The 55,576-nt window shown below is 74.7% G+C and carries 51 protein-coding genes (1 of these 51 running past the window's edge); 22 read left to right on the top strand and 29 right to left on the bottom strand.

Features of this window, described 5'->3' with window-relative positions; translation table 11 throughout:
• The 3 genes from ACIPSC_RS26770 to ACIPSC_RS26760 form a co-directional block, all read left to right on the top strand.
• On the top strand, positions 1–276 hold the end of the coding sequence (locus ACIPSC_RS26770) for an SDR family oxidoreductase (protein WP_400828607.1). It extends 483 nt beyond the left edge of the window; the window shows 276 of its 759 coding nt (coding positions 484–759); its start codon lies off the left edge, out of view; it ends in the stop codon at positions 274–276.
• 68 nt (positions 277–344) lie between these two features.
• On the top strand, positions 345–1,103 hold the full coding sequence (locus ACIPSC_RS26765; RefSeq protein WP_400828669.1) for an SDR family oxidoreductase: 759 nt from the start codon (positions 345–347) through the stop codon (positions 1,101–1,103).
• Positions 1,100–2,071, top strand: a complete 972-nt coding sequence (locus ACIPSC_RS26760; protein ID WP_400828606.1) for an NADPH:quinone oxidoreductase family protein — start codon at positions 1,100–1,102, stop codon at positions 2,069–2,071. The genes ACIPSC_RS26765 and ACIPSC_RS26760 overlap by 4 nt, the downstream gene beginning before the upstream one ends.
• A 123-nt stretch (positions 2,072–2,194) precedes the next feature.
• Here ACIPSC_RS26760 and ACIPSC_RS26755 read toward each other — a convergent pair whose 3' ends face one another.
• The 3 genes from ACIPSC_RS26755 to ACIPSC_RS26745 all read right to left on the bottom strand — a co-directional run bounded on the left by ACIPSC_RS26755 (position 2,195) and on the right by ACIPSC_RS26745 (position 6,105).
• Positions 2,195–3,595 carry an alpha/beta hydrolase family protein gene (locus tag ACIPSC_RS26755; RefSeq protein ID WP_400828605.1) on the bottom strand — a complete coding sequence of 467 codons (1,401 nt, stop codon included), beginning with the start codon at positions 3,593–3,595 and terminating at the stop codon, positions 2,195–2,197.
• Between the two features lie 247 nt (positions 3,596–3,842).
• Positions 3,843–5,072 carry an acyl-CoA dehydrogenase family protein gene (locus ACIPSC_RS26750; RefSeq protein ID WP_400828604.1) on the bottom strand — a complete coding sequence of 410 codons (1,230 nt, stop codon included), beginning with the start codon at positions 5,070–5,072 and terminating at the stop codon, positions 3,843–3,845.
• A 4-nt stretch (positions 5,073–5,076) separates the two neighbouring features.
• On the bottom strand, positions 5,077–6,105 hold the full coding sequence (locus ACIPSC_RS26745) for a phosphotransferase family protein (protein ID WP_400828603.1): 1,029 nt from the start codon (positions 6,103–6,105) through the stop codon (positions 5,077–5,079).
• A 97-nt stretch (positions 6,106–6,202) separates the two neighbouring features.
• Between ACIPSC_RS26745 and ACIPSC_RS26740 the strand changes: the two genes are divergently transcribed.
• Positions 6,203–7,300: a hypothetical protein gene (locus ACIPSC_RS26740; RefSeq protein ID WP_400828602.1), complete on the top strand. Its 1,098-nt coding sequence runs from the start codon at positions 6,203–6,205 to the stop codon at positions 7,298–7,300.
• A 129-nt stretch (positions 7,301–7,429) separates the two neighbouring features.
• A complete protein-coding gene (locus ACIPSC_RS26735; protein ID WP_400828601.1) occupies positions 7,430–8,056 on the top strand; it encodes a hypothetical protein in 627 nt (208 codons plus the stop codon).
• A 29-nt stretch (positions 8,057–8,085) separates the two neighbouring features.
• On the opposite strand, the gene ACIPSC_RS26730 is transcribed toward ACIPSC_RS26735, so the two are convergent.
• The 5 genes from ACIPSC_RS26730 to ACIPSC_RS26710 all read right to left on the bottom strand — a co-directional run bounded on the left by ACIPSC_RS26730 (position 8,086) and on the right by ACIPSC_RS26710 (position 12,177).
• Positions 8,086–8,730 (bottom strand): SMI1/KNR4 family protein, encoded by a 645-nt coding sequence (locus ACIPSC_RS26730; RefSeq protein ID WP_400828600.1) that lies wholly within the window; start codon positions 8,728–8,730, stop codon positions 8,086–8,088.
• 175 nt (positions 8,731–8,905) lie between these two features.
• Complete coding sequence (locus tag ACIPSC_RS26725) at positions 8,906–9,805, bottom strand: Gfo/Idh/MocA family protein (protein ID WP_400828599.1); 900 nt, start codon at positions 9,803–9,805, stop codon at positions 8,906–8,908.
• 86 nt (positions 9,806–9,891) lie between these two features.
• Positions 9,892–10,560, bottom strand: coding sequence for an O-methyltransferase (locus ACIPSC_RS26720; protein WP_400828598.1), 669 nt, complete (start codon positions 10,558–10,560; stop codon positions 9,892–9,894).
• A gap of 139 nt (positions 10,561–10,699) precedes the next feature.
• Positions 10,700–11,383: a DedA family protein gene (locus tag ACIPSC_RS26715; protein ID WP_400828597.1), complete on the bottom strand. Its 684-nt coding sequence runs from the start codon at positions 11,381–11,383 to the stop codon at positions 10,700–10,702.
• 287 nt (positions 11,384–11,670) lie between these two features.
• On the bottom strand, positions 11,671–12,177 hold the full coding sequence (locus tag ACIPSC_RS26710) for a MarR family winged helix-turn-helix transcriptional regulator (protein ID WP_400828596.1): 507 nt from the start codon (positions 12,175–12,177) through the stop codon (positions 11,671–11,673).
• Positions 12,178–12,321: 144 nt separating this feature from the next.
• Here ACIPSC_RS26710 and ACIPSC_RS26705 point away from each other — a divergent pair, with 144 nt between their 5' ends.
• Positions 12,322–13,626 carry an MFS transporter gene (locus ACIPSC_RS26705; RefSeq protein ID WP_400828595.1) on the top strand — a complete coding sequence of 435 codons (1,305 nt, stop codon included), beginning with the start codon at positions 12,322–12,324 and terminating at the stop codon, positions 13,624–13,626.
• Between the two features lie 109 nt (positions 13,627–13,735).
• Positions 13,736–14,395, top strand: coding sequence for a hypothetical protein (locus ACIPSC_RS26700; RefSeq protein WP_400828594.1), 660 nt, complete (start codon positions 13,736–13,738; stop codon positions 14,393–14,395).
• A 99-nt stretch (positions 14,396–14,494) separates the two neighbouring features.
• Here the strand turns inward: ACIPSC_RS26700 and ACIPSC_RS26695 are convergent, their stop codons facing one another.
• The 3 genes from ACIPSC_RS26695 to ACIPSC_RS26685 all read right to left on the bottom strand — a co-directional run bounded on the left by ACIPSC_RS26695 (position 14,495) and on the right by ACIPSC_RS26685 (position 17,385).
• Entirely contained in the window at positions 14,495–15,319 is an 825-nt protein-coding gene (locus ACIPSC_RS26695) for a class I SAM-dependent methyltransferase (protein WP_400828593.1), read from the bottom strand.
• A 204-nt stretch (positions 15,320–15,523) separates the two neighbouring features.
• Positions 15,524–16,318 carry a spermidine synthase gene (locus ACIPSC_RS26690; RefSeq protein ID WP_400828668.1) on the bottom strand — a complete coding sequence of 265 codons (795 nt, stop codon included), beginning with the start codon at positions 16,316–16,318 and terminating at the stop codon, positions 15,524–15,526.
• A gap of 56 nt (positions 16,319–16,374) precedes the next feature.
• On the bottom strand, positions 16,375–17,385 hold the full coding sequence (locus ACIPSC_RS26685) for an alpha/beta hydrolase (RefSeq protein WP_400828592.1): 1,011 nt from the start codon (positions 17,383–17,385) through the stop codon (positions 16,375–16,377).
• Positions 17,386–17,642: 257 nt separating this feature from the next.
• Between ACIPSC_RS26685 and ACIPSC_RS26680 the strand changes: the two genes are divergently transcribed.
• Positions 17,643–19,064 carry a selenium-binding protein SBP56-related protein gene (locus ACIPSC_RS26680; RefSeq protein WP_400828591.1) on the top strand — a complete coding sequence of 474 codons (1,422 nt, stop codon included), beginning with the start codon at positions 17,643–17,645 and terminating at the stop codon, positions 19,062–19,064.
• 136 nt (positions 19,065–19,200) lie between these two features.
• Here the strand turns inward: ACIPSC_RS26680 and ACIPSC_RS26675 are convergent, their stop codons facing one another.
• Complete coding sequence (locus tag ACIPSC_RS26675; RefSeq protein ID WP_400828590.1) at positions 19,201–20,529, bottom strand: globin domain-containing protein; 1,329 nt, start codon at positions 20,527–20,529, stop codon at positions 19,201–19,203.
• Between the two features lie 187 nt (positions 20,530–20,716).
• Positions 20,717–21,637 (bottom strand): helix-turn-helix domain-containing protein, encoded by a 921-nt coding sequence (locus ACIPSC_RS26670; RefSeq protein WP_400828589.1) that lies wholly within the window; start codon positions 21,635–21,637, stop codon positions 20,717–20,719.
• Positions 21,638–21,782: 145 nt separating this feature from the next.
• Here ACIPSC_RS26670 and ACIPSC_RS26665 point away from each other — a divergent pair, with 145 nt between their 5' ends.
• The 3 genes from ACIPSC_RS26665 (at position 21,783) to ACIPSC_RS26655 (ending at position 25,056) form a co-directional block, all read left to right on the top strand.
• Positions 21,783–22,901: an NAD(P)-dependent alcohol dehydrogenase gene (locus ACIPSC_RS26665; protein ID WP_400828588.1), complete on the top strand. Its 1,119-nt coding sequence runs from the start codon at positions 21,783–21,785 to the stop codon at positions 22,899–22,901.
• Positions 22,902–23,073: 172 nt separating this feature from the next.
• A complete protein-coding gene (locus ACIPSC_RS26660; protein ID WP_400828587.1) occupies positions 23,074–23,202 on the top strand; it encodes a hypothetical protein in 129 nt (42 codons plus the stop codon).
• A 141-nt stretch (positions 23,203–23,343) separates the two neighbouring features.
• Complete coding sequence (locus ACIPSC_RS26655; protein ID WP_400828586.1) at positions 23,344–25,056, top strand: hypothetical protein; 1,713 nt, start codon at positions 23,344–23,346, stop codon at positions 25,054–25,056.
• Positions 25,057–25,075: 19 nt separating this feature from the next.
• On the opposite strand, the gene ACIPSC_RS26650 is transcribed toward ACIPSC_RS26655, so the two are convergent.
• The 4 genes from ACIPSC_RS26650 to ACIPSC_RS26635 all read right to left on the bottom strand — a co-directional run bounded on the left by ACIPSC_RS26650 (position 25,076) and on the right by ACIPSC_RS26635 (position 28,014).
• The gene (locus tag ACIPSC_RS26650) at positions 25,076–25,789 is read right to left on the bottom strand and encodes a hypothetical protein (RefSeq protein WP_400828585.1); all 714 of its coding nucleotides are present in this window, start codon (positions 25,787–25,789) and stop codon (positions 25,076–25,078) included.
• Between the two features lie 114 nt (positions 25,790–25,903).
• Positions 25,904–26,401: a DUF6114 domain-containing protein gene (locus tag ACIPSC_RS26645; protein ID WP_400828584.1), complete on the bottom strand. Its 498-nt coding sequence runs from the start codon at positions 26,399–26,401 to the stop codon at positions 25,904–25,906.
• 2 nt (positions 26,402–26,403) lie between these two features.
• Positions 26,404–27,051, bottom strand: a complete 648-nt coding sequence (locus ACIPSC_RS26640; protein ID WP_400828583.1) for a DUF6230 family protein — start codon at positions 27,049–27,051, stop codon at positions 26,404–26,406.
• A 135-nt stretch (positions 27,052–27,186) separates the two neighbouring features.
• On the bottom strand, positions 27,187–28,014 hold the full coding sequence (locus tag ACIPSC_RS26635) for a TetR/AcrR family transcriptional regulator (protein ID WP_400828582.1): 828 nt from the start codon (positions 28,012–28,014) through the stop codon (positions 27,187–27,189).
• 317 nt (positions 28,015–28,331) lie between these two features.
• Between ACIPSC_RS26635 and ACIPSC_RS26630 the strand changes: the two genes are divergently transcribed.
• The 3 genes from ACIPSC_RS26630 to ACIPSC_RS26620 all read left to right on the top strand — a co-directional run bounded on the left by ACIPSC_RS26630 (position 28,332) and on the right by ACIPSC_RS26620 (position 31,748).
• Positions 28,332–29,003, top strand: coding sequence for a Tat pathway signal sequence domain protein (locus ACIPSC_RS26630; RefSeq protein WP_400828581.1), 672 nt, complete (start codon positions 28,332–28,334; stop codon positions 29,001–29,003).
• A gap of 304 nt (positions 29,004–29,307) precedes the next feature.
• On the top strand, positions 29,308–30,180 hold the full coding sequence (locus tag ACIPSC_RS26625; protein WP_400828667.1) for an AAA family ATPase: 873 nt from the start codon (positions 29,308–29,310) through the stop codon (positions 30,178–30,180).
• The gene (locus ACIPSC_RS26620; RefSeq protein WP_400828580.1) at positions 30,177–31,748 is read left to right on the top strand and encodes a VWA domain-containing protein; all 1,572 of its coding nucleotides are present in this window, start codon (positions 30,177–30,179) and stop codon (positions 31,746–31,748) included. Before ACIPSC_RS26625 ends, ACIPSC_RS26620 begins: the two co-directional genes overlap by 4 nt.
• Before the next feature lie 72 nt (positions 31,749–31,820).
• Here ACIPSC_RS26620 and ACIPSC_RS26615 read toward each other — a convergent pair whose 3' ends face one another.
• Entirely contained in the window at positions 31,821–32,828 is a 1,008-nt protein-coding gene (locus ACIPSC_RS26615) for an alpha/beta fold hydrolase (protein WP_400828579.1), read from the bottom strand.
• Between the two features lie 205 nt (positions 32,829–33,033).
• Here ACIPSC_RS26615 and ACIPSC_RS26610 point away from each other — a divergent pair, with 205 nt between their 5' ends.
• Together ACIPSC_RS26610 and ACIPSC_RS26605 are read left to right on the top strand one after the other, a co-directional pair.
• Positions 33,034–34,347 (top strand): D-alanyl-D-alanine carboxypeptidase family protein, encoded by a 1,314-nt coding sequence (locus ACIPSC_RS26610; protein ID WP_400828578.1) that lies wholly within the window; start codon positions 33,034–33,036, stop codon positions 34,345–34,347.
• A gap of 58 nt (positions 34,348–34,405) precedes the next feature.
• A complete protein-coding gene (locus ACIPSC_RS26605; protein ID WP_400828577.1) occupies positions 34,406–34,825 on the top strand; it encodes a PPOX class F420-dependent oxidoreductase in 420 nt (139 codons plus the stop codon).
• Positions 34,826–34,942: 117 nt separating this feature from the next.
• Here ACIPSC_RS26605 and ACIPSC_RS26600 read toward each other — a convergent pair whose 3' ends face one another.
• The gene (locus tag ACIPSC_RS26600; protein ID WP_400828576.1) at positions 34,943–35,851 is read right to left on the bottom strand and encodes an alpha/beta fold hydrolase; all 909 of its coding nucleotides are present in this window, start codon (positions 35,849–35,851) and stop codon (positions 34,943–34,945) included.
• A 400-nt stretch (positions 35,852–36,251) separates the two neighbouring features.
• On the opposite strand from ACIPSC_RS26600, the gene ACIPSC_RS26595 reads away from it, so the two are divergent.
• Positions 36,252–38,621, top strand: a complete 2,370-nt coding sequence (locus ACIPSC_RS26595; RefSeq protein WP_400828575.1) for a lamin tail domain-containing protein — start codon at positions 36,252–36,254, stop codon at positions 38,619–38,621.
• A 58-nt stretch (positions 38,622–38,679) separates the two neighbouring features.
• Here the strand turns inward: ACIPSC_RS26595 and ACIPSC_RS26590 are convergent, their stop codons facing one another.
• Positions 38,680–38,979 carry a hypothetical protein gene (locus ACIPSC_RS26590; protein WP_400828574.1) on the bottom strand — a complete coding sequence of 100 codons (300 nt, stop codon included), beginning with the start codon at positions 38,977–38,979 and terminating at the stop codon, positions 38,680–38,682.
• Here ACIPSC_RS26590 and ACIPSC_RS26585 point away from each other — a divergent pair.
• On the top strand, positions 38,969–39,295 hold the full coding sequence (locus ACIPSC_RS26585; protein WP_400828573.1) for a hypothetical protein: 327 nt from the start codon (positions 38,969–38,971) through the stop codon (positions 39,293–39,295). The two genes, ACIPSC_RS26590 and ACIPSC_RS26585, sit on opposite strands and share 11 nt — an antisense overlap.
• 257 nt (positions 39,296–39,552) lie before the next feature.
• On the opposite strand, the gene ACIPSC_RS26580 is transcribed toward ACIPSC_RS26585, so the two are convergent.
• A complete protein-coding gene (locus ACIPSC_RS26580) occupies positions 39,553–39,897 on the bottom strand; it encodes a hypothetical protein (protein ID WP_400828572.1) in 345 nt (114 codons plus the stop codon).
• Between the two features lie 419 nt (positions 39,898–40,316).
• Here ACIPSC_RS26580 and ACIPSC_RS26575 point away from each other — a divergent pair, with 419 nt between their 5' ends.
• Positions 40,317–42,566, top strand: coding sequence for a heavy metal translocating P-type ATPase (locus ACIPSC_RS26575; RefSeq protein ID WP_400828666.1), 2,250 nt, complete (start codon positions 40,317–40,319; stop codon positions 42,564–42,566).
• Between the two features lie 38 nt (positions 42,567–42,604).
• The gene (locus ACIPSC_RS26570) at positions 42,605–43,093 is read left to right on the top strand and encodes a copper chaperone PCu(A)C (protein ID WP_400828571.1); all 489 of its coding nucleotides are present in this window, start codon (positions 42,605–42,607) and stop codon (positions 43,091–43,093) included.
• 67 nt (positions 43,094–43,160) lie between these two features.
• Here the strand turns inward: ACIPSC_RS26570 and ACIPSC_RS26565 are convergent, their stop codons facing one another.
• Together ACIPSC_RS26565 and ACIPSC_RS26560 are read right to left on the bottom strand one after the other, a co-directional pair.
• Positions 43,161–44,168 (bottom strand): Acg family FMN-binding oxidoreductase, encoded by a 1,008-nt coding sequence (locus ACIPSC_RS26565; RefSeq protein ID WP_400828570.1) that lies wholly within the window; start codon positions 44,166–44,168, stop codon positions 43,161–43,163.
• A 375-nt stretch (positions 44,169–44,543) separates the two neighbouring features.
• Positions 44,544–45,413: a universal stress protein gene (locus ACIPSC_RS26560; RefSeq protein WP_400828569.1), complete on the bottom strand. Its 870-nt coding sequence runs from the start codon at positions 45,411–45,413 to the stop codon at positions 44,544–44,546.
• A 561-nt stretch (positions 45,414–45,974) separates the two neighbouring features.
• Between ACIPSC_RS26560 and ACIPSC_RS26555 the strand changes: the two genes are divergently transcribed.
• Complete coding sequence (locus ACIPSC_RS26555) at positions 45,975–47,672, top strand: GAF domain-containing protein (protein ID WP_400828568.1); 1,698 nt, start codon at positions 45,975–45,977, stop codon at positions 47,670–47,672.
• Between the two features lie 78 nt (positions 47,673–47,750).
• Here ACIPSC_RS26555 and ACIPSC_RS26550 read toward each other — a convergent pair whose 3' ends face one another.
• The gene (locus tag ACIPSC_RS26550; protein ID WP_400828567.1) at positions 47,751–48,308 is read right to left on the bottom strand and encodes a pyridoxamine 5'-phosphate oxidase family protein; all 558 of its coding nucleotides are present in this window, start codon (positions 48,306–48,308) and stop codon (positions 47,751–47,753) included.
• 299 nt (positions 48,309–48,607) lie between these two features.
• Between ACIPSC_RS26550 and ACIPSC_RS26545 the strand changes: the two genes are divergently transcribed.
• On the top strand, positions 48,608–49,846 hold the full coding sequence (locus tag ACIPSC_RS26545) for a hypothetical protein (RefSeq protein WP_400828566.1): 1,239 nt from the start codon (positions 48,608–48,610) through the stop codon (positions 49,844–49,846).
• A gap of 101 nt (positions 49,847–49,947) precedes the next feature.
• Here the strand turns inward: ACIPSC_RS26545 and ACIPSC_RS26540 are convergent, their stop codons facing one another.
• From ACIPSC_RS26540 to ACIPSC_RS26520, 5 genes are all read right to left on the bottom strand, one after another.
• Positions 49,948–50,667, bottom strand: a complete 720-nt coding sequence (locus tag ACIPSC_RS26540; RefSeq protein ID WP_400828565.1) for a response regulator — start codon at positions 50,665–50,667, stop codon at positions 49,948–49,950.
• Between the two features lie 251 nt (positions 50,668–50,918).
• Entirely contained in the window at positions 50,919–51,452 is a 534-nt protein-coding gene (locus ACIPSC_RS26535; protein ID WP_400828564.1) for a hypothetical protein, read from the bottom strand.
• Between the two features lie 248 nt (positions 51,453–51,700).
• Positions 51,701–53,461, bottom strand: a complete 1,761-nt coding sequence (gene ctaD, locus ACIPSC_RS26530) for a cytochrome c oxidase subunit I (protein ID WP_400828665.1) — start codon at positions 53,459–53,461, stop codon at positions 51,701–51,703.
• A 496-nt stretch (positions 53,462–53,957) separates the two neighbouring features.
• On the bottom strand, positions 53,958–54,362 hold the full coding sequence (locus ACIPSC_RS26525; RefSeq protein WP_400828563.1) for a pyridoxamine 5'-phosphate oxidase family protein: 405 nt from the start codon (positions 54,360–54,362) through the stop codon (positions 53,958–53,960).
• Between the two features lie 224 nt (positions 54,363–54,586).
• Positions 54,587–55,357 carry a sigma 54 modulation/S30EA ribosomal C-terminal domain-containing protein gene (locus ACIPSC_RS26520; protein ID WP_400828562.1) on the bottom strand — a complete coding sequence of 257 codons (771 nt, stop codon included), beginning with the start codon at positions 55,355–55,357 and terminating at the stop codon, positions 54,587–54,589.
• Positions 55,358–55,576 lie beyond the last annotated feature (219 nt).

The raw sequence follows: 55,576 nt of genomic DNA, 5'->3' as shown, positions 1-55,576 counted from the left end.
GCCCTGATGCGGCTCACCACGGAGCTGGCCGCCGAGCTGGGCGGCCAGGGCATCCGGGTCAACGCCGTCGCGCCCGCCGTGGTGAAGACGAGGTTCGCCGAGGCGCTCTACGAGGGCCGCGAGGAGCAGGTGGCCGCCGCCTACCCGCTGGGCCGGCTCGGGGTGCCGGAGGACGTCGCGGGCGCGGTGGCGTTCCTGCTCTCCTCGGACGCCGCCTGGATCACCGGTCAGACCCTGGTGGTCGACGGCGGCGTGACCCTGGGCGGCGGGCTGTGAGCGCCGCCGCGGAGCCCACCGGGCCTGCCGGGGGCGTCGCCGGCGCCGCGGACTTCGCCGGCCAGGGCGTGGTGGTGACCGGCGCCGGCCGGGGCATCGGGGCCGCACTCGCCCGCGCCTTCGCCGCGGCCGGTGCCCGCGTGGTGGTCAACGACCTGGACACCGCTGCCGCCGCTGCGGTGGCCGCCGAGTGCGGCGGCACGGCCGCCCCCGGCGACGCCGCCTCCGCCGAGGGCGTGGCCGCGCTGGTCGACCGGGCCCGGGACGCGCTCGGCGAGATCGACGTCTGGTGCGCCAACGCCGGGGTGGCGCCGGTCGGCGGCGCCGACGCGTCGGCCGGTGCCTGGGCGGCCGCCTGGGAGGTCAACGTGCTCGCGCACGTCCGCGCCGCGGACCTGCTGCTCCCCCGCTGGCTGGAGCGCGGCACCGGCCGGTTCGTCTCCACCGTGTCGGCGGCCGGGCTGCTCACCATGCTCGGCTCGGCCCCGTACGCGGTCTCCAAGCACGGCGCGCTCGCCTTCGCCGAATGGCTCGCCGCCACCTACCGCCACCGCGGCGTCCGGGTGCACGCGCTCTGCCCGCAGGGCGTGCGGACGGACATGCTCACCGCGGCCGGCGCCGTCGGCGAGGCACTGCTGGCCCCGACCGCGATGGAGCCGGCGGACGTCGCCGCGGCCCTGCTCGACGCGCTGCGCGAGGACCGCTTCCTCGTCCTGCCGCACGCCGAGGTGGCCGAGTACTACGCCGTCCGGGCCACCGATCCGGACCGCTGGCTGGCCGGCGTCAACCGGCTCCAGCAGGGGCTGGAACGGAGCGCGGCGCTGTGAGGGCCTGGCAGGTGCACGAGTGGGGCGAGCCGCGCGCGGTGCTGCGGCTGGCCGAGGACGTTCCGGCGCCGGTGGCCGCGCCGGGACAGCTGCTGGTCCGGGTACGGGCCGCCGCCGTGAACTTCCCCGACGCACTGATGGTGCGGGGGCAGTACCAGGTGCGTCCGCCGCTGCCGTTCACTCCCGGGGTCGAGCTGTGCGGCGAGGTGGTGGACGGCCCCCGGGCGGGCGAGCGGGTGATCGGCAACCCGGTACTGCCCGCCGGCGCCTTCGCCGAGTACGCGCTGCTGGACGCCGCGGCCGCGTTCCCGGCGCCCGAGGCCCTCGACGACGCCGAGGCGGCCGCGCTGCACATCGGCCACCAGACGGCCTGGTTCGCGCTGCACCGGCGGGCCGGGCTGCAGCCGGGCGAGACGCTGCTGGTGCACGCGGCGGCCGGCGGGGTCGGCAGTGCGGCGGTCCAGCTCGGCCGGGCGGCGGGCGCGCGGGTGATCGCCGTGGTCGGCGGCCCCGCCAAGGCCGCCGTCGCCAAGGAGCTCGGCGCCGACCTGGTGGTGGACCGGAGCGCCGAGGACTTCGTCGCCGCGGTCAAGGAGGCGACCGGCGGGCGCGGCGCCGACGTGGTCTTCGACCCGGTCGGCGGCGCCGCGTTCACCGGCTCCGCCAAGTGCGTCGCGTTCGAGGGCCGCATCGTGGTGGTCGGGTTCGCGAGCGGGGAGATCCCGGCGCCGCCGCTCAACCACGCCCTGGTGAAGAACTACAGCCTGCTCGGGCTGCACTGGGGCCTCTACAACGCCCACGACCCGCAGGCGGTCCGGGCCGCGCACGAGCGGCTGACCGAGCTGGCCACGGCCGGCGTGGTCCGCCCGCTGGTGAGCGCCCGCCTCCCGCTCGCCGGGGCGGCGGACGCCGTCCAGCAGGTCGCGGACGGTCTCACCACCGGCCGGGTGGTGGTGCTGGGCAGCTGAGCCCGGCTCACCGGGCCGCCGCCACGCGGCGGGTGCGGCGGGCGCCACGCACCGTGGCGTCCGCCGCGTCCGCTGCCGTGCCGGCCGGTCCGACCGCCGGCCCGCCGGCCGCACGGGCTCGGGCTAGCGGGTGAACTCCATCTCGGGGAAGCGCGGCGAGGGCCCGTCCAGCAGGTGGTCGTCGTGCCCGCGCAGCCAACGGTCGAAGAACGACGCGACGTACGCACGGGTGGCCGCCACCGCGCGCTCCGGCCGGACGTCGCCCACGTCGGAGCGCAGCTGCTCCCCCGACACGGCGCCCTGGCGGGCGAGTTGCGGCAGCAGCGACTGCGCATCGGTGTACGAGCCGTGCCGGGAGCCGGTGAGCGTGACGTCCGCCTTCCACCCGCTGCTGTGCTGCCAGAGCGCATCCCAGCCGGGCTGGTGGTGGTAGTCGCCGGAGTCCTCGCTCCCGGTGCCCATCAGCAGGAACGGCCGGTCCAGGCCGTCCTCGGCGACGCCGCCCAGGTGGACGCCGGTGCCGTCCGGCCCCGGGAAGTGCAGCTGGCCGTCCATGTTGATCCCGGCCGCGATCCGCGGGTCGTCGTGCATGGTCTGCACGGCGGTGAACCCGCCCGCCGAGTGGCCGACCATGCCGATCCGGCCCAGGTCCAGCGAGGCCCCGAGGCCGGCGGGCAGCCGGCCGTCGGTGCGCAGCGCGGCCAGCTCGTCCAGGACGAAGCGGGTGTCGTCGACCCTGGTCCGCATCACCTTGCGCAGCAGGGCGCCGACGTCCAGGCCGGGGCCCGCCATGCCGGGGAGGACGGAGTCGGCGCGGCTGCCGTCCGGGAAGACCACCTCGGAGGCGTCGTAGGTGTGGTCGACGGTGACCACCACGTAGCCGCGGGAGGCGAGGTCCTCGACCAGGCCGGTGCCCCAGGTACGCGGGTCACCGAGGCCCGCCGAGTAGAGCACCACCGGGCGGGGGCCGCGGCCGGGCAGTGCCGGCGCGTCCTGGCGGGCGTGGGTGCGGATCTGCTGCCAGGCCGTCCGGCCGGGCTCGGTGCGGTAGTTGAAGACGGCGGCGCCGTCCGCGCTGCCGAAGTGGTCGGCCGCGCGCGGGTCCATGTAGCGGGCGCGGTCGTCGCCGGTGGCGGGGCGCGCGGTCGGGTACCAGAGGCTGATCATCAGCTCGCGGGCCCGGTCCGGCTTCCACGGGTCCTGCCGCCCGGCGTCGGTGAGGCGCAGGGTAGTGGTGCCGACCGGGTAGGGCCCGGTGGGATCGGGCAGCCAGGCACGGGCCTGCCGCTCCGTCCCGGCCGGGGCGGGTGCCGCTGCCGCTGCCGTCGCCGGTACGGCGGCCGTACCCAGCAGCGCCGTCGCCGCCAGCACCGCGGCGATCCCGGTCCGCGCCGCCCGGCTGCGGCCCCGGGCCGCGGCGGCCCGGCCGGGTGCCCGGGTACCTGCCGCCGCCCGTCCCTGTGCCTGTCCCTCTTCCTGTGCCCGGTCGTTGCCCCGGTGCTGCCCCTGCCCCCGCTTGCGCATGCTCGCCCGTTCCCCGTTCGTCTCCGCCTGCCGCCGTCCGGCCGGCCCGTACCGTGACAGTACGGGCCGCGGTGGTGCGTGGACGTCATACCTCGGAACCAGCTCTCCCGGTTCCACCCTGAGATGACACCCGTTCGGGGGAGCGTCGCGCTCCGGGCCCTCCCTTAGGGGTCGACGGGGGGTCCGCGGTGGCCGACGGCGGGTCAGCGACGGGGCGACGGCGGGTCGGCGCCGGACCGACGGCGGGTCAGCGGTGGCGCTTCAGCTCCCGCCGGGCGAGCGAGCGCTTGTGCACCTCGTCGGGCCCGTCGGCCAGGCGCAGCGTGCGGTTGCCGGCCCAGAGCTGGGCGAGCGGGGTGTCCTGGCCGACGCCGGCCGCGCCGTGGGCCTGGACGGCTTTGTCGAGGATCCACTCGACGGTGCTCGGGGTGGCGATCTTGATGGCCTGGATCTCGGTGTGCGCGCCGCGGTTGCCGACGGTGTCCATCAGCCAGGCGGTCTTGAGCACCAGCAGTCGCAGCTGCTCGATCCGGACGCGGGACTCGGCGATCCAGTCCTGCACCACGCCCTGTTCGGCGAGCGGCCGGCCGAAGGCGACCCGGTCCAGCGTCCGCCGGCACATCAGCTCGACGGCCCGCTCGGCCATGCCGATGGCCCGCATGCAGTGATGGATCCGGCCCGGGCCGAGCCGGGCCTGGGCGATCGCGAAGCCGGCGCCCTCCTCGCCGATCAGGTTCGCCGCCGGGACGCGGACGCCGTCGAAGTGGATCTCGGCGTGGCCGCCGTGGTCGGAGTCGTCGTAGCCGAAGACCTTCATGCCGCGCCGCACGGTGACGCCGGGGGTGTCGCGCGGCACGAGCACCATGCTCTGCTGCCGGTGCGGGTCGGCGCCGGGGTCGGTCTTGCCCATCACGATGAAGATCCGGCACTGCGGGTTCATCGCGCCGGTGATGTACCACTTGCGGCCGGTGATCACGTACTCGTCGCCGTCGCGCTCGATCCGGGTCTCGATGTTGGTGGCGTCGGAGGAGGCCACCTCCGGCTCGGTCATCGCGAAGGCGGAGCGGATCTCGGCGTCGAGGAGCGGCGCGAGCCACTGCCGCTTCTGCTCGGCGGAGCCGAACTGGGCGAGCAGCTCCATGTTGCCGGTGTCGGGCGCGGCGCAGTTGAGGGCGGGCGGCGCGAGCTGGGGGCTGCGGCCGGTGATCTCGGCGAGCGGCGCGTACTGGAGGTTGGTCAGCCCGGCGCCCGGCTCTCCGGGCAGCCCGCGCCCATCGGTCAGGAAGAGGTTCCACAGGCCCTGCTTGCGGGCCTCGGCCTGCAGTTCGGCGACGATCGGCGGCACGGCCCAGGCCGTGCGGGCCGGGTCGGCGAGCTGCGCCTCCAGGACGGGCTCGGCCGGGTACACGTGCGCGTCCATGAAGGCCAGCAGCCGTTCGCGCAGTTCGAGCGTGCGGGCGTCGTGGGCGAAGTCCATCGGGTCAGCGCTCCTTGAGGGTGGTCAGGCCGTGCTCGGCGAGGACGGGGGCGATCTCGCCGGCCCGTTCGAACCCGGCGCCGAGGGTGCTGCCCTGCTGGAACCGGTAGTGGATGCCCTCGGCGACGACGGCGAGCTTGAAGGAGGCGAAGGCGACGTACCAGTCGAGGTCGGCGGCGTCGCGGCCGGTGAGCCCGGCGTACCGGGCGACCAGCTCGCCGGCCGAGGGGAAGCCCGGGGCGGTGGCGGCGGAGGGGATGATGCCGCCGCCGACCCCGGCCAGCTCGGTGTACATCACCAGCAGGCCGACGTCGGTGAGCGGGTCCCCGAGGGTGGACATCTCCCAGTCCAGGACGGCGGCGACGGCGTCGTGCTCGTCGACGAGCACGTTGTCCAGCCGGTAGTCGCCGTGGACGAGGGCGGGGGCCGGGGATACCGGCAGCCGGGCGGCGAGCAGGCCGTGCAGCCGGTCGACTCCGGGCAGCTCGCGGCTGCGGGAGGCGGCGAGCTGGGTGGACCAGCGGCGCAGCTGGCGCTCCAGGTAGCCGTCCGGGCGGCCGAAGTCGGCGAGTCCGACGGCAGCCGGGTCGATCCGGTGCAGGGCGGCGAGGGTGTCGACCAGCCGCTCGCCGATCGCGTGGACGCGCGGGGCGCCGAGGGCGGCGAGGGTGGCGGCGTCCCGGTGGGCCGTTCCGGGGACGAAGTCCATCAGGTACCAGGGCGCGCCGAGCGTGTCGGTGCCGGGGTCGAGCAGGAGGGTGCCGGGGACGGGCACGCCGGTGCCGCCGAGCGCGGTCATCACCCGGTGCTCGCGGCCCATGTCGTGGGCGGTGGCGAGCACGTGCCCGAGCGGCGGGCGGCGCAGCACCCAGCGCTCGGTGCCGTCGGTGAGCACGTACGTGAGGTTGGAGCGGCCGCCCTCGATCAGCTCGGCGCGCAGCGGGCCCCGGACCGTGCCCGGCAGCTCGCGGTCCAGGTGGGCGCGGAGCCGGGCGAGGTCGAGGCCGGGCGGGTCGACGGGGTTCTCTGGCACGGATCGCTCTCCTCACCTCGGACTGACTAAGCGCTTGCTTAGCATTCAGCGGTGGGCCGCGCCCTGTCAATGCCGCCGGACCGCCAGAATGTCCTGCATGAGGTTGATCCACACGCTGGCCGGTGTGCTGCTCCTGGTCCTGACCGTCGCCAGCATCCTGCGGACCCTGGTGGTCCCGCGCGGGCTCTACTCCGCCCTGGTGCACCGGCTCTGGCGCTTCCTGCGGGCCCTGCTGCGGCTGCTCGCACAGCCGTTCGGCGGCTACCACACCCAGGACCGGGTACAGACCTGGCTCGCCCCGCTGGTCCTGCTCGGCATGCTCGGGGTCTGGCTGGGGACCATGCTGATCGCCTACACCCTGCTGCTCCACGGCACCTCGCAGCTGGACTGGGCGGTCTCCTTCCGCGAGGCCGGATCCAGCCTCTTCACCCTCGGCTTCGCCAGCGGCGACCGGCTCCACCTCTCGGTGATCGACTTCATGGCCGCCGCCAGCGGCCCGCTGGTGATCGCCCTGCAGATCTCCTACCTGCCGACCCTCTACGGCGCCTACAACCGCCGCGAGGTCGAGGTGACGCTCCTCCAGTCCCGCGCCGGCGAGCCCGCCTGGGGCCCGGAGCTGCTGGCCCGCCAGTCGCTGGTCGACACCGAGACGGCGCTGCCCCAGCTCTACCGCGACTGGGAACGGCTGGCCGCCGACATCGGCGAGAGCCACTCCAACTACCCCGTGCTGCTCTCCTTCCGCTCCCCGCAGCCGAACCGCAGCTGGGTGGTCGGCCTGATCTCCGTGATGGACGCCGCCGCCATCCACCTGGCCGTCAACCCGCGCTCGGCGCCGCCCGAGGCCCGCCTGGTGCTGCGCGCCGGCTTCACCGCGCTGCGCGACATCGCCCGCTCGCTGCGCGTCGACTTCGACGCGGACCCCTCCCCCGACACCCCGATCCGGCTCACCTACACCGAGTTCGACGCCGCCGTCGCCATGATCACCGCCGCCGGCTTCCCCCGCGAGCGCGCCACCGCCGACGCCTGGCCGCACTTCCACGGCTGGCGCGTCAACTACGAGGCGCTGGCCTACGAACTGGCCCGCCGCAGCGACGCCGTCCCCGCCCTCTGGACCGGCCCCCGCGACTTCCACGCCCCTCCCATCCCCCCGGCCCGCCCCGCCGACCGCCGCCCCAGCCCCCCGGGCCCGGCCTGACCGGGGCCGGTTCGACGCCGCGATCCCGCAACCACGCCCCTCCGGCCTCCGCAAGAGGCAGCACCACCAGCACGAGCACGACAGCAAGGCAGGCACCGCACAGGACCACCCGTCGAACGGAGTCAGGACATGAAGCGATCCCACCCGGCACTCGCCCTGCCGGCCGCCGCCCTTCTGCTGGGCGCACTGCTCAGCGGGTGCGCCAGTAGCGACGCGAGCCTTGGTGCCGGGACACCGGAGACCGCCGCCTCGCCCCACTCCGACGCGGCTCCGGCCCACGCGGGCGTGCAGGACCTGGAGTCCGCGCTCGGAGAACAGGGGCGAGGCGACTTCAAGGACACCTTCGGCACCCTGCAACTGGACGCGCCGGGCGGACGTGTCCTGCTCTTCGCCACGGACGAGACACGCGCGAAGGCCCTGGTCGCGGCTGCCGCCGCAGCCCACCCGGGCATCGACACCGACCGCGCGGTGATCCGGCACGCCTCCTACGCGCGGGTCGTCGTCGACCCCGTGATCGATCGGATCACGGCCGCCGAGACGGCGAACGCGTTCCCGGTGCCGGTGTACACCGCGAGCCTGGCAGCCGACGCCTCGGGGATCAGGATCACCACGACGAAGGCGGGCTTGGCGTCACAGGCGCTGAAGGACGCCGTGGCCAAGCTCGCGGGAGGCGTTCCGGTGGTCTACGAGGAGGGCCAACCGATCAGGAACATGGACGCCACGGCCGAGGTGCTCTCCCCGCCTCCGCCCCGGTAGCACGGTGAGCGGCCACGGGCGCCGCCGCCTCAGTCCTGGCCGCCGGCCCGGAAGATGCCGTCGCGGGCGAGCCAGACCAGGGCCGGGGTGCCCATCTCGTCGAGCCAGGCCGGGGGTTGGGCCGCGGTGAAGGCCGCGGCCATCGCCTCGAACCAAGCCGCGAACGACGGGAAGTCGGGCACCGCGTCGGCCTGCTCCTCCCACCCGCCGTCCGCGAGATGGCGTGCCCGCGGCTCGTCCTGGTGGTGGTAGTAGACCGGGTACTCGCCGTCCTCGCCGGGCTGCGCGACATCGAAGCACCACACCGCCTCGTAGCCGGCTTCGGCGAACCCGACCAGGTGATCGGTCGACAGGTACCGCCCCGGCTCCCGGCTGACCCCCTCGGGCAGGTGCACCAGCTCGGCGTTCAACTCGACGAGCTCCCCCTCGTCCACGAGGACGAACTCCCGCTCGCGGTCGTCCTCCTCCCGACGGCAGTGCAGCCGGTTGTGCTCCGCCAGCAGCGCCCGGTAGCTCGGCGGAACCGACCAGGCGACGGTACCGAAGTGCGGCGCCACGAGGGTTTCGCGCACCCGCACCGCATCGCGAGAGGCGGGCTCGGCCCCGTCGAGGTCGAGCAGTCCCGCCGAGGCGGCCCGGCGCAGGTCCAGAAGGGCGTCGTGGGGTATCGCCATTGTCCGGCTCCTGATGTTCGTGGGTGGTCTCGGCCGCGCCCAGCCTGGGGCGCAAGGGCGGCCTCCGCCTGGTGTACCGGCCGAGGTCGCACCCGCATCCTGCCAACCGTCCTGACGCCGCCGCACCCGGATTCTCCGCACCGCCCGGCCCCCGGTCGAGGCCCGCCGGGAGGCCTCAGACGTCGACGGCGGTGCCGGTGGTGAGGGAGTGTTCGGCGGCGGCCAGGATCTCGACCACGCGGAGGCCGAAGACGGCGTCGCAGGGGTGCGGGACGCCGGTGCGGGCGGAACGGGCCAGGGCGTCGAGGGCGCGGTGGAGGGCGGCGACCGGGCCCTCGCCGCGCTCGGGGAGGTGGACGACGCCGGCCTCGCCGCGCAGCTCCATGCCGGTGCCGCCGCCGGCCAGCGGGGCGGTCAGGCTGAGCGCGAGGGTGCTGGACGCGCCGCCGGTGTGCCGCAGGACCAGGTGGACGGTGTCCAGCGGGCCGGCCACGGCGGTGACCTGCGCCGCGTCGCCGAGCACCGGCAGCAGCACGGAGAGCGCGTGCGGGCCGACGTCCCAGAGCGCGCCCTTCTCGCGGCGCCAGGGCGAGGCGGCGTACGGGCTGGTGCTGTCGGGGGCGAAGACCGAGCCGAGCCAGTCGGAGCGGCCGGTGAACCAGCCGCCGGCCGCGGCCTGCTTCTCGATCCACGGCATCTGCTCGCCGCCGAAGCGGACGGTGAAGAAGACCACCGAAGCGAGGCCGCCGGCGCCGGTCGCCCGGACCACGCGGCGGGCGTCCGGGACGGTGAGCGCGACCGGCTTGTCCAGCAGCAGGTGGCAGCCGGCCTCGGCGGCGCGCACCGCGAGGTCCGCCTGGACGGTCGGCGGGAGGGCGATGGAGACGGCGTCCACCTCGGCGAGCAGCCGGTCGAGATCGGCGTACCCCGGCACGCCGTGCGCCGCGCCGAGCGCGGCGGCCGCCTCGGGCCGGCGGCCCCAGACGCCCGCGAACTCGTAGGCGGGGTGCTCCGCCAGGACGGGCGCGTGCACCCGCTCCGCCCAGGGGCCGGTGCCCAGCAGTCCGATCCGCATGGTGTCCTTCGCTCTCTCGTTCGTGTGCCGGTCCGCCGGTCCCGTTCGTGGCGCTCCGGCCGGTTCCTTCCGGAACGCGGTGCGGCTCACGTCCGTACGCGGGCCAGGGTGAAGCCGTCGTAGCCCTTGGTACCCACCGTCTGCACCGAGGTCGCGGAGACCCGCGGCTCGGCGGCGATCAGGTCGTGCAGGCGCCGGGTGGCGGTGACCGCCGGGTCGGTGCTCGCGGCGTCGGCCACGGCGCCGCCGCGGACCACGTTGTCCACGACGATCAGCGAACCGGGGCGGGTCAGTTCCAGCGCCCGGGCGAAGTACTCCGGGTTGCTCTGCTTGTCCGCGTCGATGAAGACCAGGTCGAACGGCTCGACGCCGTCCGCCACCAGCTCGGCCAGCGTGTCCGCGGCCGGGCCGATCCGGACCTCGGCGACCGCGTCCAGCCCGGCCCGGGCGAGGTTGCCCCGGGCGACCTCGGCGTGGCGGGGGTCGATCTCCAGCGTGATCAGCCGGCCGTCCGCGGGCAGCGCCCGGGCCAGCCAGATCGCGCTGTAGCCGCCGAGCGTGCCGACCTCCAGGATCCGGCGGGCGCCCTGGGTGAGGGCCAGCAGGTGGAGCAGCTTGCCCTGGTTGGGTGCGACGGCGATGTGCGGCAGCCCGGCCCGGTCGGCGGCGGCCGCCGCGGCCTCCAGCTCCGGATCGTGGCCGATCAGCCGATCGGTGAAGTAGGCGTCCACCGCGTCCCACGTCTGCTGCGTCATCGGGCCCTCCACCTGCTGCTTTACATGCCACCGCCGGGGTAGCCCGATGCTACCCCGGCGGTGTGGCCGCTCCGCTGGAGCGACAAGCCCGACGATGTGCGGCGCTGCGGCGCGTCCGCATCCGTCCGCTGCGGAGGGTTCAGTCGACGGCGGGTGCGGCGGCCGTCGGCTCGGCGGAAGAGGCGGTGGAGGCGGCGGCCGCGTCCTCGGCCTCGCGCTGCTTCGCGGACTTGGCGGCCTTGCGCTTCATGATCCAGGCCGAGAGCGCGCCGATCAGCACGGCCAGCAGCAGGCCCACCCAGGAGAAGCGCGACAGCCACTGCTCGGCCACCTTGCCGACCTGGTACACCAGCAGCGTGGTTCCGCCGGCCCAGACCACGCCGCCGAGGACGTTGGCGATCAGGAACTTCCAGTACGGCATCTTCAGCGCGCCGGCGAGCGGGCCGGCGAAGATGCGCAGCAGGGCGATGAAGCGGCCGAAGAAGACCGCCCACATGCCCCACTTCTGGAACGAGCGCTCGGCGCTGGCCAGGTGGTCCGGCCCGAAGTGCTTGGGGAACTTCCGTCCGAGCTTCTCGAACAGCTGCTTGCCGCCCTTGCGGCCGATCGAGTAGCCGATCGAGTCACCGATGATCGCGCCCGCGATCGCGAAGCCCGCGACCCCGACCGGGCTCACCACGCCCTTGGCGGACAGCAGGGCCGCCGACACCAGCGCGATCTCGCCGGGCAGCGGGATGCCCAGGGACTCCAGCCCGATGATCAGCGCGACCAGGGCGTACACCGCGGTCGGCGGTACGCTCTCGATCCAGGCGTCGATGTGCAAGGCCAGTTACCTCCGTGGCAGGACGAGCCGCGGCGGCGTTACGCGTGCGGTGCGTGGCCGGCGGTCTCGACGTCGATCATGGCGGCACAGGCCGCTCCCCGAAAGTGCAGCCTAACGTGCCGAGGCGGCCTGTCCCCCCGGCCGATCACCCCCGATTACGACGTACGACGTGTTCCGGTGGTTCCGCCGGGCGCACGGAATCGGTCGGCGGCCGGGCCGATCCTCGGGCAGATGGAGGCTGCGGGCGGCCGGGCGCGTGCCGGCCGGCCGTCGGGCACGGCCGGCCGTCAGGCGATGCTGGTGTCGCCGAGGGCCTCCAGGACGCGCCGCAGGACGTCGCCGGACTCCTCGACCAGGCCGCGGTCGACGTCGGCGAGCAGCGTGGCGTACTTCGCCAGGTGGTCGGCGATGGCGACCCGCATGACCTCGTGTCCGCGCTCGGTGAGCCGGATCTTGACCGTGCGCCGGTCCTCCCCGTCCCGCACCCGTTCGACCAGGCCCTTGGCCTCCATCTTGTCGACGCGGTTGGTGATCGTGCCGGAGGAGACCATGGACGCCTTGAGAAACGTCCCGGCCGTGAGGGCGTAGGGCGGCCCGGAGCGCTGCAGCGTGGCGAGGAGGTCGAACTCGCCGACGTCCAGGCCGTGCGCGGCCGCGGTGGCCTTGACCGCCCGGTCGACCACCAGGGCGAGGCGCTGGACGCGCCCGAAGAGCTCGATCGGCCAGAGGTCCTCCACGGCGTCGGGGCGCTCCTTGGCCCACTGCCCGATGATCGCGTCCACGGCGTCGCTCATCGCCGTCACTCCTCTCGATCCCGACTCTCTCGACGAGAACTCTACCAGTTTCGATTCTCTTAGTTTCGAGATACTTGACTCTAAGAGAGCCAGGTGTTGTTATCTCAATGTCGAGATTGACGGTCCTGAACGAGGGGGAATCCGATGTCCGCGCTGACGCTGCGCGCCCACACCCAGCACGACACCCACAGCGACACTCACAACGACGCCCAGAGCGACGCCCGCCACGGCACCCGCACCGCCGCACCGCAGCCGGCCGGCACGGGGGCGGCTCCACGCCGCCAGGTGCCGGTCGCGTGGCTGGCGCTGCTGGCCACCCCGATCGCCGCGAGCGCCAACAGCCCGGTCCTGATCCTTCCCGAGATGGCCGGCTCGCTAGGCGTCCGCACGGCCACCGCGACCTGGCTCGTCACCGTCTTCGCCTGGGCCATGGCCGTCGGCACACCGCTGATGGCCGGCCTCCTGCGGCGCCGCGGCCTGGGCAGCACGCTCCGGCTGAGCACCGCCCTGATCGTGGCCGGCACCGCGGTCGTCGCCGCGGCGCCCTGGCTGCCGCTGGCGATGGCCGGCCGGGCGGCCCAGGCCGCGGGAGGCGCCGGCCTGGTCACCGCGGCGATGAGCCTGGCGGGCTCGATCCGCCGGATGGGCGTGATCACGGCGGGCTTCGGGACGCTGGGCGCGGTCGGCCCGCTGCTCGGCTCGGCCGTCGCCGGGACGGCCTCCTGGCGGCTGTCCCTCGCGGTGGGGGCCGTCGCCCTCCTCGCCGTGCCGGCGGTCATGCGCCGCGCCGACCTGTCCGCTCCCCCGCAGACCACCCGCTTCGACGGCCGGGGCGCCGCGCTGCTGGTCCTGCTGGCCACCGCCCTGGTGCTCGTCCCGCGCTACCCGCTCCCGGCGATCACCGCCTCGCTGGCAGCGGCAGCACTGCTGGTCCTCCACGTCCGGTCCAACCCCACCGGCTTCGTCCCGCTGTCGCTGCTGCGCACCCGGACGTTCGTCCTCGCCGCCCTGCTCGCCTGCACCGTCTCGACCTCGTACTTCACGCTGCTCTTCACCGTCCCGCAGCTGCTGCGCGAGCGGACCGGCTGGTCCACCTCCACCGTCGGCACCGGCCAGATGGCCGCCCTCCTCGCCGGTTCGGCGCTCGCCATGGCGCTGGCCGCGGCCTCGGCCCGGATAGGCCGCCGGCGGGTCCTGGCGATCGTGCTCACGGTCGGCGCACTGGCCCCGCTCACCGCCGCGCTGACCCCCTGGGCCCCGCTGCTCCTGCCGGTCGCGACCCTGGCCGTCCTCGCCACGAGTGCGGGCCAGGCGACGCTGGCGGTGTCCGCCACCCAGGCCACCTCGGCCGCCCAGCGGCCCACGGCGATCGGTCTGTTCAACCTCTGCTACCAGCTGGGCGGCGCCTTCGGCCCGGCGATCGCAGCCCTGATCACGCTGGGCGGCTGACCGGCCGGGCCGGCCGGGACCGCAGCCGTCGTCCGACCGGGCCGTCGTCGGGCGGCGGCTGTGGGCCCTGTCCGGCCGTAGGCTGGTGGAGGCCGGCGGAGGAGGAGTGATGGACCCGCTGTCCGCTGGACGCACCCGGGCGACGACCGCGCCCGTACGAGGCTCCGGACGACCCGCCCGGCTGCGGTTCGACGGCTGGATCGCCGGGATCGGGACGACCTCCGGCACCCGCCTGGTGGTGGGCCACTGGCCGGGCTCGCCGTTCGGACCGTTCACCGACGTCATGATCGAGCACCCGGACGGAGACCGGCTCCTGCTGGCCCCCACCCGGCGGACGGCCGAGTTCGTCGCCGGGACGTACACCTTCGACCGGGTGCTGATCGCACCCGTCCGCGTCGAGCCGGGGCCGGTGGACTGGCGGATCGCGGCAGGCCCGCTCGACCTGCACTTCACCGTCGGGCGAAGGGACGCCCTCGGACACCTGCTCCGGGCCGTCCCGGCTCCGATCGCCGCCCGTCCGGCGTGGACCGCCGTGACCGACCCGCTCGCCCGCCTCCTGCTGGGTGTGCGCACCCGGGGCACGGCCGGACGGGGCCGGCGGGAGTGGTACGGCGTCCGCGACCTCCACCGGCTCACCACCGCCGCCGCCGTCTTCGAGGACCGGGAACTCGGCCCGCTCGCGCCGGTCGCACCCGTGCGGTTCGGCTTCGGGTCCACGCCCCGCACGCCCTGCCTGGTCCGCGTCACGACCACGGTGGCCGTGCGCTGACGCCGGCACCCGGCCACCTGAGCACCCTCCGCGGCCGAGGCACCCGACGCACCCGCCGCGGCCCGGCACCGGCACCGGCAGGTCGACGGCCGACCAGCGTCACCGCGTGGCGAACTCCAGCGCGACGACGGAAGGGCGGCGGGTGGAGAACGGCGGGACGGCGAGCGCGAACGGCAGCAGGGCGCCCACCAGGCCGCGGCCGCCGGTCGGCCGGACGTCGCGGACCGCGGCCACCGCCGGGCCGGCGGTGCGGAGCTTGCCGCGCTCGTCGGCGTCCATCGCCCAGGGCATCGGCGGCGGCTGGTAAGCGTGGCTGCGCATCCTGCCGGTGAGGGTCAGGTGGCTGAACCAGCGGGGGACGGCGTCCAGCAGGAAGGTCGCCCCCGGGAGGCGTTCGGCGCAGCCCGCGATCAGGGCCCGCACCTGCATCGGCGGGAGGTACATCAGCAAGCCCTGGGCGGAGACCAGGACGGCGCGGCTGCGGTCCACCTCGTCGGCCCAGGAGAGGTCGGTGGCGTCGGCGGCCAGGTGCCGCCGGCGCGGGCCGGGCGGCAGCAGCCGCTCGCGCAGGGCGACGGCCTCCGGCAGGTCGACGCCGAGCCAGCGGGCCCGGCCGTTGTCGACCCGCCAGTACTGGGTCTCCAGCCCTTCCCCCAGGGAGACGACGGTGCCGCGTGGCTCGCGGGCCAGGAAGTCCGCCACCTCGCGGTCGAAGCAGGACGCCCGCAGCGCCTGCAGCTGGGCCTGGGTGTCGCTGGTGCCGAAGCGGTCGGCGAACGGGAAGTCGATCCGGTCGACGAGCTCGACGGCCTTCGGGTCGTGCAGCACCGCGTCGGGGCGGCGGGCCTCGACGGCCCGATACCACAGCGTCCACAGCGCCGTCTCCGGCACCGCCCCCAGCTCCGGCCGCTCCCCGCTGCTCATCACGCGCTCCCTCGGACGTCTCGGACCTGCTCCCGGCGTGGACCCGCCGATTCTGACACCTGCGGGGAGGCGAACCCGGCGCGCGCCGCGGCGGCGCGCCGGTGGCGGTTGCGGTGCCGGTCGCGGCAGCGGCCGGCGGTGGCGGCAGCGGCAGCGGCAGCGGTCGACGGTGGAGGCCTTGACGCGCCGCCGGCCGCGGTCGGCTCAGCCGACGCTGAACGCGCCGTCCGGCGGCGGGGGCGAGTCGGTCGCCTCGGCGTCGGTCACCGCCGCCGTGCGGCCGGTGAACGCCGCCAGGTCGGCGCCGTCCGTCAGGCGGGCAGGGAAGATGTCGGCGGCCACGCGGCGGGAGAGATCCGCCACCGGCAGCGGGGCGGCCGAGCCGACCAGCAGGATGTTGCCGTAGCGGCGGCCGCGCAGCACCGGGGCCTCCGCGACCAGGCAGACCTCGGGGAAGACGGCGCGCACCGTCGCCGCCTGGGCGCGGGCGAAGGCGAGCGGCGGGCCATCGGCGAGGTTGGCGGCGTAGTAGCCGCCGGGGCGCAGCGCAGCGGCCGCCAGGCGCAGGAACTCCACGGAGGTGAGGTGCGCGGGGGTGCGCGAGCCGTGGAAGACGTCGGCGACCACGAGGTCCAGCGTGCCGGCCGGGACGTCGGCCAGAGCGGCCCGCGCGTCGCCGACCACCGCGGTCACGTCCACGCCCGGCCCCTGCCAGGGCAGCTGCTCCTCGATCAGGGCGAGCAGCGGACCGTCCACCTCGACCACCCGCTGCCGGGAGCCGGGGCGGGTGGCTGCGAGGTAGCGGGGCAGGGTGAGGGCGCCGCCGCCGAGGTGGAGGGCGTCCAGCGGCTGCCCGGCCGGGGCGATCGCGTCGACCAGGTGACCGAGCCGCCGGGTGTACTCGAACTCCAGGTGGGTGGGGTCGTCGAGGTCGACGTAGGACTGCGGGGTGTCGTCCAGGGTGAGCAGCCAGCCGCCGTCGCGGTCGATGTCGGGCATCAGCCGGGCCTGCCCGAGGTCGGTCCTGCGCGCGACCGGCAGCCGCTCCGCACCGCTCACGCGGAGGTCCGGCCGGCCACCGGTGCGTCGCCGGCGGGGCCGTCGGCCGGAGCGTCGGGAGCCGGCAGGTAAGTGGCGAGCCAGCGGTCCAGCTCGGTGAAGGTCTGGGTGCGGGCGGCCTCGCCGGAGAGGACGAGGTCGTGCATGCCGCCCTTGATCCGGATGACGGTGACGTGCCGGCCCAGGCGCGGGCCCAGGGCGGCGATGTCGTCGGCGCGCAGCACCCCGTCGGCGTGGTGCAGCGCGGCGTGCCACTTGGTGGTGGCGATCGAGGCGGTGGACGCCATCAGCAGGACCGGCACGTCGATGCCGATCCCGGCGCGGACCTCGCGCTGGCCCCGGTTGATCGCCGCCAGCCAGCCCGCGAACAGCGGGAAGCCCTCGGCGGGCTTGAGGCGCAGGTCGAAGTCCCACTCGCCGCGGTGGTCACGGTGCAGGCTGTGGGTGTAGTGGGGGTTGAGCGAGGAGGGCAGCACCCGGGTCGGGGAGAGCCGGGCGATCGCCGAGACCGCGGGCCCGCCGACGGTGCGCACGGCCGGGGCGGTCGGCAGCGCGAGGAACGGGCTGTTCAGGAAGAGCGCGTCGACCAGCCCGCGGCCGGCCCGTCGCCCGGCCCACAGGGCGCCGACCAGGCCGCCGGTGGAGTGGCCGTTGAGCAGCAGCCGGCGGTGGCCGTCCTCCTCGCGGATGATCCGGACGGCGGCGTCCAGCTCCTCGTCGTACTCGGAGAGGTCGCGGACGAAGTTCGGCGAGTGGTGCGGGCGCAGCGACCGGCCGTACTTGCGCAGGTCGAGGGCGTAGAAGGAGTAGCCGAGCTCGACGTAGTGGTCGGCGAGGTGGGTCTGGAAGAAGTAGTCGTTGTAGCCGTGCACGTAGAGCACGGCGCGGTCCGAGCCCTTCACCAGCCGGCGCACCAGGGTGGCGCTGACCGCGCCCTCCGCGTCGGCGGCGAGCGGCAGCTCGGCGGCCTCGTAGGGAGCGCCCAGGACGTCTTCTCGGAATTCCATGCCTGCCCGCTCCCGGCTCTCTGCTCGGACTGCCCCGACGCGCCGCTCCCGGACCGGCCGGTCCGGGAGCGGCGCTCCTGTCGGACCGACGATACCGGCCGGTAGCCGGGTGCGCGGTACCGGCTGCCCGGTCGCCCGCGGGGTCGCCCCGCCCGCTCCCCCGCTCCCGGTGCGCCTGCTGTGCGCCCGCGGTTCTGTGGAACGCTGCCCGGACCAGAGTCACTCCCCTTGTCAGTGACGCGAGTTGAGGAGCCAGCATGCCGAACGGAGACGCGCCGCGGGCCGGACACGGCGACCCGTCCCTGTACCGCACGCCCGCCGAGGCGATCGCCGCGCCGCCGGAGCGGTTGGCGTACGTCGCGGGGTTCGACCGGTCGGCGCGGCGGCCGGACGCGCTGATCACCGTCGACACCGATCCGGGATCGCCGACCTACGGACGGGTGCTCAACTTCACCGACATGCCGGAGCCGGGCGACGAGCTGCACCACTTCGGCTGGAACGCCTGTTCCAGTGCGCTGGCGCACGCCTGCCACCGGGACCCCGAGCGGCGCTACCTGCTGCTGCCTGGGCTGCGCTCCTCCAAGCTGCACGTCCTCGACACCCGGCCGGACCCGGTGCGGCCGCGGCTGGTGAAGACCGTGCCGGCCGAGGAGCTGGCGGCCCGGGCGGGGTACTCGCGCCCGCACACGCTGCACTGCGGGCCGGACGGCGTCTTCCTGTCCTGCCTCGGCAGCGGGGCGGGGGCCGACGGCCCGGGCGGGGTCGCCCTGCTCGACCACACCACGTTCGACGTGCTGCGCGCCTGGGAGACGGAACGCGGACCGCAGCACTACGCCTACGACGTCTGGTGGCACCTGGGCAGCAACGTGGGGGTGACCAGTGAGTGGGGCACGCCGTGGATGGTGGAGGACGGGGTGGTGCCGGAGCTGCTGCTGGGCCGCAAGTACGGGCACGCGCTGCACTTCTGGGAGCTGGACTCGGGGCGGCACCTGCAGCGGATCGACCTCGGGGACCAGTACCAGATGGTGCTGGAGCTGCGGCCGGCGCACGACCCGCAGGCCGAGTGGGGGTTCGTCGGCGTGGTCGCGAACGTCGAGGACCTCTCCTCCTCCGTCTGGCTCTGGTACCGGGAGGGCCCGGCCTTCACCGCCCGCAAGGTGATCGAGATACCCGCCGAGCCGGCGAAGGCCGAGGACCTGCCGCCCGCGCTGCAGCCGTTCGGCGCGGTGCCGCCGCTCGTCACGGACATCAACCTGTCGGTGGACGACCACTGGCTGTACGTGTCGGCCTGGGGCACCGGGGAGCTGTTCCAGTACGACGTCTCGGACCCGTTCCGCCCGCGCCTGGCGGCGTCGGTGCGGCTCGGCGGGGTCACCGCGCGGACGCCGCACCCGGCGGAGCCGGAGCGGCCGCTGAGCGGTGCACCGCAGATGGTGGAGATCAGCCGGGACGGGCGGCGGCTGTATGTCACCAACTCGCTGTACGGGGCCTGGGACGACCAGTTCTACCCGGACGGCATCGAGCCGTGGATCGTCAAGCTCGACGCCGACCCCCGGACCGGCGGGCTGACCGTCGACCGGCGGTTCTTCCCGCACGGCGACGAGTTCCGGGGGCTGCGGGTGCACCAGACCCACCTGGCGGGCGGGGACGCTTCGTCGGACTCGTACTGCTACCGGTAGGGCGGGGGCGCGCGCGGGGGCGCGGGGCGTGGTGGGCACGGGGGCGGGCGGTGGCGGACGGGCCGGGGTCGGCAGAGCCCGGCGCAGCGGGCGGGCGGCACCGGCCGCGGAAGGCCCGCCGCCCCGCCGCCCCGGCTCAGCGGCCGAGCACCGGATCGTGGTGGACCCGGGCGGGCGGCAGGCCGGCGGCCACCAGGCGGCTGCGGACCTCGTCCACCATCCCGGCCGGGCCGCTGACGCAGGCCAGGTGGTCGCTCCAGTCGCCCCTGCGCCCGATCGCCTCGGCCAGCCGGCGACCGCCCACCGCGCCGGGCGCGGGGCCGCCTGCGGGACCGCCCACCGGATCGCCCACCGGATCGCCCACCGGGCCGTCGTCGGCGACCGGGATCAGCTCCAACCAGGGCTTGCGCCCGCCGAGTTCGGACAGGGCCGGCCAGTCGTAGAGGTCGGCCCGGTCCCGGGCGCCGACGAAGAGGTGGACCCGCCGCCCGCGGGGGCGGTGCTCGGCCAGTTCCTCGACGATCGCCTTCATCGGCGCCAGCCCGGTGCCGCCGGCGACCAGGAGCAGGTCCCGGGTGTCGTCCGCGGGCATCAGGGAGCCGCGCGGCGGGCCGAGCCGCAGCCGGTCCCCGACCGCGGTCCGCTCGACCAGCGCCTCGCTCACCCCGCCCGGCCCGGTGCGGCGGACGTGGAACTCCACCTCGTTGTCCGCACGCGGCGCGCAGCCCATCGAGTACTGCCGCCAGGTGTGCGGCAGCAGCGGGTGCTCGACGGTCCCGTACTGGCCGGCCCGGTAGGGGTAGGGCTCGCCGGTGCGCACCCGCAGCACGGCGACGTCCGGGCGGCGGCGCTCGTGGCCGACCACCACGGCGTGCCAGTACGGCGGTTCGGTGAGCGCAGACTCGGCGCCGGCGACCATCGCCTCGACGGCGAAGCGCAGCATCCGCACCCACGCCGCCTCCAGCTCCTCGTTCCACTGCGAGCCGGCGCGGTGCCGGATCGCCGCGCAGAGCGCCTCCTCGAAGGCCTCGTAGTGAACCGGCCGGACACCGAGCTTGCGGTGGTCGCGGCCGAGCCGGCCGAGCGTGCCGGCGAGTTCGGAGGGCCGGTCGAGATGCTCGACGAGGTAGGTGAACATCCTCTCCAGGTGGGCCTGTTGGAACTCCATGGAGGCCGGGAAGAGCGAGCGCAGGTAGGGGCGGCGCAGGAACATGAACCGGTAGAGGTGGTCGATCAGGTCCGCGAACGGGGTGACCGGGCCGAGGGTGCGCAGGATCAGCCGCTGGTCGGCCGCACCGTCGTAGGGCGCGCCCTCGTGCGCCGCTCCCGGGAAGGCGGGCTCCTGGACGGCGGGTGCCGGGAACGCGGGTGCCGGCGCGAGGATCTGCCGGCGAAGGCGCATGGCATGGTGGCGCGCGATCAACCGGTCGTACTCGGTGGACGCGGCGCTGCTGCTGATCTCCATGCCCGGCAGCCTAATCATCCGTCAGATGGCTTGTGGACATGCCCAGTTCACCTTCCGAACCGGCCCGTTCGGCGCACCGGGCCGGTTTCGGGCAGGGCAGGGCCCGGACGGTGCGCAGGTCCAGTGAACGTCCCGGCGGAGGGTCCCGGACAGGGCCGGTGGTCCCGGCCCTTCCGGGACCACCGGACTAACGGGGCCGCTCCGCCGGGGACTCCCGGCCCTCGGCGGGGGCGGCCGGCGTGGCGGATCCCACACCCTCGGCCGGCCCGGTCGCGGCCCAACTGGCGAGCAGCCGGAGCGACTCGGCCGAGGGAGTGCCGGGCTCGGCGTGGTAGGTGACCAGCACCTGATCCGGATCGCCGGCCGGCCGCAGCGTCTCGTAGCGCAGGGTCAGCCGGCCGACCACGGGGTGGTGCAGGTCCTTGGTGCCGTGGCCCTTGTCCCGGATGTCGTGCGCGGCCCAGAGCCGCCGGAAGTCCGCGCTCTTCAGGGAGAGTTCACCGATCAGCGAGGCCAGCCGGGGATCGTCGAGGTCCCGGCCGGCCTCCAGCCGCAGGATGCCGACCACGTCCGTGGCCTTGCCCTCCCAGTCGTCGTACAGCTCGCGCGCCACCGGGTCGAGGAAGACGTGCCAGGCCATGTTCCGCTGCTCCGGCGGCATCCCGGAGATGTCGCCGAGCAGCGCGTTGCCGAGCCGGTTCCAGGCGACGACGTCCAGCCGCCGTCCGAGCACGTACGCGGGGACGCCCTCCATCGCGTCGAGCAGTTGCTGCAGGGCAGGCCGCACCTGCTGCGGGCGGGCCGCCGCGGCGCGTCCGCTCCGGCGGCGGGGCGGCTTGGTGAGCCGCTGCAGGTGCTCGCGCTCGGCGGGGGTGAGCCCAAGGGCGCGCGCGATCGAGTCCAGCACAGCCGTGGAGACGCTCTCGCCGTGGCCCTGTTCGAGCCGGATGTAGTACGCCGTGCTCACGCCCGCCAGCTGCGCCAGCTCCTCGCGACGCAGCCCGGGCACCCGCCGGCGGGTGCCGTAGTCCGGCAGGCCGACGTCCTCCGGCCGCAGCCGGGCCCGGCGGGAGCGGAGGAATTCGCTGAGTTCGGTGCGCGGGTCCATGCGGCCCAGTATGAGGGTGAGCCTGCCAGTCGTACGTTGGCCGCTCGTACGCTGCCCGCGCGTAGGTTCGGTGGTCGTACGCGGGACCGTCGTACGACAACCGCTGACCTGGTTGCCCCTGCCGCGTCGGCGCAGGCTGAAGCACATGACGAACACGATCGACACCGCGAACACCACCACCGCCGCGACCACCGCAGACCTGGCGGCCGGTGCCGGACCGCGCACCGTCGCCGCGTACGCCGCCCCGGCGCCGAAGGCCCCGCTGGAGCGGACCACCGTCCCGCGCCGGGCGCTGGGCGCGAACGACATCCTGATCGACATCCGCTTCGCCGGCATCTGCCACTCCGACATCCACCAGGTCGCCGAGGAGTGGGGCGACGGCATCTTCCCCATGGTCCCTGGCCACGAGATCGCCGGCGTGGTCGCCGAGGTCGGCCCCGGCGTGAGCCGCTGGGCCGTCGGCGACCGGGTCGGCGTCGGCTGCTTCGTCGACTCCTGCCGCGAGTGCGACAACTGCCGGGCCGGCCTGCAGCAGTACTGCACCGGCACCCCGGGCGCGGTCTACACCTACAACGGCATCGGCCACGACGGCGAGCCGACCTACGGCGGCTACTCCACCCAGCTGGTCGTGGACGAGGGGTACGCGCTGCGCATCCCCGACGCGCTGCCGCTGGACGTCGCCGCGCCGCTGCTCTGCGCCGGCATCACCCTCTACTCACCGCTCAACCACTGGGGCGCCGGGCCGGGCCGGAAGGTCGCCGTCGTCGGCCTCGGCGGGCTCGGGCACATGGGCGTGAAGATCGCACACGCCATGGGCGCCGAGGTCACCGTGCTCAGCCAGTCCCTGCGCAAGCGCGAGGACGGCCTGAAGCTCGGCGCGGACCACTACCGCGCCACCTCCGACCCGGCCACCTTCACCGAGCTGGCGGGCACCTTCGACCTGATCGTCAACACCGTCTCCGCCGACCTCGACCTGAGCGCCTACCTCGGCCTGCTGAAGACCGACGGCACCCTGGTCCAGGTGGGCGCACCGGAGAAGCCGGTCAGCATCAATGCCCACACCCTGCTGACCGGCCGCAAGTCCGTCTCCGGCTCGATGATCGGCGGCCTGCCGGAGACCCAGGAGATGCTGGACTTCTGCGCGGCCCACGGAATCGGCGCCGAGATCGAACTGATCCGCGCCGACCAGATCAACGACGCCTACGCCCGCGTCCTCACCAGCGACGTCCGCTACCGCTTCGTCATCGACACCGCCACCATCTGACCGCGCCCCGCAGCCGCACCCCACAGGCCGCGCCGGAGCCCCATCACGGCCCCGACGCGGCCTCCGGCGTACAGCGACGCCTCGCATTCGCCCGAGTAATTCCAGTGAGCGAAACCGACTCCCGGACAAGGGTGTCAAAACTCCGCCTTCAGTGGGACGGTGGAGGGAAGAGATGTCCAACCATCGCCAGCCGGATTCCCGACCCGACAAGGCTGCGGTGCGTGATCCGGCCATCATCCACCGTCACCAGCCACTCCTCGTCGGCGGCTCTGCGCCGAACAAGAAGACCGAGCGAGTGTGAGTTCTTGGATCGAGGCGGTGCGCCATGTCGGCACCGATTCAGAGAAACCGCTATATCCAACCGAAGCGATCCTCATTACGGCGCTTCAACTCCCCCAACGGGTCCGCTCCATCAACCCAGCTTGGGTTCGCCAGTCGGCAAATGGAGGAGGAATCCAAGGAGCTACTCTTCCGCTTGCTTGACAATCCTGACCTGTGGCGCGAACGCGCGGTCGAACAGATTGAGCTCACCGATGAGCTTTGGTCTGACCGCGAGCGAGTAATCGACGTCAAGCCATTCACCGAAGTGGCCGCCACGCGAGACCACAACGGCGATCCAAAACCCGAAGCGATTGAGATCGGAAGAATTCTAGAAGGACTCGAGGAGCGCAATGATGGAGCTGGACGCGGAAGATTCGCCGAGGTTCTGCTTCCCATCACATCACTGCCCAAGATGCCGATTCTGGCCTTTGAGGTCAAGGTAGACGGCAACCCGATCCACCGAGTTCCGAGAGACGCGAACGGAGATCTCCAGGCTCGCTACTTCGCCCACCTGGCCAGGCGTGCAGGATACCGGGCCCCCATCAGCGAAATGCTATTGCTCCTACTTTCCTGCATCTTCAGCTTCTCGTCAAGCACATGGAGGGATTTCGAGCACGATAGCCGACGGCCGCACTCCTTGATCGCACGGTTCTTCAAGGGCAATTTGGAGACTTACGATCCGGTCTATGACTACATCCAACGCAGACAAGGCAGCGACAAGAAGATCGACGCCGCCATGTATGCGCGGTGGCAGAGGATATCTGGCGAGATCCGCGACAGAGTGGTGCTCCGGCACGTCACCCCGAACGTCAGAAGCGCTGCAGAGAATCCACTCCTAGCCATCCCCAAACTGTGCCGAAGGCTTCCAAAGCTCCAGGAAGACGACACAACCCAGGAGGACTACATAACCGCCGTCCTCATGGACCTTCGAGATGTTCTGAGATTCGCCCAAGGCGAACTCCAAGCCGATCCCTTAAATCTGCATAGTCCAGCATACAAGCTTGTATCAACTTACGCCTCATACGGCCGACGCTGGGAGGCCGTGGCCAAATGCAGAATTCCCCTTGACAGGCCGCTCAAGATATCGGTCAAAGACCGGCGCATGATGGATTTCCACTCCCCGGAGCACCATTCGCTATTCTCCCGAAAGATCGAGGACAGGCGCTCGGTAGCCCACTACCAGATATCATTCGCAGACGCCGTATCGAACCATCTGCACATCACGATTCCTGACCAGCACGTCCAGTTCAAGCCACGGAGGTGCCGAGCCCGGGACAACACCTGGAACCACTTGTCCCCACAGGTCGCCGGATCACCCGATGACGAGCAAAAGACGCGCGAGTCGTATTCTCGATACGACACGAAGCCGCGTGTCGACCAAATCTGGATCGAGCTCCATCTGTGTCAGATCTGGGTTCGATCCTCGGCCACGATCGGTGTTGCCCTCGCGACGGCCGCCGCCCTGGTTCTGCTGATCCACTTCGCTTGGGGCTTCCTCTGGTGGCACTACGATCCCAACGCAAGGCTCAATGGAGCAGACGTCGTGGCCATTCTCTTGCCAGTTACGGTCGCAGCATCTCTCGCACTGGCTCGAGAATCATCGACGCTCGGAATGCGAGTCAAGAGCAACAAGCAGTACGTCCTCATGGCAGCCTTGGGCGCATTGTGGGTGGTCACGGTCATTGCCTATTTCCAGGACCGCATCGCGATCGACACACTTCACCAGGCGCACGCACAGGCCGCGGCCCAGTATCAGCTCCTCCTCGCCGCCAGACCCAGCGGATCCGCGTGCAACACCACCTCGTTGGTGCTGCGTTGCCTGACCCGTTCATGACTGCTGTCTCGCACTCGGGTCACAGAACCGTCGAGGGCGGGTCTGCCAGCCAGGAGTGCCAGACGTGAAGGGTGTTCGGCAGGTCGGGGCGGTCGAGGAGCCGGAGCACGTACCCGGCGTGGCACCGTGCCCAGGGACTGTCCGATCCAGCCGCCCGGGCGAGTCTGTCGCGCAGGTCCGCGCTGTCGACGGCCCGGGCGATCCGGACGTATTCGCGGTCCTTGCAGCGATACGCGCGGTGGACGACGATCTCGATCAGGTCGGTGAGCTTGGCCCTGACGGCCTCGTCGTGGTCGGCGAGGGCCAGGTACCGGATGAACCGTTCCTTCGTCCCCCATGCCTTCGCGTGCTGCGTCCACTCCTGCGGGTATCGCGCTTCCCACTCCAGGAAGAGCAGCGCATAGGGCAGCCCCGGCCACGTGGCCAGCTCGGCACCAGCAGGGCCGCCCCACAGCCCGTCGGGCAGCGAACGATTCTGGGCCCGCTTCCACACCCCGTGCGCCTGCAGAACGGCCGGCTCCCGGTACTGCTCGTCCGTTCCCAAGGGACGCGTCAGCCACAGCATCTCGTTGTACCGGTCGAGCGCGCCCGCGACCGTCCTCCGCGCCTCGGCCAGCCGGGCGAGCGCCGCGGCTCGGTCGGCCGGATCGTCCGCCGTCAGCCCGAACGCCCAGCCCAGTCGCTCGTGCCATGCGCAGGCGTCGTCCGCATCGGCAACCGGTTCCTCAGTCACACCGAAGATCATCCCCCAGGGCCCGGCTTCGCCGGAGCCCGGGTATCCACGGCGCCCCGCCTCCGGTGCTCTCCATCGCCGGGGGCGGGGCGTCGTGGTGGGGCCGGACCGGGGTCAGGCTTGGGCCGGTCCGGGGGTCTTGCGGCGGAATCGGCGCCGGCGTGCGGGCTGGTCGGGGAGCCAGCCGAAAGTGAGGCAGGCGCCCAGCACTCCGATGATCATGCCGATCAGGAAGCCGCCCAGGTTGGAGGTGATCCAACTGGCCAGCGAGCTGAGCACGGCGAGGATCGAGTAGAAGAGCCGCTGGGTGGGGTTGACCAGGATCAGCACGCCGCAGATCACCATCACGACCGGCACCAGGTAGCCGGCCAGCCCCTGCATCCCGATGTGCAGGACGACGGGCAGCGGGGCCCGCAGGGTGAAGAGGATCTCCGCGCCGCCGAGCAGCACCAGCAGGCCGCCCCAGAACGGGCGCCGGCCCCGCCAGCCGCGCCACCCGGGTCGGGTCCGGGCCGCCGGCGCGGCCTCGGGTTCCCCGGTGGGCGCAGCCTCCGCGGCCGCCGTGGTGCCTTTCCCGGCCGGGCCGGCGGCGTCGGGTACGGGGTCGGCCACCGTCAGCAGCCCTCCGAGCTGAAGCTCAGCCGCAGGTTGGGCAGCTTGAACGCCCCCGCGGTGGTGGCGTAGTTGTGCTGGCGCAGGTTGCGGATGTTGACGGTGTCGGCCTGCTGTCCGAACACGCCCGGCAGGCCCTTCACGCCGGCCTTGGTGAACGTGCTGGCGTCGCCGCCGATCTCCAGGTTGGTGAACGACGCGTCACCGGAGAGCAGGTCCGAGTCGGTGGTGAGGTCGGTGGCGGTGACGGGGGTGCCCGCGTCGCCGGCCTTGATCAGCAGGTTGATGCCGCCGAGGTCGACGCTCTGGCACAGCTTGGTGAGCGAGGCCTGCTTGATCGCGGAGACGGCGACCAGGACCTGCCCGCCGGTGTCGCCCTGGTTCGGACTGTCCTCGATCATGTGGTCCAGGCTGCCGAACTGCTCGAAGCCGACGCCCTCCAGGTTGTCGGCGGTGACGGTGAACGGCATGCCGGAGATGGCGAACTGCGCGGCGAGCACGCCCTGCGCCGTGAGGGTCATCAGGACCGCCCCGGCGGCGACGGCGGGAACAGCCATCAGCGCGGTGCGCCTCAGCCGGACCCGGCCTCTTCTCGCGACGGGCGCGTCGGTGCTCTCGGGCGTGGGGGCGGCGTCCTCGGACGTGGCCATGTGTGCTCCCTCGGGTGGTGGGAAGTGCAGGCACTGGCACGTTGCCCTGGCGCGGACAGCGTTCTGCGGCCCGACCGGTGGCCCGCCTCTCGGCAGCGGGGCGGGCCGGTCGGACCGCAGTGGGTCACTGGGAAGCTACTGCCCGGTATCCGGCGGGTCAATACGGGTGCACGAAGGATCATCGTCCGCATCCGGACCGGCCGCCGTGACCTGCGGCGGAGCGGTCGGCGGCGCTGAATTCGCCGGCGCCGGAGGCGCCGCGGGCACTGCCGTGAGCCGCCGGTGGGCCTCGGCCGGACCGAGGAAGGGCGCCAGGCAGAAGAGGCTCAACGCCGGCAGCAGATCGGGCAGTTGATCCGTCCGGCCGGCGTCGATCGCGCGGTGCAGGGTCCGGTAGACGCCACCCACGACCGCGTCCACCAACGCCTCCACTCCCACCCCGCCCGGCGGTTCGGGCACCTCGGCGAAGAACGCCCGGAAGCGGGTGAGGAGTTGGGCGATCTCACGACGTCCGGCCGGGCCGACCGCCTCGATCTCGATCACCGCCATGGTCGCGAACGCCGGGACGCCCGCGAGCAGGTTGAGCAGCGCGCGCAGCGACTCTCGGATCCCGGTGCACCAGTCCGGCGCCGCGGCGAACGCGGCCGCCATCCGCCGGATCACCACCCCCGTGCCGTGCCGGTGGGCGGCCAGGAAGGCGTCCTCCTTCCCGCTGAACAGCTCGTAGAAGACCGGCCTGGTCACGCCGGCCGCGCGGCAGATGTCGCTCACCGTGGCGTGCTGGTAGCCCTGTTGGGCCACGGTGTGGACCAGCCCGTCGAGCAGCCGCTCCCGCTGGGTGGCGGCGACCACGTCGGGCGGCAGCCGGCTCGGGCCGCGCTTGATCGAGCGGGCCGGGTCGCGGCCGGTGCGCGCGCCCGGCAGCAGCAGCGCCTCGGCGGCTGGAACGGCATCCGAGTTCATCGCCAACTCCCGTGCTTTGTCTTGACATTGACGCAAGGGCGGGTTTACAACACTCGCAGGTTTCCAATCGGGCGGCGTCGAGCCGCCGGAGGCCTTCACGCGTTCCGACTGTTCAGTATGGCGAACGCATGCCCGGCGGTGGCAGCCGTCGACGTGCACCCACGCAATCCCTGCACCAACTCGCCGTACGGGCGGGCCCGTGGCGCCGGGTCCGCCGCATCAGCGGACGCGCCTTCCCCCACATGCGCCGACGCGCGCCGCACCCCCGTGCGGCCCGCGGGCTCCCCCACCGACTCCGCACGGAGAGAGGCACCCTCATGCGCATCCGCCGTACCCTCGGCGTCGCGGCCCTGGCCGCCGCCGCCCTGACCAGCGCCGCGATCACCCCGGCCCAGGCCGCCGGCTCGGCCGTGCTGACCCACACCGCCGTGGGCGGGCCCGACATCGCCGTCGGGGACGTCCTGACCGCCGACCTGGTCGCCGGCTCCTACGCCACCTTCTACTCCAGCGCCACCGGGACGAGCGGCATCAAGTGCGCCACCTCCTCCTTCTCCGCCACCGTCACCGGCAACCCGGCCGCGCCGGGCGTGGCCACCGAGCAGCTGAACAGCCACACCTTCGGCTCGTGCACCGCCAACGTCATCGGTGTCACCTCCGTGCAGAGCGTGACGGTCAACAACCTGCCGTACACCAACTCGGTCAGCGACGCCGCCGGCAACCCGGTCACGCTCGCCCCGACGGCCGCCGGTCCGCTGCAGACCACGGTGGTGCTCAAGACCCTCCTCGGCACCATCACCTGCGTCTACCGCGCGCCCGGCAGCATCGCCGGCACCACCTCGAACACCGGCCAGACCATCGGCTTCGCCTCCCAGGCCTTCAACAAGGTCGCCGGCCCGAGCCTCTGCTTCGCGGCGGGCTACTTCTCCGCGACGTACGGGCCGGTCGTCGACAGCTCGGTCGCCGGCAGCCCGCACGTGTTCATCAACTGAGACCGGCCGAGGCCCGAACGGTCGACCGCCGCCCCGCCGCGGAAGCGCGGCAGGGCGGCACCGCGGCGAGCGGCGGCCGGCGGCCGGCAGGCGGTGCGCGGCGTTCGGCGTGCGGCGACCCCGGTCGCCGCACGCCGACCGGTGTGTCCGGCCAGGTACAGGCAGGCGCAGCCCAGGACGGCCCGGGACAGCGAAGTGACCGGCCGGTAAGGTGCGGGTCACAGGCCACCCGGCGCGGGGCCCGGGGTGCGTGGGCCCGGGTGCCCGGCCACCGGCTCAGGGCACACCGACGGGAGTGGAGCGCATGCGCGGCGAGGGCACGGGGTTCTTCGAGTCGGCGGCGGACGCCGCCGCCAAGCTGGCCGAGACCGGCTACCTGGCTTCCACCGCGGTGGCCACCACCGTCTTCCTCGCCGACCGGCTGGGCAAGCCGCTGCTGGTCGAGGGCCCGGCCGGGGTCGGCAAGACGGAGCTGGCCAAGGCCCTGGCCGAGATCGGCAGGGCCCGGCTGGTGCGTCTGCAGTGCTACGAGGGCATCGACGAGGCCCGCGCGCTCTACGAGTGGAACCACGCCAAGCAGCTGCTGCGCATCACCGCCGGGCGGGACGAGGGCTGGGACCGCGCCCGTACCGACATCTTCGGCGAGGAGTTCCTGCTCACCCGGCCGCTGCTGACCGCCATCCGCGGCGACGAGCCGACCGTGCTGCTGATCGACGAGATGGACAAGGCCGACGTCGAGGTGGAGGCGCTGCTGCTGGAGGTGCTCAGCGACTTCCAGGTCACCGTCCCGGAGCTGGGCACCATCACGGCGACCCGGCGGCCCTTCGTCCTGCTCACCTCCAACGCCACCCGCGAGCTCTCCGAGGCGCTCCGCCGCCGCTGCCTCTTCCTCCACCTCGACTACCCGGACGCCGATCTGGAGCGCCGGATCGTCCGGCTGAAGGTCCCCGGCCTGGACGCGGTGCTGGCCGAGTCGCTGGTCCGGGTGGTCGGGGCGCTGCGGGCGATGGAGCTGCGCAAGGCGCCGTCGGTGGCGGAGACCATCGACTGGGCGCGCACCCTGCTGGCACTCGGCGCGAACACCCTGGACGAGGCGGTGGTCCGCGACACCCTCGGCGTGATCCTCAAGCACCAGGACGACGTGTTGAAGGCCGCCCAGAAGCTCACGCTGGCATGACCGCCCCCGCCCCGCGCCGTCCCGGCGGCACCGGCGCACCGGCCCGAGCGGCCACCCCGGCCCCGGCGGCCGCCACCACCGACAGCACGGCCACAGCCGACGGCACCGACATCGCCGCCCGGCTGACCGGGCTGGTCCGGGCGCTGCGAGGCCACGGCCTGCGGATCGGGCCGGCCGAGACGGTGGACGCAGCCGCCGTGGTCGACGTCCTCGGCCTGGCCGACCGGGAGCAGCTGCGGGCCGGCCTGGCCGCCGCGCTGCTGCGCTCCGAGGGCCAGCGCGGCGCCTACGACGCCACCTTCGACCTCTTCTTCCCGCTCGGCGTCGGCGCTCCGGAGGCCACCCGGGCCGGGTCCGCGGCCGACCCGGAGCCGTCGTCCCCCGACGCCCCCGACGCCCCGGGCGGCCTCCTCGGCGACGCCGGCCCCGAGGGACTGCGCGAGCTGCTGCGCGAACGTCTCGCCGCCGCACTCGCCGCCGACGACCGGGCCGCGCAGGCCCGGCTGGCGGGCGAGGCGGTAGCCGCGTTCGGCCGCTACGGCGGCGGCGCCACCCCGGGCTCGGACGGCTGGTCCGCCTACCAGACGCTCGGCCGGCTCGCACCCGAGACGCTGCTGGCCCGCGTGCTGGCCGCACTGCGCACGGGCCCGGCCGCGGACGTCCCGAGCGCGGTGGCCGACGCGACCGACGTGGCCGACCGCGTGCTCGCCGACGAGATCCGCCGCCGGATCCAGGGCTTCCGGGCCATGGTCGGCACCGAGGCCCGGCGCCGGGTGGCCGAGCTGCGCGGCCCGGAGCGGATCGCCGAGCGGGCGGTCGCGCCCACCGCCGACCGGATCGACTTCCTCACCGCCGGACGCGACCAGCTCGCCGAACTCCGGCGCACCGTCCACCCGTTGGCCCGGAAGCTGGCCACCCGGCTGGCCGCGCAGCGGCGCCGGGCGGCCCGCGGGCAGATCGACCTGCGGCGGACGCTGCGCCGATCGCTCTCCACCGGCGGGGTGCCGCTGCGCCCGGCCTACCGGGTCCGCCGGCCGGCCCGGCCGGAGATCGTGCTGCTCTGCGACGTCTCCGGCTCGGTGGCCGGGTTCGCCGACTTCACCATGCTGCTGGTCCAGGCGATGCGGGACCAGTTCAGCAAGGTCCGGGTGTTCGCCTTCGTCAACCGCACCGCCGAGGTGACCGGCCTGCTGACCGCGGGCGGCACCGACCCGGCCGCATTGGCCCGCCGGATCCTCACCGAGGCCAAGGTGATGGGCTACCACGGCAACAGCGACTACGGCTCGGCGCTGGCCGAGTTCGCCGAGCACCACCTTGACGCGGTCGGGCCGCGCACCAGCGTGCTGGTCCTCGGGGACGCGCGGAACAACCAGCGCGACCCGCAGCCGGACGCGCTGCGCCGGATCGCCGCCCGGGCGCGGCGGGTGTACTGGCTCAACCCGGAGCAGCCCGCGCTCTGGGGCACCGGGGACTCGGCGGCGCCCGTCTACGCGGAGGTGGTGGAGATGCACTCCTGCCGCAACGCCCGCCGCCTCGGCGAGCTGATCGCCCGGCTGCTGCCGCTCTGAGCACGGCTCCTGACCGGACGTCAGAACGCCAGCCGGGCAACCGCGTCGGGCAGCTCGACGACGCGGTTGGGCTCAGCCGTCGAGGTGCCGCAGGAAGTCCAGCAATGCGGCGTTGACCTCGGCCGGGCGCTCCTGCTGCGTCCAGTGGCCCGCGCCCGCCAGCGTGACGTGCCGGTGCAGCTTGGGCGTGAGGTTGTCGAGCAGGAAGGCCATGGCGTCCGGGCCGACCAGCGCCGTCACCATGTCCCGGTCCCCCGCCACGTAGAGCGCGGGCACCTCGACGGCGCGCCCGGCGAAGGCGGCGCCCAGCTCGTTGTTGCGGTCGATGTTCCGGTACCAGTTGAGCGGGCCGGTGAAGGCGTGCTCGCCGTGCTCGGCGTAGTCGGCGACGAAGGCCTCGATGTCGTCCTCGGTGAGCCAGTGGGGCAGCTTCTCCGGGTCGGGCACGGTGTCCAGCAGGGTCCGGCCCTCGGGGACGACCCAGGCGGCGGGCCGCTCGGCCCCCGGCCGGTCGCCGGAGCCGCTGAACAGGATGCGGCGGAAGGTCGAGCGCGGGTCCTGGGCGAGCTCGGCGTCGGCGACGCCCGGCCGCTGGAAGTAGTTCTGGTAGAAGCCGTCGCCGAACCGTTCCCGGGTCTGCGCCAGCGGCGGCAGTCCGGTGACCGGCAGCGGCGGCACGCTGAGGCCGGCCACGCCGCGCACCAGGTCGGGCCGGAGCGCGGCGGCGGCCCAGGCGACGGGCGCGCCCCAGTCGTGGCCGACCACCACGGCCGGCCCGCCGCCGCCGAGCGCGGTGATCAGGCCGGCGACGTCGCCGACCAGGTGGAACATGGTGTAGGCGTCGACGGCCGCCGGCTGCTCGCTGCGGGCGTAGCCGCGCTGGTCGGGGGCGACCACCCGGTAGCCGGCGGCGACGAGCGGGGCGAACTGGTGCCGCCAGGAGTACCAGCTCTCCGGGAAGCCGTGCAGCAGCAGGACCAACGGCCCCTCGCCCTGTTCGGCGAGGTGCAGCCGGACGCCGTTGACCTCGATCTCGCGGTGCTGGATGTCGCCGTAGGCACTGTCGGTGTGCCTGGTCACGTTGGCCACCCCTGCTCCTCAGGTCGCGTCATGTCGTCACGGGCCGGAATCCGTCCGACCGTTCGCTGTCCGTCCTGCCCAACCGGCCGGGCGGGGAACCCCGAATCCCGACCCGAAGCGGCCCGGCAAGGCCCTCCGGGGCCCGCGGCGCCCGGACGGAGCAGCGGGCGGGGCGGCGCGGCGGCCGTGCGGGTACGTTCGCGGTGTGCAGCAGAGGTCACACCACGTCAGGAGGCCCGCGGCGGCCTCGGCCGTCGCCGCGCTGGTCCTCGCCTCCGGAGCGCCGGCGGCCACCGCGCAGGACGCGGTCGGCGTGGTCGGCGGGGAGCGGCTGGGCCGCCCCGCCGTCCAGGTGGCGCCGCTGGCCGGCGCGCCCGCCCTGCCGTCGGCGCTGACCGGGCGCTCCTGGCTGGTCGCGGACGCGGCCACCGGCGAGGTGCTGGCGGCGCAGAACGCCCATCTGCCGCTGCCGCCCGCCAGCACGCTGAAGATGCTGTTCGCGGACACCGTGCTGCCCAAGTTCGACCGCTCGCTGGAGCACCGGGTGGCACCGGCCGAGCTGGCCAACCTGGGCGCGGGCAGCAGCCTGGTCGGCATCAAGGAGAACCTGCCGTACCGGGTGGAGGACCTCTGGCGGGGCGTCTTCCTCAGCTCCGGCAACGACGCCGTCCACGTGCTGGCCCACATGAACGGCGGCCTCGCCCAGACCGTGGCCCAGATGCAGGCCCGCGCGGTCTCCCTGCAGGCCCGGGACACCCACGTGGTCTCGCCGGACGGCTACGACATGGACGGCCAGGTCTCCTCGGCGTACGACCTGACGCTGTTCGCCCGGGCCGGGCTGCGCAACGCCGACTTCCGCGCGTACTGCTCGACCCGGACCGCCCGCTTCCCGGGCGGGGTCGACAAGACGACCGGGCAGCGGACGTCCTTCGACATCGCCAACACCGACCGGCTGCTCGGCAAGTACCCCGGGCTGATCGGGGTGAAGAACGGCTACACCACCAATGCCGGGTCCACCTTCACCGGGGCGGCCGAACGCAACGGCCGCACGCTGCTGGTGACGGTGATGCACCCGGAGGCGCAGGCCACGGTGTACGACGAGGCGGCGAGCCTGCTGGACTGGGGGTTCGCGGCGGTCGGCAAGGTCCAGCCGGTCGGGCACCTGGCGGAGGAACTGGCCGACCCGTCCGCGGTCGAGTCGGCCGGGCCCGGCTCCGGTGTGCTGCCGCACGCGATCCGGCAGGCCGACCGCGCGCTCGGCCCGGGCGGCTGGACGGCCGTCGCGCTGGGCGGTGCGCTGGTGCTGCTGGCCGCCGGCCGGTCGATGATCCACCGACGCCCCGGCCCGGTGGCGGCCGCCGAGGCCGTTCCGGTGCCGGTCGCGTTCACCCGGACGGGCGCCACGGCGCTCGGCGGTTCGACCGCCGTGGGCGGGCGCCGCCGGCGCAGGTCCGTCCGCGCCGCCCGCGCCGTCCGCCGGACGGTCGACTCGGCCCGCCGGCGGCTGCACCGGCCGTGACCGACAGCGGACGCCGACGGACGGGGTACGGCGAAGGACAGGGCCTAGACTTCCCGGCATGAACGCCGCAACGCCCGACCCCGCCCAGCAGGAGCGGCTCGCACGCCTGGTCCGCCTCGCCTCCGGGAGCTACCTGCTGGTGACCACCTACAAGAAGGACGGCACCGGCGTGCCGACCCCGGTCTGGGTGGTCCGCGACGGCGACGCACTGGGCATCTGGACGGTGGCGGACTCCTGGAAGGCCAAGCGGATCCGCAACCGCGCCGACGTCATGGTCGGGCCCTGCGACGTCAAGGGCCGCCCGACCGGCGATCAGTACCCGGCCACCGCCGAGATCCTCGGGGCCGAGCGGACCGCCGCCTACCGGACGCTGCTGCGACAGAAGTACGGCCTCGTGGGCGTGCTGACGCTGCTCGGCAGCCGGCTGCGGCGCGGTGAGCGCGGCACCGTCGGCATCCGGATCACGCTGACCGACTGACGCCCTGCGCCGGGGCCGTCCACGCGGACGCCCCGGGGGGCCGCCCTGGCGCACACCCGCCCCGGCGCGGCCGCGGCGGCGCATCCGCGGTGGGCCCGCTACAGCGGCGCCGACCCGCTACAGCGGCGCCGGCCCGTTCCCGGTGGCCGGTCCGTGCGCGGCGACCCGCCCGGCCGGGGCGTCCCAGCGCTCGGCGCGCTCGCAGGTGTCCAGGATCACCCGGGCGACCAGCGCGGGGTCGTCACTCATCGGCACGTGCCCGCAGCCGGGCAGCCGCACCAGCCGGGCGTCGGGCAGTTCGTGCAGCGCGCGGACGCCCTGACGCCGCAGCAGGATGCGGTCCCGGGAGCCCCAGGCGACGCTGACCGGCAGCGCGGCGAGGTCCCCGCTGAAGCGCAGGCCGCGGCCGGCCGACAGGGTGGGCTCGAACCCGGTCGCCTCCCGCAGCGCCCTGGTCTCGGCGGCCGCCGCGGCGGCATCGCGCCGCCCCGGGCGCGCGTAGATGGTGGAGACCAGCCCCGCCCGTCCGACCCGGGTGCGGGCCAGCCGTTCGACGACGGACGGCGGCAGCAGCCGCGCGCCGACCCGCATCCCGCCGAGGACGGCGTAGGCGTAGCGGCGCTCGGCCTCCGTCCAGAAGCCGGCTGGAGCGAGCGCCGTCACCGACGCGGCGAGCCCGGCCTTGCCGAGCCCGAGCGCCAGCAGCCCGCCGAGCGAGTTCCCGGCGACGTGCGGGCGCTCGATCCCCAGCGCCGCACAGAGCCGGCCGAGCAGCGGGACGACCGTGTCCAGCCCGTAGGGCACGCCCGGCGGCAGGGCGGGCGAGGCGCCGAATCCCGGCAGGTCGACGGCGATCACGTCGTGCCGCTCGGCGAGCGCGGGCAGCACCGGATCCCAGGCCTGCCAGTGGTGGCCGATGCCGTGCAGCAGGAGGAGCGGGCTGCCGGCGCCGAGCCGCTGGTAGCGCGCGGTCACCGCGCCGGGGCCGTACGGGGCGGGCAGCGGGAAGGTCACGTCGGCGGGCATGCGACTCCTCTGTGAGATCTGGAGTCAACAAGAATTACCGGCCGGTAGCCCGCGCCACAAGACTCCTGCGCCGGGCGGTTGCCCGGGCATCGACACCGACCGCCTCCACCCCTACGCGAACCATTCTGGTGCGTACATGACGACGAACTGTTCTCCCGCTGTACGTCTTGTCGTCGGCCGGCGCCCGCGGTACGGAGCGGTTGGCGCTGCTACAAACCTCACCGCCCGACCTTCCACGGACCGGTCAGAGCATCAGATCGTCAGCACGTCATGACGCGCCAGCTCGACATAGCGCGTCAGCACGCCAGCACGCCAGAACGTCTGATCACCGGATCGTCAGATCCACCGACCTCAAGGCCCGGCGGGCCACCCGCCTGTCCGGCCGTCAGAAGGAGAGCCCATGCGGCGAACCGATCGAGTCCGGCTCCGCACGATGGCGGTGGCATCCGCCGCCGCCGTGGTGGGAGCGCTGTTGGTCCTTCCGGCCGCCACCGCCCAGGCGGTGTCGCCGGACGTCGTGATCAGCCAGGTGTACGGCGGGGGCGGCAACTCCGGCGCCCCGTACACCAACGACTTCGTCGAGCTGTACAACCGCGGCACCACCGCGGTGAACGTCACCGGCTGGACGGTGCAGTACGCCTCGGCTGGCGGCTCCTCCTGGTCACGGACCACGCTGACCGGGACCATCGCGCCCGGGAAGTACTACCTGGTCCAGGAGGCCGCCGGGGCCGGCGCGGGCACGGCGCTGCCGGCCCCGGACGCCACCGGAACCCTCGCTCTCGGCGCCACCTCCGGCAAGGTCGCCCTGGTGACCAACGGCACCGCACTGGCCTGCGCCTCGGGCTGCGCCACCCAGCCCGGCGTGAAGGACTTCGTCGGCTACGGCTCCTCCGCCAGCTCGGCCGAGGGCTCGCCGACCGGCAACCTCTCCAACACCATCGCCGCGCTGCGGGCCGGCAGTGGCGCGACCGACACCGACAACAACGCGGCCGACTTCGCGACCGGCACGCCGACCCCGCGCAACTCCTCCTACACCGGCGGCGGTTCGGGCGGGGGCACCCGAATACACGACATCCAGGGCGCGGCCCGCACCTCCCCGCCGGCCGGGTCGTCGGTCAGCGCGGTGCCCGGCGTCGTCACCGCCGTCGGCGCGAGCGGCTTCTGGTACCAGGACCCGCTCCCGGACGCCGACCCCGCCACCAGCGAGGCCGTCTACGTCTACACCGCTGGCGCCCCCGGCGTCGCCGTCGGCGACTCGGTGAAGGTCGGCGCCACCGTGGCCGAGTACCGCCCCGGCGGCACTGGTGGGACCACCAACCTCACCGTCACCGAGCTCACCTCCCCCACCGTCACCGTCCTCGCCCACAACGCCCCGTTGCCGGCCGCCACGGTGGTCGGCGCCGCCGGGCGGGTGCCCCCGGCCGCGGTGATCTCCTCCGTCACCTCGGGCGACGTCGAAACGGCCGGGGGCTTCCTCCCCACCACCGACGGCCTCGACTTCTGGGAGTCCCTGGAGGGCATGCGGGTCGAGCTCGACAACGCGGCCGTGGTCGGCCCGCGCAGCAGCTTCGGCGAGATCCCCGTCGTCCCGCAGGGCAGCACCACCCGCACCAACCGCGGCGGCATCCTGCTGCAGGCCGCCGACGGCAACCCGGAGCGGGTGATCCTCGACGACGTGCTCGCCCCCACCCCGACCGCCGACGTCGGCGACACGCTCAGCGGCGCGACCGTCGGCGTGCTCGACTACTCCTTCGGCAACTTCAAGCTCCTGGTCACCGCGACCCCCTCGGTCGCCTCCGGCGGCATCGTGCCCGAGACCACCACCGCGGCCGCCGCCGGCGAGCTCGCCGCCGCGACGTTCAACGTGGAGAACCTGGCGCCGGGCGACCCGCAGAGCAAGTTCGACGGCCTCGCGGCCGGCATCGTCGGCAACCTCCGCTCGCCCGACCTGGTCGCCCTGGAGGAGATCCAGGACAACAGCGGCGCGACCGACAACGGCACCGTCGCCGCCGACCAGACGCTCGCCAAGCTCACCGCCGCCATCACCGCGGCCGGCGGCCCCGCCTACTCGTACCGCCAGATCAACCCCGTCAACGACCAGGACGGCGGCCAGCCCGGCGGCAACATCCGCCAGGTCTTCCTCTTCCGCACCGACCGCGGTCTGAGCTTCACCGACCGCCCCGGCGCCGGCTCCACCACCGCGGACTCGGTCGTCAACAACGGCGGCACCCCGGCCCTCGCCTACTCCCCCGGCCGGATCGACCCCACCAACTCCGCCTTCAACGCCAGCCGCAAGCCGCTGGCCGGCGAGTTCCGCTGGAACGGCCGCCCGGTCTTCGTCATCGCCAACCACTTCAACTCCAAGGGCGGCGACCAGCCCCTCTTCGGCCGCTACCAGCAGCCCTCCCGCCCGTCCGAGACCCAGCGGCACGCCCAGGCCGCGGTGGTGAAGGGCTTCACCGACCAGATCCTCGCGGTCGACCCGAACGCCTCGGTCATCGTCCTCGGCGACCTCAACGACTTCGAGTTCTCCGTGACCGCCGACGTGCTGACCGCCGGCGGCTCCCTGGTCGACCTCCCGCGCACCCTCCCGCCCGCCGAGCGCTACACCTACGTGTACGAGGGCAACTCCCAGGTCCTGGACCACATCCTGATCTCCCCGGCCCTGGCCGCCAGGCCGTACGGCTACGACATCGTCCACCTCAACAGCGAGTTCGCCACCCAGCTCAGCGACCACGACCCCCAGGTCGTCCGCATCCCGCTGCCGTAGCGCGCTCCCCGTGCGGGTTCTGACCCCGTGCGGTTCTGACTCCGGCCGGCCGCCGGGGTCAGAACCGCACGGCCTTGACCACCACCGGGAGCAGCGTCTGGTCGGCGGGGGCCCTGCTGAAGGCGACCGGCTGGGCCTGGTCACCGGCCGGCAGGTGCTCGGCCCCGACCACCGCGCTGTCCACCGTCTTGCCGCTCGTGTCGGTGAAGTCGACCTGCACCGCGTACGAGGCGGTGTCGAGGCCGCTGTTCGTGATGGTCACGACGACCGCGTGCAGGCCCCCGGTCCGGGCCCGCGGCACCCCGGTGATCGTGATGTCCCCCAGTGCGTTCCCGCCGGTGTCCAGCGTGGCCAGCACCTGCGACGCCCGGGCCCGCGCCTCCTCACCCTGCGCCGACACCGACGCCTCGAACGAGGCCGCCGCAGCAGCGGCGGACGCGGAGGCGGCCGAGGCCGACGCCAGCGCCGACGCCGCGGCCGAGGCCAGCGGGGACGGCGGCTCCCCGGAGAACTGCGACGGCTCGGGGGCCGCGGTCAGTGTCGTGGCCGGCGCTGTCGCGATCGACGGGTTGGTCGACGAGCTGCTGCACGCCGCCAGCACTCCCACCGCGCCCACCGCCGCCGCGAACGCCACCACTCGTACCCGCGCGCCGCACCGACGCGGCCGTCCCTGAACTTCGCGCACCGAGGTTCCCTCTCCCGACTCCACTGCCTCGGGCCCGACGGCCCGCACGCCCCATGCTTCGCAACAACCACCCCCCACCGCGAACCCTGCTCCCCCGTTCGAGTGGGCCCCCACCCCCCGCATCCCCCGACCGCGTGGCGCGGCGGGGTACGGCGGAGGTGGTCGGCCACGCGAGGCGCTGCGGGGTGTCGGTGGGCGTGCTGCGGCTGGTGGGGGCCGTGTGGGTGGGTGGTGCGGGGGCGGTCATCAGACGAATGTCGGGGGGTGGATCATCATCGCGATGACCAGGATCATCGGGATGAGCAGGTGGGCGGCGAGGGCGCCGGTCATGGCGAAGCGCCAACGGCGTTGGGGCGTCGAACGGTTCCCGGCCAGGCCCGCTCCCAGCAGCGAGCCGAACAGGACGAGGACCAGCAGAGCCAGCGTCAGGTTCACGCTGGTCCGGCGCTGCTCCAGGGCCGCCGACGCGTGCCCCCGCAGCAGGGCTGACAGCGCGAGCCCGTCGACAGCCGCCGTCATGGTGCCGAACACCCAGGCCCCGACGGTGTCCGCCGTCCGGCTGCCCGCGCCCCTGATCCCAGTCCCTGCCATCCTGCCGCCCCCTCAGCGTCCGAATCCGACCACATGATGGCACCGGCGACGCGAGTACGACGACGTGAGCGAGTGACAGGCCGCGCGCACGGCCCGCCCCGGACGGTGTGATCGGCGTCATGTCGGACGTACGGGAACCGACCGGTGGGCTCGCCCGACTGCTGGGGGGTGAGTGCGATGTCGCCGGGTGGCCGGCCGTTCAGTGTGTTGGCGGGGTTCGCCCTGCTGTTGGTGGTGGTGTTCGGGGTGGCCTTCGCCGTGGGGCGGGCGGCCGGGCCTGTGGCGCCGGGACTGACGCCCGGCAGCGGTCGCGGGGGCGCGCCCGGGATGAGCGGGCACGACATGGGGGCGGGCCGGTGAGTCCGGTCACGGACCGGGAGGCCGACGCGCTGGTCAGCACCGACCTGGCCGTCGGCGGGATGACCTGCGCGGCCTGCGTGAGCCGGGTGGAGAAGCGGCTGGCCCGGATCGACGGCGTCACGGCGGGCGTCAACCTGGCCACCGGACGGGCACGCGTCCTGCACCCGCCCGGGGTGGGTGTCGACGAACTGGTCGCGGCGGTCGAACGGGCCGGGTACACGGCCGAGCCGGCCGCCGGTGCGCCGCCCGCGGCGGACCTGCCGGAGGAACCCGGCGAGCGCCGGCGACTGCTGGTCACGACGCTGCTGGCGGTGCCGGTCCTGCTGCTGTCGATGGTGCCGTCGCTGCAGTTCCCGGCCTGGCAGTGGGTCTGCTTCGGGCTGGCGGTGCCGGTGGTGAGCTGGGGCTCGGCCGGCTTCCACCGGCGGGCCTGGCAGGGCCTCAAACACGCCGCGGCGACCATGGACACGCTGGTCAGCCTCGGCGTGGTGGCGTCCTTCGGCTGGTCCGCGTACGCGCTGGTGTTCGGCGGCGCCGGGGAGGTCGGCATGCGGATGCCGTTCTCGCTGACCGCGGACGGCGGCGGCGCGGCCCACGTCTACCTGGAGGCGGCCGTCGGGGTGCCGCTGTTCGTCCTGGCCGGGCGGCTGCTGGAGGGCCGGGTGCGGCGGCGCAGCGGTTCGGCGCTGCGGGCGCTGGCGGAGCTGGGCGCGAAGCAGGTGTGCGTCCGCGAGGCCGGGTCCGGGCGGGAGCGGTTGCTGCCGATCGACCGGCTGCTGCCGGGGCAGGAGTTCGTGGTCCGGCCGGGCGAGCGGGTGGCCACCGACGGCGTGGTGGTGGAGGGCGGCTCGGCGCTGGACCTCAGTCTGCTCACCGGGGAGAGCGTGCCGGTGGAGGTCGGCCCCGGGGACCGGGTCGCCGGGGCGACGGTGAACGTCGGCGGCGCCCTGGTGGTCCGGGCGACGGCGGTCGGCGCCGACACCCAGCTCGCCCGGATCGGCGCGCTGGTCGCGGACGCCCAGGCCGGCAAGGCCCGGGCACAGCGGCTGGCGGACGCCGTGGCCGGGGTGTTCGTGCCCTGCGTGCTGGCGGTCGCGGTGTGCGTGCTCGGCTTCTGGCTCGGCGCGGGTGCCGAGCCGCAGGCGGCGGTGACGGCGGCGGTCGCCGTCCTGGTGGTGGCGTGCCCGTGCGCGCTGGGCCTGGCCACGCCGACCGCCCTGCTGGCCGCGACCGGCCGCGGCGCGGAGCTGGGCGTGCTGGTGCGCGGCCCGGAGGTGCTGGAGAGCCTGCGCCGGATCGACACCGTGGTGCTGGACAAGACCGGCACGCTGACCACCGGGCGGATGGAGCTCGCCGAGCTGACCACCGCCCCGGGCATGGACGAGGACCAGGTGCTGCGGCTGGTGGGAGCCGTCGAGCACCGTTCGGAGCACCCCGTCGGGAGGGCCGTCGTGGGGGCGGCCCGGGACCGGTGCGGCTCCGAGCCCCTTCCGGCGGTGGCCGGCTTCACGGCCACCGCCGGAGTCGGGGTCAGCGGCACGGTCGAGGGCCGGCTCGTCCGGGTGGTGCGGCCCGACGACGCCGCGGGCCCGCTGCCGGCCGGGCTGGCCGACGCGGTGGCCCGGGCCGGGGAGGCCGGGCGGACGCCGGTGGTCGCGGAGCTGGACGGCCGTCCGGCCGCCGTCCTGGCGGTCGGCGACACGCTGCGGGCCGGCAGCTGGCGGGCGCTCCACCGGCTGCGCGGGATGGGCCTGGAGGCGGTCCTGTTGACCGGGGACGGCCCCGGCGCGGCGCAGGCCGTCGCCCGTGAGCTGGGCATCACCCGGGTGCACAGCTCGGCGACGCCCGAGCGCAAGGCGGAGGTGGTCGCCGAGCTGAAGGCGGCCGGGCGGACGACGGCCGTGGTCGGCGACGGCGTCAACGACGCGGTCGCTCTGGCGGCGGCGGATCTCGGGGTGGCGCTGGCCTCGGGGAGCGACGCCGCCATCGGGGCGGCCGGGCTGACGCTGGTGCGCGGCGACATCGAGGCGGTGGTGGACGCCGTCCGGCTGGCCCGGCGCACGCTGGCCACGATCCGGGCGAACCTGCTGTGGGCGTTCGGGTACAACGCGGTGCTGATCCCGCTGGCGGCGGTCGGGGTGCTCAACCCGATGCTGGCGGCGGTGGCGATGTCGCTCAGCTCGCTGCTGGTGGTGGGGAACAGCCTGCGGCTGCGGACCTGGCAGCCGGCGCGCGGCGGTTCGGGCGGCGGCGGACGGCAGGGCGGACGGGGTGGCCGTGGTGGCCGGAGCGCCGGGGGTGTCCGGTGAGGGCACGGGCCGGGCGGGCGGGACGGGCCGGACGGGCAGTGGAGCGGGTGGAGGCGGTCGGGCCGCCGGTGGCGGCGGCCGTGGTGGCCCTGGCCCTGCTCTCCGGCTGGACGGCCGTCGGCGGGGCCGGGCGGCAGCGCCCGGTGGAGGCCGGGCCCGGCTGGGTGCTGCTGCCCACCTCCGGCGGGTCGACGGCGACATCGGCGGCGACGGCGTTCTTCACGGTCCGCAACCCCGGCGACGTACCCGACGAACTCGTCGGTGCCGATTGGGAGCTCGGCGGCCGCGTCACCCTGAAGCAGCACCTGCACCAGGGCGCGTCGGGCCGGTGGGAGCCGGTCGCGGGGCTGCCGGTGCCGGCGCGCGGCGAGCTGGCGATGTCACCCGAGGACGCCGATCTGATGATCGCCGGGCCGCCGCCGTTGCGGGCCGGCCAGTGGGTGGAGTTCACGCTCCGCTTCCGGCACAGTCCGGACCTCACCGTGCGGGCCGAGGTGGTCCCACCCGGCGGCCGGCGCGCCGGCTGACCCGGTGGCGCGCCGCCCTCCCCGGCCGACGCGCGCCGGTCAGTGCACGCCGGTCAGTGCGCGCCGGTCAGTGCACGGCGGGCGCGTCGAGCGTCTCCTCGACCGGGCGGCGCGGCGTCGCGCTGCCCGGCGGGCCGTAACCGATCCGGAGCACCAGCTGGACGTGGCCCGGGCCGTCGGCCGGATCACGCAGCCCCCAGCGGGTGTCGGGCCACTCCATGGGCTGGTGCCAGACCGTCAGGCGCACGCCGTGAACGGTCGCCAGCAGCCAGACGCGCTCCAGCGCCTGCCCCGTGCGCAGCCAGTCGACGGGCCGGTCGGTGCGGGTGGCGAGCGTACAGAGCTGGGGCAGGGCCTCGAACCGCTCGGCCGGCCGCGCGGGCGCGTCCCGGTACGGCGGGCGGCCGGCGAACTCGCGCATCGGGATGCGGGCGTCGCGGTCCCGCGAGCCGAGGGCCGCGAACGGGATGCCGTCGACGGCCTCGCCCACTGCCTCGTCGGAGCGGAGCCAGGCGCGGGCCTCGGCCTGCCGGTCCGGGTCCTGGGAGGTCCGCTCCTCCGCCTCGGCGGTGAGCGCGAGCACCCGCCGGACGCCGCCCTCCTCCAGTGCGGTGAGCACGGAGCCCTCGGCGTCGGCGGCGACGACGAGCTCGCCGAGCACCGCCTCCGGCACGTCGCGGTTGGTGAACGGCTGGCGGCTGGAGTGACGTTGGGTGATCGCCGGGTGGAGGTCCCGGCCGAAGGGTTCGGCGTCGCGGACGGCGGCCGAGAGGTCGAGCCGGGCGAGCAGCCCGGGGACGTCCGGGTCCGGGAGCAGTCGGGCGACCGGCTCACGGCCGAGCCGGAGGGCGGCCACCCGCAGGTTGAACAGGGCCGCGCCCGCCGCGATGTGCAGTGCGGCGCCGGCGGGATCGGCGAGCGGCACGGCACGGGCGGGGTCGGCGAGCACCTCGATGCCGTGCCCGTCCTCGGTCGGGCGGAACCGCCAGGGCTGGCTGTTGTGCAGGGACGGTGCCGCGCCGCCGGCGGCGGCGAGCAGCCGCAGGTCGGCCGGGGTGAGGGTGGGCTCGGTCATGGTGATCCTCTCCTTGCCTCTGGCCTTCCTCTGGCCTTGCGCCCGGCTTCTCCGCCGGCCTTGCGTCCGGCCTCTCCGCCGAACGGGTCGGTCCGGCCGGTCCGACCCGTTCGGCCGGGTGACGCCGAAGGAGGCCGTTCGACCGGGTGCGCGGTGTGTTCCGCGGGCGCCGGACGGGGGCGGTGCCGCGGGCCGGCGGCCGCAGCTCCGGTACTCCCGAGGGTGCCCCCGGCGGCGGCCGGACGGCAGGGTCGAACGGCCCGGGTTCCGGCGCCCACCGGACCGGCCGCCCACCCCACCTCCTCCACCACCAGTCGACCACCGGCCGCCCCGAGCCGCCCGCCGCCCGTCCTCGTCAGTCGCCGTCGACAGTTGTCAGTCGTGCGGGACGACCGCCACCGGTGCCTGCGCATGGTGGAGCACCGCGTGCGCCACCCGGCCCAGGCGCGGGCCGAAGTCGTGCGAGCGCCGTCGCCGTCCGATCACCACCAGCTCGGCCGTCGCCGAGGCCTCGACCACCGCGCGGGCCGGGCCGAGCCGGACCTCCTCGACCACCTCCGTCCCGGGGTACCGCTCGCGCCAGTCCGCCAGGGCCTCCGTGAGCGCCTTGGCCTCAAGACCCTGCAGCTCCGCCATCTCGGGCGGCGCAGGTACGAAGCCCACGGTCGCGAACGCCGGCGGCAGGTCCCAGCCGTGGACGGCGCGGACCCGGGCACCGCGCAGCTCCGCCTCCTCGAAGGCGAAGGCGAGCACGGCCTCGTTCGGCGCCTGGACGTCGACCGCGACCAGGACCTCCGGGACGGCCCCCATCGCCACCCCGGCCTGTGCCTCGGCCGGCCGGACCACGACCGCCGGGGCCGCGCTGCGCGCGACGGTCGCCCGGCTCACCGAGCCGAGCAGCAGGCCGGTGAAGCCGCCGAGGCCCCGCGACCCGAGGACCAGCAGGCCGGCGTCCTCGGCCGCGGCCACCAGGCCGTCCACCGCGGCGTCGAGCACCACGTCGGTGTGCACGTCCACGCCGGGGTGGCCGGTCCGGAGGGTGTCGGCGATCTCGGCGAGCATCCGCTGGGCACCGGCGGGCAGCGAGTCGGCGTCGGCGAAGGCGGACCGGCCGTCGGTCAGCCAGGGCCAGACGTGGACCAGGCGCAGCGGGGCGCCCCGGCGCAGCGCCTCCTCGGCAGCCCAGTGGGCGGCGGCGGTGCTCTCGGGCGAGCCGTCGACTCCGACCAGAACAGGTGGGGTCATGGGTGGTTCCTTCCGCTGCGGGCCGGTGCTGGGCTGGCGGCACGCCCCTGACGCGCCGTCCGACACCCCCACCCTCGTCGCCGCGCGCGCCCCCGCCCAGAGCCGCTCGGCCCGCACCGCCGGGCCTTTGGTCCCACCCGCCGGACCCGCCGGCACAGTTCTCCCCGACCCCGGCGTTTCGGACGGGCCCGCGCGGGCACTACCGTGAATCCGACAATCCTCCTGGTCGGGCGACCGGGGGTGGGTTCGCGTGCGTGCGGATCCAGCGGACAGAGTGACGAGACGGACAGACCCACGAGGAGGACGCCGGTGGGCGGCGCGGACGGTACGCGGGCGGGCACCGGCGGTTCGGCGAACGGCCGGCCCGGATGCCCTGCGGGCGACCATGCGGGCGACACGTCGGCCTGCCCGGCGGGCGCCGGGGCCGGCGCCCCGGTGGCGGCCCACCAGGGGGCGGGCGCAGGCGGTGTGCCGGGAGGGCACCGGGACTCCGGTACGCCTGCCGCCGCGCCCGTGCTCCCCGCCGGCGCGACGGTCGCGCGGGGCGGCGCCCCGGCGCGAATGCCACAGCTGCGTCTGGACGAGCTGCTGGAGGAGCTCCAGTGGCGGATCGACGCGGCCCGTGGCACCCGCGACCGGGTGCACAGCCTGCTGGAGGCGGTGCTGGCGGTCGGCCGCGAGCTGGACCTCTCGCAGGCCCTGCACCGGATCGTCGAGGCCGCCGCCGACCTGGTCGACGCCCGCTACGGCGCGCTCGGCGTGATCGGGCCGGACGGGCACACCCTGTCGCAGTTCCTGACGGTCGGTCTGACCGAGGCGGAGATCGAGGCGATCGGGCCGCTGCCGGCCGGGCGCGGCATCCTCGGCGAGCTGATCCGCCACCCGCAGCCGCTGCGCTGCCCGGTGCTGTCCGACCACCCGGCCTCCGTCGGCTTCCCGCCGAACCACCCGCCGATGCACACCTTCCTCGGGGTGCCGGTGCGGGTGCGCGGCGAGGTGTTCGGCAACCTTTACCTCACCGACAAGCGCGGCGGTCTGGACTTCGACGCCGACGACGAGGCGGTGATCGCCACCCTCGCGGTCGCGGCCGGGGTGGCCATCGACAACGCCCGGCTCTACGAGGAGGCGCAGCGGCGCCAGCGCTGGCTGCAGGCCAGTGCCGAGATCACCCGCAGCCTGCTCTCGGGCGCGCCCCGCCTGGAGGTGGTGGAGCTGATCGCCCGCCGTGCGCGGGAGATCGCGGGCGCCGAGCTGGCGGACGTCTCGGTGGCGCTGGCCGGGCCGGAGGAGCGGGCGGCGGAGCTCATCGTGGAGGTGGCGCTGGGCGCCGACCCGAGCGGCCGGATCGGGGTGACGGTGCCGGTGGACGGCACACTCTCCGGGGCCGCGTACGCCTCGGGTTCACCGGTGACCAGCGACGAGCTGGCCGGCGACGCCCGGTTCCCGGCCGGTCCGCCGAACCGTTTCGCCGGCCTCGGGCCGGCGGTGGCGGTGCCGCTGGGCACCGGGACGGGGTTCGGGCGCGGTGTCCTGCTGCTGGCCCGGGCGAGCGGGCGGGAGCCGTTCACTGCCGAGGAGACGGGCCCGCTGCTGGGCTTCGCCGACCAGGCCGCGCTCGCCCTGGAGTTGGCCGAACGGCGGCGCGACGCCGAGCAGTTGACGCTGCTGGAGGACCGCGACCGGATCGCCCGGGACTTGCACGACCTGGCCATCCAGCGGCTCTTCGCCACCGGGATGACGCTGCAGAGCGCGGGCCGGCTGATCGAGAGCCGCAGCGCCTCCGACCGGGTCAGCCGGGCGGTCGCCGACCTGGACGAGACGATCAAGATCATCCGGTCGACGATCTTCGGTCTGCGCGCCCACAGCGAGCCCGACCGCGGCCTGCGCGCCCGCGCCACCCGCACGGTCGGCGAGGCCCAGGCGACGCTGGGCTTCCCGCCCCGGCTCAGCATGGAGGGACTGCTCGACACTGACGTACCGCAGGAGCTGGCCGAGCACGTCATGGCCGTCCTCGGCGAGGCGCTCAGCAACGCGGCCCGGCACGCCCGGGCGAGCCGGGTGGAGGTCGTGCTGCGGGCGCTGGGCGGGCGGGTGACGCTGACGGTCACGGACGACGGGGTCGGGGTGCCCGACGGCGGGCGGCGCAGCGGGCTGCGCAACCTCGGCGAGCGGGCCGAGCGGGTCGGGGGCAGCTTCGAGCTGCAGCCGGCCGAGGGCGGCGGCACGAGGCTGGTCTGGGAGGCCCCGCTGGGGGTCTGAGCGCGCCGGCCGGTCGACGGCAGGTCGCGGCACGGGGCCGGGGCCGGGGGCCGACGGACCGGCAGCCCCCGGCCCCGGTCAGGGCCCGGCCGCCAGCCGTCGGCCGACGACCAGCTCGGGGCCGATCCGGATCAGCACCTCGCGCCGGTCCGCGGGTCGGTCGGCGCACGCCGGGCCGGATCGAGCGACGGCCGGGGCGGCGCCGTCGGCGGCCTCGAAACCCTCCGCCGGCCGCACCTCGGCGCGGCCCAGGACGGTGACGAACCAGCCGGTGCCGTCGCCGTCGTCCACGTCGTCGGCCTCGAAGGCGGTCACCGCGCCGTCCACCGCCCGGACCAGCTCCGACCCGGCGTCGACCGCGAACAGCACTCCGCCGTGTTCGTCGACCCGGAACGGCACCGGCAGCACCGCCGGAAGGGCGCCGAGGGTGTAGACGACCCGCCCGACCGGCGAAGCGGCCAACAGCTCCAGCGCCCGTGCCTCGTCCAGCTCGGGGCCCGGACCGACGTCCGCGGAGCGGTCCATGACGACGTCCACGACCAGGCCTGCGGCGAGGTCGCGGCTGCGGGCGCCGCCCGGCCGGGATCGACCGGGCGGCTCCGGCTGCGGGGACTGCGCTTCACGATCGGCATCCATGCCAGCGATGGTCGCCCGGCGGGCCCCGGGACGACGAGGGCCGATGGTCCTGCCGAGGGTCCCGTCCGGCGGCCGGGGACGGATCCGGCGGGAGGCCCCGCCACAAGCGGACCGGCGGAGTACGAATCGACCGGCAGCGCGCCCGGCCCGGGTGTCGACCGCAGGGCCGGCCGCTGCCCGGGTGTCCGGCACAGCCCGGCCCGGGTGCCCGACGCAGCCCGGCCCCGGTGCCCGACGCACCGCCGCTGCCCGGCTCGTACGCTGTTCGGTGGCAGTCCGCCACGATCCCGAGGAGCGCCGTGTCCACCACTCCCCCGCCGGAGCGACCCGTCGCACCGGAGCAGCCCGCCGCGCCGGAGGCGGGCCGGGCACGGTGGCGGCAGGTGCGCGACCACCTGAACCGCAACCGGTTCGAGCTGACCAGGTCGGCCGCGGCCGGGTACGCCCCGCACGAGTTCGCCCCCGGCGGCAGGCTGCTGGCGCGCCGGCACTGGATTCCCGCGGCGCCGGTACCGCTGGACCGGGTCCGGCTGCGCCGGCAGGAGCAGGCCCCGGCGGCCCCGGTCGACGGCCGGCGCCCCGAACTGGGCGCCGTCCTCCCCCGGCGGGCCGACGGCACCCCGTACGCGACCTACGCCGACGCCGTGGGCGACCTGGCCCGGCCGCGGCTCTTCGAGAACCGGAGCTGCTACCGGCTCCTGGAGGTGGCGGAGGACGCCGCTGTCCCGACCCTGACGTTCGGCCTCGGGCGCTACTTCGACGTCATCGACATCTGTGAGGCGGCGGCCCACGAGTACGCGGCCGCGGCCCTGTCCGCGCCCGGCGGGCCGGGGCCGGAGGCGGGCGCCACAGCCTTCAGGGCGGCCGTCGGTGACCCCACCGACCTCACCCGGCGGCCGGTCCCGGCCGCCGTCAGCACGCTGGCCGTCCGCCACGACCGGCGGACCGGCGCCGCCGAGTTCGTCCTGCACTGGCGCGACCCGGCCAAGGTCGCCAGCGGCGGCGGGCTGTTCCAGGTGATGCCGGTGGGCATGTTCCAGCCCTCCCACGACGCGCCGTGGAACGAGGCCAACGACTTCGACCTCTGGCGGGCCGTCGTCCGCGAGCTCAGCGAGGAACTGCTCGGCAGCAGCGAGGACTACGGGAGCGACACCGCCCCGATCGACTACGACGCCTGGCCGTTCCAGCGGACCCTGGCCTCGGCACGGGCGGCCGGCACCCTGCGGATGTACTGGCTCGGCCTGGGCGTGGATCCGCTCACCTTCGTGACCGACCTGCTCACCGTCGCCGTGTTCGACGCCGAGTTGTTCGACGAGGTCTTCGCCCGGATGGTCACCACCAACGACGAGGGGCACCGCGTCCGGCTGGACGACGGCACCGGGCACGCCGCGGGCATCCCGTTCACGGCCGAGCAGGTGGAGCGCTTCGCCGACCGCGAGCCGATGCAGCCGGCGGGCGCCGCGCTGCTGCAGCTCGCGTGGCACCACCGCGGGGTGCTCCTGAACGGCGACGACCGCCCGTCCGGCCCCCGGGGCTGACGCCGACCGCACCACGGGCGAACGCGCGCCGGCCCGCCCACGGGGCGAAGTGCGCCGGCCCGCCCGCGCGGTACGCCGCCACCACGCCCGACCGCGCGGGTTCAGCCGCGCGGTCGGGCGTGGTGGCCGGGGTGTGCGGGGGCGGCCGACTGGCGCCGCTCGGTGGCGATCAGTGCGGCCTGGACACGGCGCTCGACGCCGAGCTTGGCGAGCAGCCGGGAGACGTGGTTCTTCACCGTCTTCTCGGCGAGGTAGAGGCGCTCGCCGATCTGGCGGTTGGTCAGACCCTCGCCGATCAGCTCCAGCACCTCCTGCTCGCGCGCCGTGAGCTCCGGCCCGGTCGCGGCCGGCCGGGCCGGCTCGGCGTCGCTGCGCAGGCGGTTCAGCAGGCGGGTCGCGGCGCCCGAATCCAGCATGGAGCGGCCGGAGGCGACGGTGCGCACGGCGGCCACCAGGTCGGTGCCGCTGATCTGCTTGAGGACGTACCCGGCGGCGCCCGCCATCACGGCGTCCAGCAGCGCCTCCTCGTCGTCGAACGAGGTGAGCATCAGGCAGGCCAGGTCGGGCATGCGCGAGCGGAGTTCGCGGCAGACCGCCACACCGTCGCCGTCGCCGAGACGGACGTCCAGCACGGCGACGTCGGGGCGCAGCGCGGGGACCCGGACGAGGGCCTGCTCGGCGGTGGCGGCCTCGCCGACCACCTCCAGGTCCGGCTCGCCGTCCAGCAGGTCGTGGACGCCGCGGCGCACCACTTCGTGGTCGTCCAGCAGGAACACCCTCACCGGCGCCGGCGTCTCGACGCCCCCCGTCATGCTCGCCATCTCGCGGCTCCACCTTCTCGTGCCCCGGCAGGCTGCCGCGGGTCCATCGCATCATGCCTGGTCGGCGGCCGGTGCCCCAGGGCCCAACGGCCCCATTTTGGCGCGACTCTGTCAGCGCGGCGGGGGCGGCCGCCCCCGGCCGGGGCGGGAGGCGGCGCCGGGGCGGCGGCCGTACGCTCCGGCGGACCGGCCGGGCCGGACGCCCCGCGCCGGCCCGCGGACGTCCGGTCAGGGGCGGTGGCGGCGGGCGGTCAGGGGCGGTGGCGGCGGGCGTTGCCCAGGCCGACGAGGAGGAACGCCCCCGACACCGCCACTGCGCTGCCCGCTGCGGCGGCCAGGCGCGGGGCGAGTGCGCCGCCGCCGGCCAGCAGGATGGAGAGCGCGCCCAGCGAGGCGACCGCCAGGCCGACGAGCAGCCAGCCCACCAGGGCGACGGCCGCCGGGCGCGGTCCGCGCGGAACGGGCCCGGCTTCGAGCATCGCCCAGCGCAGCCGGTCCTCGCGCCGCTCGGCCCGGCTCTGCGCGAGCGCCCGGATCCGCAGCAGAACGCCGGCTACCAGGCCGGCGAGGGCGACCTGCGCCGCGGGCTGCCAGGCGGGCACGGCCAGCAGCAGTCCGCCGGCCAGCGCGAGCGCGGCCCACCAGACGACGCAGGCGGCCGCCGCGGTCCGGACCGACCGGGGGCGGTCGTCGCCCGCCTGGAGGTCGGCGATGGCGGGCAGGTACCAGACGCAGCCGGAGGCGGTGATGGCGGCCGTGCCGATGGCCAGAACGGTGTGGGACATGCCGTGCGCTCCTCAGCCGATGGGGTTCGAGCGGTGGTGTGCGGGTGCGGGTACGTATGTGGGCGCGCCGTAGTCGGTGCCCGGGGTGGTGGTCGGTGCGGCCGTCCCCGCCCGGCCGGGGTGTCGGGGAGGGGCGGGCGGGGACGGCGTCTCGGGTGGCCTCCGGGGTCGGTGCCCCGGCGACCGGGTCAGTGCTCCGGTGGCCGGGTCGGTGCCTCGGCGACCGGGTCAGTGCTCCGGTGGCCGGGTCAGTGCTCCGGTCGCCGGGTCAGTGCTCCGGTCGCCGGGGCGTCCGCCGGCCTCGGCGGGTTCGCCGCCTCCGGCGACTCCGCCAGTGCCGCCTTCCCGGACCGCTCGGACCGGCCGGGCGCGGCCTCGGCCGAGCGGGCGCGGCCGCGCCGCACGGGAGTGCCGTACGCGGCCGGGACGACCCCGGCGAGGTGCTTGGCCGGCTCGCCGGTGTTCTGCAGGTGGTCGAGGGCGGCGATCTCCGGGTGGTGCAGGTCGAACGCCGGGGACTCGGAGCGGATCCGCGGCAGCGTCGCGAAGTTGTGCCGGGGCGGCGGGCAGGAGGTCGCCCACTCCAGCGAACGGCCGTAGCCCCACGGGTCGTCGACCGTGACCTTCTCGCCGTACTTGGCGGTCTTCCAGACGTTGTAGAGGAACGGCAGGATCGACAGACCGAGCAGGAACGAGCCGATCGTGGAGACCGTGTTGAGCGTGGTGAAGCCGTCGGAGGCGAGGTAGTCGGCGTAGCGGCGGGGCATGCCCTCCGCGCCGAGCCAGTGCTGCACCAGGAAGGTGGCGTGGAAGCCGATGGTGAGCGTCCAGAAGGTGATCCGGCCGAGGCGCTCGTCGAGCATCTTGCCGGTCATCTTCGGCCACCAGAAGTGGAAGCCGGCGAACATCGCGTAGACCACGGTGCCGAACAGCGTGTAGTGGAAGTGCGCGACGACGAAGTACGAGTCGGAGACGTGGAAGTCGATCGGCGGGGCCGCGAGCAGCACGCCGGTGAGCCCGCCGAAGAGGAAGGTCACCAGGAAGCCGACGGTCCAGAGCATCGGGGTCTCGAAGCTCAGTGAGCCCTTCCACATGGTGCCGACCCAGTTGAAGAACTTCACCCCGGTGGGCACGGCGATCAGGAAGGTCATGAACGAGAAGAAGGGCAGCAGCACTTGGCCGGTGACGTACATGTGGTGCGCCCAGACCGTCACCGAGAGGCCGGCGATGGCGACGGTGGCCGCGATCAGGCCCGCGTAGCCGAACATCGGCTTGCGGGAGAAGACCGGGATCACCTCGGAGATGATCCCGAAGAACGGCAGGGCGAGGATGTAGACCTCGGGATGGCCGAAGAACCAGAAGAGGTGCTGCCAGAGCATCGCACCGCCGTTGGCGGGGTCGAAGACGTGCGAGCCGAACTTGCGGTCGCACTCCAGCGCCAGCAGCGCGGCGGCCAGGACCGGGAAGACCATCAGCACCAGGACCGAGGTGAGCAGCACGTTCCAGCAGAAGATGGACATCCGGAACATGGTCAGGCCCGGGGCGCGCATGCAGATGATGGTGGTGATGAAGTTGACCGCACCGAGGATGCTGCCGAAGCCGGAGAGCGTGACGCCCATGATCCACATGTCGGCTCCGACGCCGGGCGAGTGGACGGCGTCGGACAGCGGGGCGTAGAGGAACCAGCCGAAGTCGGCCGCGCCCTGCGGGGTGGCGAATCCGCCGGCGGCGATCAGCGAGCCGAACATGAACAGCCAGTAGGCCAGCATGTTCAGCCGCGGGAAGGCCACGTCGGGGGCGCCGATCTGGAGCGGCATGATCCAGTTGGCGAAGCCGGTGAACAGCGGCATGGCGAAGAGCAACAGCATCACCGAACCGTGCATGGTGAAGGCCTGGTTGAACTGCTCGTTGGAGAGGATCTGCGTCCCCGGCCGGGCGAGCTCGGCGCGCATGACCAGCGCGAGGATGCCGCCGATCAGGAAGAACCCGAACGCCGACACCAGGTACATGGAGCCGATCGTCTTGTGGTCGGTGGTCGTCAGCAGCCTGACCAGGGCCGAGCCGGGCCTTCGGACCCGGACCTCCCCCGACCGGACGGCGGACGGCGGCGGCGCGCTGTCGCCCTGTGCCTCGATGGCGCTCAAGGACGCACTCCTTCGGAACTACTGCGGATGGATGGCGATCCATGATCAGAACTCGACGCCCTTGTGCCCCAGGGCCCTTGGACCCAGCGGCCGGGGGTCGGTGGGCCTCGCTTCGGGCCCGGTGACCGGGACCTCTGCCGACCGGCCCGGCCGGGAAGCCACCCCGCAGGCGCGCCGCAAGCGCCGCGGGACGGCCCACCGGGCGGCCCCCTCCGGACCGCTCCGGGCACGCCGAAGCGCCGGTACGGGGCGTGGAGTCGGGGCGAACTCCGACGGCCCGTACCGGCGCGCTCCAGGACCCGTCCAACGACCTTGCGATGGACAGGAGTTGCCACGGCCCGGCGACCTGCGGCGGACGGCGCTACCCGTCGGCCTCCGCGGCGAGCCGGAAGCCGGTGACGAGGTCCGGCCGGATGGCCACGGTGTGGTCCATGGACGCCGCCACCCAGGGGCTCAACACCTCCCGATAGCGGGCCAGTTGGTCCGGATCGGTGACCGGCCGGGCGTAGCCGGTGACGACCACGCTCCACCCCAGCCTGGTCACCGGATCGATGGCGTCGGCCTCGTAGGCGACCACGACGCCCTCCTCCGCGCCGACCGCCGCCGCGGTGAGCGCGGCGCCGTCATGGGTGCGGATCACCACGGTGTCGTCCAGCAACAGGTGGTTGACCGGGCGGACGGCCGGCAGCGCCCGCGAGGTGAAGACGATCCGCCCGAACGGGACGCCGGCCAACAGCCGCAGCGCCTCGGCCCGTTCGAGCGGCACGAGATGACGCGGCGGGACGTCCCCGCCCGTCGGGAGACCGCCCGGCGGGGGACCACCGGCCGGCGGCGCGGCACCGAGCACCGGACCGCCGCCGAACGCCGGCGCCGGCGAAGCGGCCGCCGCGGACGGCACGGCCGCCCCGACAGACCCCACCGGCGCTGCCGCCCCCGCCGCCCCCGCCGGACGGCGCCGCGCCCTGGGCCGCCTGCGCACGGCATCCTCGCTCACGAGGCGGCCGCGATCAGCCCGAGCCGCCCGTCGAACCGGCGGTAGAGCACCCGGCCGCGCCGGGTCGCCGGGTGGGCGAAGAACAGGAAGGGCAGCTCGGCGGCGGAGAGCCGCGCGACCGCCTGCTCCTCGGTCAACTCCGGTGCACCGCAGGGACTCAGGGTGAACGGGACGGCCGGCCGGAGCGGCGGCCCGGCGGCCGCCGTCCGCGCCAGCCGGTACCCGGTGGGGCCCACCCGGTAGACGACGGCGTCGGTCCCGGTGACCGGGTCGGTGAACAGGTGGATGTCGAAGTCCATCGCATCCATGGTCCGGGCGGCGGCGTCCGGCGAGCACCGGACCAGGCCCACCCGCTTGCGCCGGACGATGCTCAACGACTCGTTGCCACAAGGGACTTCCGCGAGCGCTCGGGGCGCCTCCGGAGCGGGGGCGGGGGCGGTGAGGCCCCGGCCGCGCACCCGCCGTGGCCACGGGCGGGGCGACCAGCCGGCGGCCACCGCGGCGATCCGGCCGCGCAGCCCGTCGGCCAGCCGGTCCAGCGCCTCGCCGAGGTCCGCGGCGGTCTCCTGGACGCGGATCCGCCGGCCGTTCACCTCGGCGTTCACCTGCGCCAGCACGGTCCCCGCGCCGATCCGGCCGACCCGCACCCGGACCGCCTCGACCAGGGCGTCCGCCCCGCTCGCGACGGCCGCGACCCGGGCCCGCGCATCGACCGCCGTACCCCGCGCCAGCTGCTCGTCCATCTGCACCGTGACCAACCCGCCCACTTCGGACCCTCTCCTGTCCCTCCGTGCGCCGCCGGGCCTGCCCCGGGCCTGCGCCGCACACCTGTTCGGCGCCCACCCTCCCTCCCCTGCGCGACCACCGACAGGGCCGAACGGCCCCACCCCCACCTGTCCCTCGACCCCACCACCGCCCCACCGCGGCCCGCCCGCCGGCCCGCCGGCAAGCCCGTCGATCGACGCGCCCGTCGACCCGTCCGCCGT

The sequence above is a fragment of the Kitasatospora sp. NPDC090091 genome, from assembly GCF_044747365.1.
Lineage (GTDB): Bacteria > Actinomycetota > Actinomycetes > Streptomycetales > Streptomycetaceae > Kitasatospora.
Note: the sequence above shows the minus strand (reverse complement) of the source record. Positions and strands in the feature narration are given on the sequence as shown.

Excerpts from the sequence above, each read along its gene's own strand:
- ACIPSC_RS26755 (WP_400828605.1), bottom strand. The coding sequence starts at position 3,595 with ATGCGCAAGCGGGGGCAGGGGCAGCACCGGGGCAACGACCGGGCACAG.
- ACIPSC_RS26750 (WP_400828604.1), bottom strand. The coding sequence starts at position 5,072 with ATGGACTTCGCCCACGACGCCCGCACGCTCGAACTGCGCGAACGGCTG.
- ACIPSC_RS26740 (WP_400828602.1), top strand. The coding sequence starts at position 6,203 with ATGAGGTTGATCCACACGCTGGCCGGTGTGCTGCTCCTGGTCCTGACC.
- ACIPSC_RS26735 (WP_400828601.1), top strand. The coding sequence starts at position 7,430 with ATGAAGCGATCCCACCCGGCACTCGCCCTGCCGGCCGCCGCCCTTCTG.
- ACIPSC_RS26730 (WP_400828600.1), bottom strand. The coding sequence starts at position 8,730 with ATGGCGATACCCCACGACGCCCTTCTGGACCTGCGCCGGGCCGCCTCG.
- ACIPSC_RS26725 (WP_400828599.1), bottom strand. The coding sequence starts at position 9,805 with ATGCGGATCGGACTGCTGGGCACCGGCCCCTGGGCGGAGCGGGTGCAC.
- ACIPSC_RS26720 (WP_400828598.1), bottom strand. The coding sequence starts at position 10,560 with ATGACGCAGCAGACGTGGGACGCGGTGGACGCCTACTTCACCGATCGG.
- ACIPSC_RS26710 (WP_400828596.1), bottom strand. The coding sequence starts at position 12,177 with ATGAGCGACGCCGTGGACGCGATCATCGGGCAGTGGGCCAAGGAGCGC.
- ACIPSC_RS26705 (WP_400828595.1), top strand. The coding sequence starts at position 12,322 with ATGTCCGCGCTGACGCTGCGCGCCCACACCCAGCACGACACCCACAGC.
- ACIPSC_RS26700 (WP_400828594.1), top strand. The coding sequence starts at position 13,736 with ATGGACCCGCTGTCCGCTGGACGCACCCGGGCGACGACCGCGCCCGTA.
- ACIPSC_RS26695 (WP_400828593.1), bottom strand. The coding sequence starts at position 15,319 with ATGAGCAGCGGGGAGCGGCCGGAGCTGGGGGCGGTGCCGGAGACGGCG.
- ACIPSC_RS26690 (WP_400828668.1), bottom strand. The coding sequence starts at position 16,318 with ATGCCCGACATCGACCGCGACGGCGGCTGGCTGCTCACCCTGGACGAC.
- ACIPSC_RS26685 (WP_400828592.1), bottom strand. The coding sequence starts at position 17,385 with ATGGAATTCCGAGAAGACGTCCTGGGCGCTCCCTACGAGGCCGCCGAG.
- ACIPSC_RS26680 (WP_400828591.1), top strand. The coding sequence starts at position 17,643 with ATGCCGAACGGAGACGCGCCGCGGGCCGGACACGGCGACCCGTCCCTG.
- ACIPSC_RS26675 (WP_400828590.1), bottom strand. The coding sequence starts at position 20,529 with ATGGAGATCAGCAGCAGCGCCGCGTCCACCGAGTACGACCGGTTGATC.
- ACIPSC_RS26670 (WP_400828589.1), bottom strand. The coding sequence starts at position 21,637 with ATGGACCCGCGCACCGAACTCAGCGAATTCCTCCGCTCCCGCCGGGCC.
- ACIPSC_RS26665 (WP_400828588.1), top strand. The coding sequence starts at position 21,783 with ATGACGAACACGATCGACACCGCGAACACCACCACCGCCGCGACCACC.
- ACIPSC_RS26660 (WP_400828587.1), top strand. The coding sequence starts at position 23,074 with ATGTCCAACCATCGCCAGCCGGATTCCCGACCCGACAAGGCTGCGGTG.
- ACIPSC_RS26655 (WP_400828586.1), top strand. The coding sequence starts at position 23,344 with ATGGAGGAGGAATCCAAGGAGCTACTCTTCCGCTTGCTTGACAATCCT.
- ACIPSC_RS26640 (WP_400828583.1), bottom strand. The coding sequence starts at position 27,051 with ATGGCCACGTCCGAGGACGCCGCCCCCACGCCCGAGAGCACCGACGCG.
- ACIPSC_RS26635 (WP_400828582.1), bottom strand. The coding sequence starts at position 28,014 with ATGAACTCGGATGCCGTTCCAGCCGCCGAGGCGCTGCTGCTGCCGGGC.
- ACIPSC_RS26630 (WP_400828581.1), top strand. The coding sequence starts at position 28,332 with ATGCGCATCCGCCGTACCCTCGGCGTCGCGGCCCTGGCCGCCGCCGCC.
- ACIPSC_RS26625 (WP_400828667.1), top strand. The coding sequence starts at position 29,308 with ATGCGCGGCGAGGGCACGGGGTTCTTCGAGTCGGCGGCGGACGCCGCC.
- ACIPSC_RS26620 (WP_400828580.1), top strand. The coding sequence starts at position 30,177 with ATGACCGCCCCCGCCCCGCGCCGTCCCGGCGGCACCGGCGCACCGGCC.
- ACIPSC_RS26605 (WP_400828577.1), top strand. The coding sequence starts at position 34,406 with ATGAACGCCGCAACGCCCGACCCCGCCCAGCAGGAGCGGCTCGCACGC.
- ACIPSC_RS26600 (WP_400828576.1), bottom strand. The coding sequence starts at position 35,851 with ATGCCCGCCGACGTGACCTTCCCGCTGCCCGCCCCGTACGGCCCCGGC.
- ACIPSC_RS26595 (WP_400828575.1), top strand. The coding sequence starts at position 36,252 with ATGCGGCGAACCGATCGAGTCCGGCTCCGCACGATGGCGGTGGCATCC.
- ACIPSC_RS26580 (WP_400828572.1), bottom strand. The coding sequence starts at position 39,897 with ATGGCAGGGACTGGGATCAGGGGCGCGGGCAGCCGGACGGCGGACACC.
- ACIPSC_RS26575 (WP_400828666.1), top strand. The coding sequence starts at position 40,317 with ATGACCTGCGCGGCCTGCGTGAGCCGGGTGGAGAAGCGGCTGGCCCGG.
- ACIPSC_RS26565 (WP_400828570.1), bottom strand. The coding sequence starts at position 44,168 with ATGACCGAGCCCACCCTCACCCCGGCCGACCTGCGGCTGCTCGCCGCC.
- ACIPSC_RS26560 (WP_400828569.1), bottom strand. The coding sequence starts at position 45,413 with ATGACCCCACCTGTTCTGGTCGGAGTCGACGGCTCGCCCGAGAGCACC.
- ACIPSC_RS26555 (WP_400828568.1), top strand. The coding sequence starts at position 45,975 with ATGCCACAGCTGCGTCTGGACGAGCTGCTGGAGGAGCTCCAGTGGCGG.
- ACIPSC_RS26550 (WP_400828567.1), bottom strand. The coding sequence starts at position 48,308 with ATGGATGCCGATCGTGAAGCGCAGTCCCCGCAGCCGGAGCCGCCCGGT.
- ACIPSC_RS26540 (WP_400828565.1), bottom strand. The coding sequence starts at position 50,667 with ATGGCGAGCATGACGGGGGGCGTCGAGACGCCGGCGCCGGTGAGGGTG.
- ACIPSC_RS26535 (WP_400828564.1), bottom strand. The coding sequence starts at position 51,452 with ATGTCCCACACCGTTCTGGCCATCGGCACGGCCGCCATCACCGCCTCC.
- ctaD (WP_400828665.1), bottom strand. The coding sequence starts at position 53,461 with ATGTACCTGGTGTCGGCGTTCGGGTTCTTCCTGATCGGCGGCATCCTC.